General features: G+C 72.1%; 56 protein-coding genes, 2 tRNA genes and 1 rRNA gene (1 of these 59 cut by a window edge). 30 read left to right on the top strand and 29 right to left on the bottom strand.

The features are described 5' to 3' along the window. Both RH861_RS09730 and RH861_RS09735 read right to left on the bottom strand, forming a co-directional pair. A 16S ribosomal RNA gene (locus RH861_RS09730) occupies positions 1 to 1,080 on the bottom strand; the annotation flags it as partial. A 584-nt stretch (positions 1,081 to 1,664) separates the two neighbouring features. Continuing rightward, positions 1,665 to 2,507: an aldo/keto reductase gene (locus RH861_RS09735; RefSeq protein WP_310520828.1), complete on the bottom strand. Its 843-nt coding sequence runs from the start codon at positions 2,505 to 2,507 to the stop codon at positions 1,665 to 1,667. 120 nt (positions 2,508 to 2,627) lie between these two features. Here RH861_RS09735 and hrpA point away from each other — a divergent pair, with 120 nt between their 5' ends. Next, complete coding sequence (gene hrpA / locus RH861_RS09740) at positions 2,628 to 6,677, top strand: ATP-dependent RNA helicase HrpA (protein ID WP_310520829.1); 4,050 nt, start codon at positions 2,628 to 2,630, stop codon at positions 6,675 to 6,677. On the opposite strand, the gene RH861_RS09745 is transcribed toward hrpA, so the two are convergent. Further along, positions 6,658 to 7,173, bottom strand: a complete 516-nt coding sequence (locus tag RH861_RS09745; RefSeq protein ID WP_310520830.1) for an SRPBCC domain-containing protein — start codon at positions 7,171 to 7,173, stop codon at positions 6,658 to 6,660. The genes hrpA and RH861_RS09745 overlap by 20 nt on opposite strands. Continuing rightward, positions 7,170 to 7,505 carry an ArsR/SmtB family transcription factor gene (locus tag RH861_RS09750; protein WP_310520831.1) on the bottom strand — a complete coding sequence of 112 codons (336 nt, stop codon included), beginning with the start codon at positions 7,503 to 7,505 and terminating at the stop codon, positions 7,170 to 7,172. Before RH861_RS09750 ends, RH861_RS09745 begins: the two co-directional genes overlap by 4 nt. A gap of 95 nt (positions 7,506 to 7,600) precedes the next feature. On the opposite strand from RH861_RS09750, the gene RH861_RS09755 reads away from it, so the two are divergent. The 10 genes from RH861_RS09755 (at position 7,601) to RH861_RS09800 (ending at position 17,880) form a co-directional block, all read left to right on the top strand. Next, on the top strand, positions 7,601 to 8,809 hold the full coding sequence (locus RH861_RS09755; protein ID WP_310520832.1) for an MFS transporter: 1,209 nt from the start codon (positions 7,601 to 7,603) through the stop codon (positions 8,807 to 8,809). Between the two features lie 42 nt (positions 8,810 to 8,851). Further along, positions 8,852 to 9,682, top strand: coding sequence for an aldo/keto reductase (locus tag RH861_RS09760; protein WP_310520833.1), 831 nt, complete (start codon positions 8,852 to 8,854; stop codon positions 9,680 to 9,682). 51 nt (positions 9,683 to 9,733) lie between these two features. Continuing rightward, entirely contained in the window at positions 9,734 to 11,290 is a 1,557-nt protein-coding gene (gene crtI / locus RH861_RS09765; protein WP_310520834.1) for a phytoene desaturase family protein, read from the top strand. Next, positions 11,287 to 12,726, top strand: a complete 1,440-nt coding sequence (locus RH861_RS09770) for a carotenoid oxygenase family protein (RefSeq protein WP_310520835.1) — start codon at positions 11,287 to 11,289, stop codon at positions 12,724 to 12,726. Before crtI ends, RH861_RS09770 begins: the two co-directional genes overlap by 4 nt. Before the next feature lie 91 nt (positions 12,727 to 12,817). Then, positions 12,818 to 13,786: a DUF4349 domain-containing protein gene (locus RH861_RS09775; RefSeq protein ID WP_310520836.1), complete on the top strand. Its 969-nt coding sequence runs from the start codon at positions 12,818 to 12,820 to the stop codon at positions 13,784 to 13,786. A 9-nt stretch (positions 13,787 to 13,795) separates the two neighbouring features. Next, positions 13,796 to 14,971 (top strand): acyl-CoA dehydrogenase family protein, encoded by a 1,176-nt coding sequence (locus tag RH861_RS09780; RefSeq protein WP_310520837.1) that lies wholly within the window; start codon positions 13,796 to 13,798, stop codon positions 14,969 to 14,971. A 71-nt stretch (positions 14,972 to 15,042) separates the two neighbouring features. Then, entirely contained in the window at positions 15,043 to 15,222 is a 180-nt protein-coding gene (locus RH861_RS09785) for a hypothetical protein (RefSeq protein ID WP_067945838.1), read from the top strand. Continuing rightward, complete coding sequence (locus tag RH861_RS09790; RefSeq protein ID WP_310520838.1) at positions 15,222 to 16,103, top strand: alanyl-tRNA editing protein; 882 nt, start codon at positions 15,222 to 15,224, stop codon at positions 16,101 to 16,103. The genes RH861_RS09785 and RH861_RS09790 overlap by 1 nt, the downstream gene beginning before the upstream one ends. Before the next feature lie 75 nt (positions 16,104 to 16,178). Then, positions 16,179 to 16,673, top strand: a complete 495-nt coding sequence (locus RH861_RS09795) for a cation:proton antiporter regulatory subunit (protein WP_310520839.1) — start codon at positions 16,179 to 16,181, stop codon at positions 16,671 to 16,673. A gap of 13 nt (positions 16,674 to 16,686) precedes the next feature. Next, positions 16,687 to 17,880: a cation:proton antiporter gene (locus RH861_RS09800; RefSeq protein WP_310520840.1), complete on the top strand. Its 1,194-nt coding sequence runs from the start codon at positions 16,687 to 16,689 to the stop codon at positions 17,878 to 17,880. 20 nt (positions 17,881 to 17,900) lie between these two features. Here RH861_RS09800 and RH861_RS09805 read toward each other — a convergent pair whose 3' ends face one another. Continuing rightward, complete coding sequence (locus RH861_RS09805) at positions 17,901 to 19,001, bottom strand: LLM class flavin-dependent oxidoreductase (protein ID WP_310520841.1); 1,101 nt, start codon at positions 18,999 to 19,001, stop codon at positions 17,901 to 17,903. A 176-nt stretch (positions 19,002 to 19,177) separates the two neighbouring features. On the opposite strand from RH861_RS09805, the gene RH861_RS09810 reads away from it, so the two are divergent. Next, positions 19,178 to 19,834, top strand: a complete 657-nt coding sequence (locus RH861_RS09810; RefSeq protein ID WP_310520842.1) for an NADPH-dependent F420 reductase — start codon at positions 19,178 to 19,180, stop codon at positions 19,832 to 19,834. Here RH861_RS09810 and RH861_RS09815 read toward each other — a convergent pair. From RH861_RS09815 to galU, 7 genes are all read right to left on the bottom strand, one after another. Continuing rightward, positions 19,803 to 21,371, bottom strand: a complete 1,569-nt coding sequence (locus tag RH861_RS09815; RefSeq protein ID WP_310520843.1) for an MFS transporter — start codon at positions 21,369 to 21,371, stop codon at positions 19,803 to 19,805. The genes RH861_RS09810 and RH861_RS09815 overlap by 32 nt on opposite strands. Positions 21,372 to 21,436: 65 nt before the next feature. Then, on the bottom strand, positions 21,437 to 22,129 hold the full coding sequence (pdxH, locus tag RH861_RS09820; RefSeq protein WP_310520844.1) for a pyridoxamine 5'-phosphate oxidase: 693 nt from the start codon (positions 22,127 to 22,129) through the stop codon (positions 21,437 to 21,439). Positions 22,130 to 22,222: 93 nt separating this feature from the next. After that, positions 22,223 to 23,152 carry a sugar phosphate isomerase/epimerase family protein gene (locus RH861_RS09825; RefSeq protein ID WP_310520845.1) on the bottom strand — a complete coding sequence of 310 codons (930 nt, stop codon included), beginning with the start codon at positions 23,150 to 23,152 and terminating at the stop codon, positions 22,223 to 22,225. A gap of 184 nt (positions 23,153 to 23,336) precedes the next feature. Beyond that, a tRNA-Ala gene (locus RH861_RS09830) sits at positions 23,337 to 23,409 on the bottom strand. Positions 23,410 to 23,457: 48 nt separating this feature from the next. Then, a complete protein-coding gene (locus tag RH861_RS09835) occupies positions 23,458 to 24,513 on the bottom strand; it encodes a hypothetical protein (protein WP_310520846.1) in 1,056 nt (351 codons plus the stop codon). A gap of 51 nt (positions 24,514 to 24,564) precedes the next feature. After that, positions 24,565 to 25,233 (bottom strand): GNAT family N-acetyltransferase, encoded by a 669-nt coding sequence (locus RH861_RS09840; RefSeq protein WP_310521374.1) that lies wholly within the window; start codon positions 25,231 to 25,233, stop codon positions 24,565 to 24,567. Continuing rightward, on the bottom strand, positions 25,230 to 26,129 hold the full coding sequence (gene galU / locus RH861_RS09845) for a UTP--glucose-1-phosphate uridylyltransferase GalU (protein ID WP_310520847.1): 900 nt from the start codon (positions 26,127 to 26,129) through the stop codon (positions 25,230 to 25,232). Before galU ends, RH861_RS09840 begins: the two co-directional genes overlap by 4 nt. Positions 26,130 to 26,191: 62 nt before the next feature. Between galU and RH861_RS09850 the strand changes: the two genes are divergently transcribed. Genes RH861_RS09850 through mscL form a run of 3 tightly spaced genes read left to right on the top strand, consistent with a single transcriptional unit; the run spans position 26,192 to position 27,612 of the window. Next, positions 26,192 to 26,770, top strand: a complete 579-nt coding sequence (locus tag RH861_RS09850) for a 5-formyltetrahydrofolate cyclo-ligase (RefSeq protein ID WP_310520848.1) — start codon at positions 26,192 to 26,194, stop codon at positions 26,768 to 26,770. Positions 26,771 to 26,819: 49 nt separating this feature from the next. After that, positions 26,820 to 27,113, top strand: coding sequence for an FmdB family zinc ribbon protein (locus RH861_RS09855; RefSeq protein WP_310520849.1), 294 nt, complete (start codon positions 26,820 to 26,822; stop codon positions 27,111 to 27,113). Positions 27,114 to 27,138: 25 nt separating this feature from the next. Beyond that, a complete protein-coding gene (gene mscL, locus RH861_RS09860) occupies positions 27,139 to 27,612 on the top strand; it encodes a large conductance mechanosensitive channel protein MscL (RefSeq protein ID WP_374760971.1) in 474 nt (157 codons plus the stop codon). Positions 27,613 to 27,644: 32 nt separating this feature from the next. On the opposite strand, the gene RH861_RS09865 is transcribed toward mscL, so the two are convergent. Together RH861_RS09865 and RH861_RS09870 are read right to left on the bottom strand one after the other, a co-directional pair. After that, on the bottom strand, positions 27,645 to 27,899 hold the full coding sequence (locus RH861_RS09865) for a hypothetical protein (RefSeq protein ID WP_310520850.1): 255 nt from the start codon (positions 27,897 to 27,899) through the stop codon (positions 27,645 to 27,647). After that, positions 27,899 to 31,654 carry an AAA family ATPase gene (locus RH861_RS09870; protein ID WP_374760972.1) on the bottom strand — a complete coding sequence of 1,252 codons (3,756 nt, stop codon included), beginning with the start codon at positions 31,652 to 31,654 and terminating at the stop codon, positions 27,899 to 27,901. The genes RH861_RS09865 and RH861_RS09870 overlap by 1 nt, the downstream gene beginning before the upstream one ends. 94 nt (positions 31,655 to 31,748) lie before the next feature. On the opposite strand from RH861_RS09870, the gene RH861_RS09875 reads away from it, so the two are divergent. Together RH861_RS09875 and RH861_RS09880 are read left to right on the top strand one after the other, a co-directional pair. Further along, a complete protein-coding gene (locus RH861_RS09875) occupies positions 31,749 to 32,063 on the top strand; it encodes a rhodanese-like domain-containing protein (protein WP_310520851.1) in 315 nt (104 codons plus the stop codon). After that, complete coding sequence (locus tag RH861_RS09880; protein WP_310520852.1) at positions 32,060 to 32,350, top strand: metal-sensitive transcriptional regulator; 291 nt, start codon at positions 32,060 to 32,062, stop codon at positions 32,348 to 32,350. The genes RH861_RS09875 and RH861_RS09880 overlap by 4 nt, the downstream gene beginning before the upstream one ends. 113 nt (positions 32,351 to 32,463) lie before the next feature. Here the strand turns inward: RH861_RS09880 and ald are convergent, their stop codons facing one another. Continuing rightward, on the bottom strand, positions 32,464 to 33,564 hold the full coding sequence (gene ald / locus RH861_RS09885) for an alanine dehydrogenase (protein WP_310520853.1): 1,101 nt from the start codon (positions 33,562 to 33,564) through the stop codon (positions 32,464 to 32,466). Positions 33,565 to 33,693: 129 nt separating this feature from the next. Between ald and RH861_RS09890 the strand changes: the two genes are divergently transcribed. Next, positions 33,694 to 34,197: an Lrp/AsnC family transcriptional regulator gene (locus RH861_RS09890; protein WP_310520854.1), complete on the top strand. Its 504-nt coding sequence runs from the start codon at positions 33,694 to 33,696 to the stop codon at positions 34,195 to 34,197. Positions 34,198 to 34,206: 9 nt separating this feature from the next. Here the strand turns inward: RH861_RS09890 and RH861_RS09895 are convergent, their stop codons facing one another. Beyond that, positions 34,207 to 35,274, bottom strand: a complete 1,068-nt coding sequence (locus RH861_RS09895; protein WP_310520855.1) for an ATP-dependent DNA ligase — start codon at positions 35,272 to 35,274, stop codon at positions 34,207 to 34,209. A gap of 177 nt (positions 35,275 to 35,451) precedes the next feature. Here RH861_RS09895 and RH861_RS09900 point away from each other — a divergent pair, with 177 nt between their 5' ends. The 3 genes from RH861_RS09900 (at position 35,452) to RH861_RS09910 (ending at position 36,314) form a co-directional block, all read left to right on the top strand. Next, the gene (locus RH861_RS09900; RefSeq protein WP_310520856.1) at positions 35,452 to 35,613 is read left to right on the top strand and encodes a hypothetical protein; all 162 of its coding nucleotides are present in this window, start codon (positions 35,452 to 35,454) and stop codon (positions 35,611 to 35,613) included. After that, entirely contained in the window at positions 35,610 to 35,876 is a 267-nt protein-coding gene (locus RH861_RS09905; RefSeq protein ID WP_310520857.1) for a hypothetical protein, read from the top strand. Before RH861_RS09900 ends, RH861_RS09905 begins: the two co-directional genes overlap by 4 nt. A 78-nt stretch (positions 35,877 to 35,954) precedes the next feature. Then, positions 35,955 to 36,314 (top strand): hypothetical protein, encoded by a 360-nt coding sequence (locus RH861_RS09910; RefSeq protein WP_310520858.1) that lies wholly within the window; start codon positions 35,955 to 35,957, stop codon positions 36,312 to 36,314. A 20-nt stretch (positions 36,315 to 36,334) separates the two neighbouring features. On the opposite strand, the gene RH861_RS09915 is transcribed toward RH861_RS09910, so the two are convergent. Together RH861_RS09915 and RH861_RS09920 are read right to left on the bottom strand one after the other, a co-directional pair. Next, positions 36,335 to 36,613, bottom strand: a complete 279-nt coding sequence (locus RH861_RS09915; protein ID WP_310520859.1) for a hypothetical protein — start codon at positions 36,611 to 36,613, stop codon at positions 36,335 to 36,337. Then, positions 36,610 to 36,954, bottom strand: coding sequence for a DUF7882 family protein (locus RH861_RS09920; RefSeq protein WP_310520860.1), 345 nt, complete (start codon positions 36,952 to 36,954; stop codon positions 36,610 to 36,612). The genes RH861_RS09915 and RH861_RS09920 overlap by 4 nt, the downstream gene beginning before the upstream one ends. A gap of 183 nt (positions 36,955 to 37,137) precedes the next feature. On the opposite strand from RH861_RS09920, the gene RH861_RS09925 reads away from it, so the two are divergent. Then, positions 37,138 to 37,392, top strand: coding sequence for a hypothetical protein (locus tag RH861_RS09925; protein ID WP_067948657.1), 255 nt, complete (start codon positions 37,138 to 37,140; stop codon positions 37,390 to 37,392). A gap of 15 nt (positions 37,393 to 37,407) precedes the next feature. Here the strand turns inward: RH861_RS09925 and RH861_RS09930 are convergent. The 5 genes from RH861_RS09930 to RH861_RS09950 form a co-directional block, all read right to left on the bottom strand. Then, a tRNA-Arg gene (locus tag RH861_RS09930) sits at positions 37,408 to 37,479 on the bottom strand. Positions 37,480 to 37,803: 324 nt separating this feature from the next. Next, positions 37,804 to 38,679 carry a CHAP domain-containing protein gene (locus RH861_RS09935; RefSeq protein ID WP_310520861.1) on the bottom strand — a complete coding sequence of 292 codons (876 nt, stop codon included), beginning with the start codon at positions 38,677 to 38,679 and terminating at the stop codon, positions 37,804 to 37,806. A 157-nt stretch (positions 38,680 to 38,836) separates the two neighbouring features. Next, positions 38,837 to 39,334, bottom strand: a complete 498-nt coding sequence (locus RH861_RS09940) for an HNH endonuclease (protein WP_067948660.1) — start codon at positions 39,332 to 39,334, stop codon at positions 38,837 to 38,839. 339 nt (positions 39,335 to 39,673) lie between these two features. Further along, the gene (locus RH861_RS09945; RefSeq protein ID WP_310520862.1) at positions 39,674 to 40,507 is read right to left on the bottom strand and encodes a C40 family peptidase; all 834 of its coding nucleotides are present in this window, start codon (positions 40,505 to 40,507) and stop codon (positions 39,674 to 39,676) included. A 248-nt stretch (positions 40,508 to 40,755) separates the two neighbouring features. Beyond that, positions 40,756 to 41,544 (bottom strand): iron-dependent transcriptional repressor DtxR, encoded by a 789-nt coding sequence (locus tag RH861_RS09950; RefSeq protein ID WP_310520863.1) that lies wholly within the window; start codon positions 41,542 to 41,544, stop codon positions 40,756 to 40,758. Between the two features lie 160 nt (positions 41,545 to 41,704). On the opposite strand from RH861_RS09950, the gene serC reads away from it, so the two are divergent. Both serC and RH861_RS09960 read left to right on the top strand, forming a co-directional pair. After that, positions 41,705 to 42,820 (top strand): phosphoserine transaminase, encoded by a 1,116-nt coding sequence (gene serC, locus RH861_RS09955; RefSeq protein WP_310520864.1) that lies wholly within the window; start codon positions 41,705 to 41,707, stop codon positions 42,818 to 42,820. Between the two features lie 9 nt (positions 42,821 to 42,829). After that, positions 42,830 to 43,084, top strand: coding sequence for a DUF2530 domain-containing protein (locus RH861_RS09960; protein ID WP_310520865.1), 255 nt, complete (start codon positions 42,830 to 42,832; stop codon positions 43,082 to 43,084). Here the strand turns inward: RH861_RS09960 and RH861_RS09965 are convergent. Continuing rightward, positions 43,073 to 43,759 (bottom strand): DUF3027 domain-containing protein, encoded by a 687-nt coding sequence (locus RH861_RS09965; protein WP_310520866.1) that lies wholly within the window; start codon positions 43,757 to 43,759, stop codon positions 43,073 to 43,075. The two genes, RH861_RS09960 and RH861_RS09965, sit on opposite strands and share 12 nt — an antisense overlap. Continuing rightward, complete coding sequence (locus tag RH861_RS09970) at positions 43,752 to 44,132, bottom strand: cold-shock protein (RefSeq protein WP_067948668.1); 381 nt, start codon at positions 44,130 to 44,132, stop codon at positions 43,752 to 43,754. Before RH861_RS09970 ends, RH861_RS09965 begins: the two co-directional genes overlap by 8 nt. A gap of 106 nt (positions 44,133 to 44,238) precedes the next feature. Here RH861_RS09970 and RH861_RS09975 point away from each other — a divergent pair, with 106 nt between their 5' ends. From RH861_RS09975 to RH861_RS09985, 3 genes are all read left to right on the top strand, one after another. Next, complete coding sequence (locus RH861_RS09975; protein ID WP_067948671.1) at positions 44,239 to 44,514, top strand: hypothetical protein; 276 nt, start codon at positions 44,239 to 44,241, stop codon at positions 44,512 to 44,514. A 3-nt stretch (positions 44,515 to 44,517) separates the two neighbouring features. Continuing rightward, entirely contained in the window at positions 44,518 to 46,383 is a 1,866-nt protein-coding gene (locus tag RH861_RS09980) for a helicase-associated domain-containing protein (protein WP_310520867.1), read from the top strand. Positions 46,384 to 46,444: 61 nt separating this feature from the next. Continuing rightward, complete coding sequence (locus RH861_RS09985; protein ID WP_067948675.1) at positions 46,445 to 48,085, top strand: DNA repair helicase XPB; 1,641 nt, start codon at positions 46,445 to 46,447, stop codon at positions 48,083 to 48,085. 53 nt (positions 48,086 to 48,138) lie between these two features. Here the strand turns inward: RH861_RS09985 and RH861_RS09990 are convergent, their stop codons facing one another. The 3 genes from RH861_RS09990 to folP are packed head-to-tail and all read right to left on the bottom strand — an operon-like array spanning position 48,139 to position 50,584. Next, on the bottom strand, positions 48,139 to 48,927 hold the full coding sequence (locus tag RH861_RS09990) for a Pr6Pr family membrane protein (protein ID WP_310520868.1): 789 nt from the start codon (positions 48,925 to 48,927) through the stop codon (positions 48,139 to 48,141). A gap of 14 nt (positions 48,928 to 48,941) precedes the next feature. Continuing rightward, entirely contained in the window at positions 48,942 to 49,703 is a 762-nt protein-coding gene (locus tag RH861_RS09995) for a pyrimidine reductase family protein (protein WP_310520869.1), read from the bottom strand. Next, positions 49,700 to 50,584 carry a dihydropteroate synthase gene (gene folP / locus RH861_RS10000; RefSeq protein WP_310520870.1) on the bottom strand — a complete coding sequence of 295 codons (885 nt, stop codon included), beginning with the start codon at positions 50,582 to 50,584 and terminating at the stop codon, positions 49,700 to 49,702. Before folP ends, RH861_RS09995 begins: the two co-directional genes overlap by 4 nt. Positions 50,585 to 50,738: 154 nt before the next feature. On the opposite strand from folP, the gene RH861_RS10005 reads away from it, so the two are divergent. The 3 genes from RH861_RS10005 (at position 50,739) to RH861_RS10015 (ending at position 53,756) form a co-directional block, all read left to right on the top strand. Next, complete coding sequence (locus RH861_RS10005; protein WP_067948682.1) at positions 50,739 to 51,431, top strand: response regulator transcription factor; 693 nt, start codon at positions 50,739 to 50,741, stop codon at positions 51,429 to 51,431. 42 nt (positions 51,432 to 51,473) lie between these two features. Continuing rightward, entirely contained in the window at positions 51,474 to 53,300 is a 1,827-nt protein-coding gene (locus tag RH861_RS10010; RefSeq protein WP_310520871.1) for a sensor histidine kinase, read from the top strand. A gap of 165 nt (positions 53,301 to 53,465) precedes the next feature. Then, positions 53,466 to 53,756: a WXG100 family type VII secretion target gene (locus RH861_RS10015; RefSeq protein WP_310520872.1), complete on the top strand. Its 291-nt coding sequence runs from the start codon at positions 53,466 to 53,468 to the stop codon at positions 53,754 to 53,756. A 69-nt stretch (positions 53,757 to 53,825) separates the two neighbouring features. Here the strand turns inward: RH861_RS10015 and groL are convergent, their stop codons facing one another. After that, positions 53,826 to 54,964, bottom strand: the 3' portion of a protein-coding gene (groL, locus tag RH861_RS10020) for a chaperonin GroEL (protein WP_310520873.1). The gene runs 481 nt beyond the window's last position; only the last 1,139 of its 1,620 coding nucleotides appear in the window; its start codon lies off the right edge, out of view; its stop codon occupies positions 53,826 to 53,828.

Raw genomic sequence — 54,964 nt, forward strand, 5'->3', positions numbered from 1 at the left:
GGGACTTAACCCAACATCTCACGACACGAGCTGACGACAACCATGCACCACCTGTATACGAGTGTCCAAAGAGTTGACCATTTCTGGCCCGTTCTCGTATATGTCAAGCCTTGGTAAGGTTCTTCGCGTTGCATCGAATTAATCCGCATGCTCCGCCGCTTGTGCGGGCCCCCGTCAATTCCTTTGAGTTTTAGCCTTGCGGCCGTACTCCCCAGGCGGGGCGCTTAATGCGTTAGCTACGACACGGAAACCGTGGAAAGGTCCCCACATCTAGCGCCCAACGTTTACGGCGTGGACTACCAGGGTATCTAATCCTGTTCGCTCCCCACGCTTTCGCTCCTCAGCGTCAGTAAGTGCCCAGAGACCTGCCTTCGCCATCGGTGTTCCTCCTGATATCTGCGCATTCCACCGCTACACCAGGAATTCCAGTCTCCCCTACACCACTCAAGTCTGCCCGTACCCACTGCAGGCTAGAGGTTGAGCCTCTAGTTTTCACAGCAGACGCGACAAACCGCCTACGAGCTCTTTACGCCCAATAATTCCGGACAACGCTCGGACCCTACGTATTACCGCGGCTGCTGGCACGTAGTTAGCCGGTCCTTTTTCTGCAGGTACCGTCAAGCCGAAGCCCTTCTTCCCTACTAAAAGCGGTTTACAACCCGAAGGCCGTCATCCCGCACGCGGCGTTGCTGCATCAGGCTTGCGCCCATTGTGCAATATTCCCCACTGCTGCCTCCCGTAGGAGTCTGGGCCGTGTCTCAGTCCCAGTGTGGCCGGTCACCCTCTCAGGCCGGCTACCCGTCGACGCCTTGGTGAGCCATTACCTCACCAACAAGCTGATAGGCCGCGAGTCCATCCCAGACCGAAAAACTTTCCACCAAACCTCATGCGAGGAAAGGTCCTATCCGGTATTAGCTCCGATTTCTCGGGGTTATCCCAGAGTCCAGGGCAGGTTACTCACGTGTTACTCACCCGTTCGCCACTAATCCCCAGGTGCAAGCACCCGGTTCATCGTTCGACTTGCATGTGTTAAGCACGCCGCCAGCGTTCGTCCTGAGCCAGGATCAAACTCTCCAAAAAAAATGGTTCCCAACACCCGAAGGCATCAGGGAGTTCAAATCACTGACAGAGAAACAACTGACTCGAAAATCAAATTGTCCATCAATCAAAGGAAACCCGTCCCCCCACCAAAGCAGGAGAACACGGGGTTCAAAAAATTGGCATTGAACATAGTGCACGCTGTTGAGTTCTCAAGGAACGGACGCACCCGGGTTGCAGCCTCGCGGCCTGCCCCCAGGGCAACCTCTCTACTGTACCACCCCGAGCCGGGCGTTCGGCCCCGTGGATCAGAGATCCCGGGCGTCCGCAGCCGGAGACCGCACGCTCGAGGCGTTCGGTTCACTTGGGAGTGGAGTAGTCATCTTAGGCTTGAAGCAACCGAGTCGCAATATGCGCCTTCGAGGCTGTTTGGCTAAGACTGTCATCTTCGCGGCCGGGAGCTTCTCGCTCTCCGCTCCGCCGTGGCGACAAGAAAGAATCTACGGGCTGCCGCGGGCCTCGGCAAATCGGGCCTGCATCCCGGGCGTGTCGCGCCCGCCGGCCGCTCGCGGCGCCCCGTGACCCGGACCGCGCAGGCCGCGCGATTCCGGGCCACGGGGCCCGGCTCAGCCGAAGTTCGCGGGGTCCGGACCCACCCGACCGGCCCGCTCGAGGCCGGTGATGCGCTGCATCTCGGCGTCGGACAGCTCGAAGTCGAACACGTCGAAGTTCTCCGCCATCCGCTCGCGCCGGTTCGACTTCGGGAAGACGATGAAGCCGCGCTGGAGGTGCCAGCGGATGACGACCTGGGCCGGGCTCTTGCCGTGCGCGGCCGCGGCATCCGTCACCTCGCCCATCTCGAGCAGCGGGTACTTGCCCTGCCCCAGCGGACCCCACGACTCGATGGCGATGCCGTTGTCGGCGGCGAAGGCCGTCGTCTCGGGCTGCTGGTGCGCGGGGTGCAGCTCGATCTGGTCGACGGCCGGCACGACGCCGGTCTCGTCGATGAGCCGCTGCAGGTGCGGTGCGAGGAAGTTCGAGACACCGATCGAGCGAGCCCGCCCCGACTCGCGGATCTGCTCGAGCGCCTTCCAGCTCTCGACGTACCGGTCCTTCGAGGGGACCGGCCAGTGGATCAGGTACAGGTCGACGTAGTCGAGCCCGAGCCGCTCGAGGCTCGCGTCGAACGCGTCGAGCGCCGACCGGTGGCCCTGGTCCGAGTTCCAGAGCTTCGTCGTGACGTACAGCTCCTCGCGCGGGATGCCCGATGCGGCGAGCGCGCGTCCCACGCCCTCCTCGTTCTCGTAGATGCGGGCCGTGTCGATGTGGCGGTAGCCCACCTCGAGCGCGTCGGCGACGATGCGCTCCGTCTCGGGCGGATCCACGAGGAACACGCCGAACCCGAGCTGCGGGATCTCGTGGCCGTCGTTCAGGCGGACTCGGGGCACTGAGGTCGATGTCTGCGTCATGTCGTCATGCAACACCCCGAGGCTGGAAAATCCATCCCCTGTTCGCCCGTCGCGAAGCGGATGCCGCGTGCACGGGCTCCCGCCCTCCCGCGCGTCATCCGCCCATACGATGGAGGGCTGATGTCCGAGCGCACCCTCCCGCCGATCCCCGTGATCGCCTACCCGGCCGAGCTGCCGGTGAGCGGTCGACGCGACGACATCGCGCGCGCCATCCGCGTCCACCAGGTCGTCATCGTCGCCGGGGCCACGGGCTCGGGCAAGACGACCCAGCTGCCGAAGATCTGCCTCGAGCTCGGTCGCGAATCGATCGCGCACACCCAGCCGCGCCGCATCGCCGCGCGCACGATCGCCGAGCGCGTGGCCGAGGAGCTCGGCACGGAGCTCGGCGGGCTGGTCGGCTACCAGGTGCGCTTCACCGACCGGGTGAGCGAGTCGACGCGCATCAAGGTCATGACCGACGGCATCCTGCTGAACGAGATCCACCGAGACCGGGAGCTGCGCCGGTACGACACGATCATCATCGACGAGGCGCACGAGCGCAGCCTCAACATCGACTTCCTGCTCGGGTACCTGAAGCGCCTGCTCCCCCGCCGCCCCGACCTGCGCGTGATCATCACGAGCGCGACGATCGACCCCGAGAGCTTCGCGAGGCACTTCGCGGATGACGCGGGCGAGCCGGCGCCGATCATCGAGGTGTCGGGGCGCACCTACCCCGTCGAGATCCGCTACCGGCCGCTCGTGGCGGAGTCCGCGGGCTCCGGCTCGGGCGAGTACGCCGACGACGAGGGCGCCGCCGCCGAGGACCGCGATGTGCAGCAGGGCATCCTCGACGCGCTCGACGAGCTCGAGCGCGAGTCGCCCGGCGACGTGCTCGTGTTCCTCTCGGGCGAGAGCGAGATCCGCGACGCCGAGGCGGCCGTCCGGGCGCACTACACGACCGGTCGCGGTGCGCGTCGCGGCGGAGAGACCGAGGTGCTCCCCCTCTACGGCCGGCTGTCGTCGGCCGACCAGCACCGCGTGTTCGAGCCCTCGAAGGTCGCGGGGCTCCGGCGGCGCATCGTGCTCGCGACGAACGTCGCGGAGACCAGCCTCACGGTCCCCGGCATCCGCTACGTCGTCGACGCGGGCACCGCGCGCATCAGCCGCTACTCCGCGCGGTCGAAGGTGCAGCGGCTCCCGATCGAGCCGATCTCGCAGGCGTCCGCGAACCAGCGCTCGGGCCGGTCGGGGCGGACGAGCGAGGGCATCGCGATCCGGCTCTACTCCGAGGAGGACTACGGCAAGCGGCCGGAGTTCACCGACCCGGAGGTGCTGCGCACGAACCTCGCGGCGGTCATCCTGCAGATGGCGTCGCTCGGGCTCGGCGCCGTCGAGGAGTTCCCGTTCCTGACGCCGCCGGACGCCCGTGGCATCCGCGACGGCGTCGAACTGCTGCGCGAGCTCGGCGCGATCGACGACGCGGATGCCGCGACCGGGCCGCAACTCACCCGGATCGGGCGCCAGCTCGCCCGCCTGCCCATCGAGCCGCGGTTCGCGCGCATGGTGCTGGAGTCCAAGGCCCAGGGCGTGAGCCGCGAGGTGCTCGCGATCGTCGCGGGTCTGACGATCCAGGATCCGCGCGAGCGACCGCTCGAGCGCCGCGAGCAGGCCGACGCGATGCACGCCCGGTTCGTCGACCCGACGAGCGACTTCCTGACGCTGCTGAACCTCTGGAACCACCTCGAGGAGCAGCAGCGCGAGCTGTCCGGCAACGCGTTCCGGCGCATGTGCCGCACCGAGTTCCTGAACTACCTGCGCGTGCGCGAGTGGCAGGACCTCTATCGGCAGCTCGTGCGCCTCGCGAAGCCGCTCGGGCTGCACGTCGCCAAGGAGGCGGGCGCACCGAACCCCGACGGCATCCACCGGGCGCTGCTCGCGGGGCTGCTCTCGCAGGTCGGCATCCGCGACGACAGCCGCACGTCGAGCGGGCGCGGCGGCGCAGGCGGCCAGCGCGAGGCCGAGCGTCGCGGACGACGCCAGCAGGCCGAGTTCGCCGGCGCCCGGAACGCCCGCTTCGTGGTGTTCCCCGGCTCGGCGCTCGCGAAGAAGCCGCCGGCCGCGCTCATGGCCGCCGAGCTCGTGGAGACCAGCCGGCTGTTCGCGCGCACGGCCGCCGCGATCGACCCGGCGTGGGCCGAGCAGCTCGCCGGCCCGCTCGCGAAGCGCTCGTACTCGGAGCCGCGCTGGGAGCGGCGGCAGGGCTCGGCGGTCGCCGACGAGAAGGTGACGCTGTTCGGCGTCGTGATCGTGCCGAAGCGGCGCGTGCAGCTCGCGCGTATCGACGCGGCGCTCGCGCGCGAGCTGTTCATCCGGCACGCCCTCGTCGAGGAGGACTGGGACTGGAACCGGCTCGACCAGCGCGTGTACGCCTTCATCCGGAAGAACCGGCAGCTGCGGCGCGAGCTCGGCGAGCTCGAGGAGCGCACGCGCCGTCGCGACGTGCTCGGCGGCGATGAGGCGGTCGTCGCGTTCTACGAGCAGCGACTGCCGGCGGATGCCACGGACGTGCGCGCGTTCGAACGCTGGTGGCGCGCCGAGCACCGCCGCTCCCCCGACCTGCTCACCATGTCCACGGCCGACCTCGTCGGCGAGGAAGAGCTGTCGACCGACGGCGGGTTCCCCGACCGCTGGCGCCAGGGCGACCAGACGCTCACGCTCCGCTACCGCTTCGAGCCGGGTGCCGAGGACGACGGCGTGAGCGTGCTCGTGCCGCTCGTGCTGCTGCCGCGCCTGGAGCCGACCGGTTTCGACTGGCAGGTGCCGGGCCTGCGCGACGAACTCATCACCGCCATGCTCCGCACGCTGCCCAAGGTGCTGCGCCGCCAGGTCGTACCCGCCGCCGAATGGGCGGCGAAGATCTCCGCCGAGCTGCCCGCCGGTCCCGAGTCGGGCGAGCTGCGGCCGCCGTTCGCCGAGCAGGTCGCGGGCGTCATCAAGCGCCTGACCTACGCGCCCGTCACCGCCGAGGACTTCGACCTGGACCGGCTGCCGCCGCACCTGCGCGTGACGTTCCGCGCGGTCGACGAGCGCGGGCGAACGGTCGGCGACGACAAGGACCTCGGGGCGCTCCAGCGCCGCCTGGCCGACCGGGCGAGCCGCGCGGTGGCGTCGACGTTCGCCGACGGCGGGCGCGGCACCCGACGCGGCCGCGGCGCCGGCGACGGTCGAGCGGATGCCGCAGGCGCGACCTCCGGCCCCGGTGGGCCCGACCGCGCCGCGAGCCGGCCCGGCGCGGGCGGGCGGGCGCCCGCCGCTCCCGCCTTCGCCGAGCAGGCCGGCGTCACCTCGTGGGCATGGGAGTCCATCCCCGAGCACGTGGACAGCCGCCAGGCGGGCAACGTGGTCCGCGCGTACCCGGCCCTCGTCGACGAGGGCGCGTCGGTGGCGCTGCGGCTCGTGCCGACCGCCGAGGAACGCGACCGGGCCTCGCGCCGCGGCATCCGTCGGCTGCTCGTGCTCGCGACCCCGTCGCCCGTCGCCTACGTGCAGGAGCACCTGTCGAACCAGGAGAAGCTCGCCCTCGCGTCGAGCGCGTACGCCGGACCGCGGGCACTGCTCGACGACTGCCTCGCCGCCGTCGTCGACGCGGAGCTGCGCGCCCGCCACCCGGACGGGCTCGTGCGCACGCGGGCGGAGTTCGAGGCGGTCCGCGATGCCGTGTCGGCGAACGTGATGGACCGCATGTTCGAGACGGTGTCGCTCGTCTCGAGGATCCTCGTCGCGGCGCGCGAGGCCGACCGGGCGATCTCGAAGGCGTCGAGCCTGCAGCTCATGTCGGCGCTCGCCGACGCGCGGTCGCAGCTCGAGGCGCTCGTGCCATCCGGATTCGTGTCGGCGACGGGCCTCGAGCGGCTGCGGCACCTGCCGCGCTACCTCGAGGCGATCACGCTGCGCGTGCAGCGCATGCAGGACAACCCGGGCCGCGACCGGCAGTGGCTCACCGAGTTCGATCAGGCGAGATCGGCCTACGCGAAGGCGGGCGGCACGATCCCCATCGACCCGGAGGCCGATCCGCGACTGGTGCGCGTGCGCTGGATGCTCGAGGAGCTGCGCGTCGGCCTCTTCGCGCAGGAGCTGCGCACCGCCGAGACGGTGTCGGTCAAGCGCATCGTCAAGGCGCTGGCGGAATGATCGCGGCGAGCCGCGCCGCGTAGCCCGGTTCGAGCTCGGCGAAGCGGGCGTCCCAGCGGTCGCGATCCCGGGGCGCGCCCGGGTCGGCGAGGTGCCACGCGAGGCTCTCGAGGTAGGTGTGCCATCCGGGACCGTAGTCGGGGCGCGTCGCGCGCTCGTGGCGGAGCCGCAGCCGGGTGCGCCCGCCCTCGACCGGCTCGAGGCGCACGGTGACCAGTGACGCGGGCTCCCCGACGACGGTCCACGTGGTGGTGAAGCCGTGGGGCCGCTCGCACGCCGTGACCTCGCCGTCGCAGTACAGCTCGCCCTCGCGCGTGAACGCCTGCCAGCGCCCGCCGAGCCGGAACTCGCCCCGGTAGTCCGCCATCCAGCCCCCGAGCCGCTCGGGCGTGGTGATCGCCTTCCAGAGGTCGTCGGCGACCGTGTCGTAGACCTCGTCGAAGCGCAGCTCGAAGCCCGGGTCGTCGGGCAGGATCTCGCCGGTGACGGCCATCATGCGTCCTTCCGTCGGGCACGCCGTCCGCGTGCGACCTCGGTGTGCAGCGCGTCGAGGCGATTCGACCAGAACCGCCGGTACCGGTCGAGCTCCGCGGCGGCGGACTCGACGCCGGCACGCTCGAGCGAGTAGATGCGGCGAGCGCCCTCGGCGCGCACCGCGGCGAACCCCTGCTCGCGCAGGATGCGGAGGTGGCGCGACACGGCCGGCTGCGTGATGCCGAACTCCGCCGCCACGACGTCGACGACCGCCCCCGCGGGCCGCTCCCCCTCGGCCAGCAGGTCGAGGATGCGACGGCGCACCGGGTCGCCGAGGACGTCGAACGCGTGCACGGAGGCCAGCTTATCAGTCTGGGTTTATATAGGGGAAGACTGATCGCCTCGCCGGTGCGTACGAACAGTGTTCGCGTCGATAGGATCGAGCCACCGTGGCCAGCTACTCCGACCTGCTCAAGACCCAGGGCGTCGCGCGCATCATCGCAGCGCAGCTCACCGCACGGTTCCCGTCGGGCATGCTCTCACTGGCGTTCCTGCTGCACGTGGAGCGGCAGACCGGGTCGTACGGCGCCGCCGGACTCGTCCTCGCCGCCACGTCGATCGGCCAGGCGGTCGCCGGGCCGCTCACGAGCCGGCTGATGGGTCGGTTCGGCATGCGACCGGTGCTGATCCTGACGCTCATCGTGTGCGTGGCATCCGTCATCGCCATCGGCGTGCTGCCGCTCACCGTGCCGATGTACATGCTGATCGGCCTGATCTGCGGACTCGCCACGCCACCCGTGCAGCCGGCCGTGCGCACGATCTACCCCAAGATGGTGAACTCGCGCCAGCTCACGCCGCTCTTCTCGCTCGACGCATCGGCGCAGGAGATCATCTGGGTCGTCGGCCCCGTCGTCACCACGTTCGTGTCGACGCAGGTCGGCACCGTCTGGGGCATCCTGCTCGCCGCCGCCCTCATGGTGGTCGGCGGCATCTGGTTCATCGCCTCACCGGAACTCGGCCGGGTGCGCATCCCCCGATCCAAGCGCGCCTTCGGCAAGGTGCTCACCCGCCCTCCCGTCATGCTCGCGACGATCGTCGGCTTCCTCCTGATCGGCGCCTGCGCCGCGATCGAGGCCGGCGTCGTCGCCGCGTTCGGCCACGACGGCGCGGAGGCCGGCATCGTGCTCGCCATCTTCTCCATCGGCAGCCTCGCGGGCGGACTGGGCTTCGGGCACGCGCCGATCAGCCCCTGGTCGACCGCCCGCCGCATGTTCATCGTGTTCTTCGGCACGGTGCTCGCCGCGTTCTCGATGGACTTCTGGTGGCTCGCCGTGACCCTCTTCATCGCCGGCATCGGCATCGCCCCCGCACTGGCGGTGCTGTTCGCGATCGTGTCGGCGAGCGTGAAGTTCTCCGACACCGCCGAGGCGTACGGATGGGTCGGCACCGGCCAGCTCATCGGCGCCGCCCTCGGATCGGCCCTCGCCGGCTTCCTCATCGACGGCTACGACGCGGTCGGCGCCTTCTGGGCGGCCGGCGTGCTGGCCTTCCTCGGCTTCGTCGTCCCCGCGCTCGCGCGCCGCTGGCACCCCGACCTGCGCGGGCGCGATGCGAGCCCGATCCCCGACACCGAACCGGTCTCGATCACCCCGAGCTGACCGGCGGTCACGCCCGGCGAGCTCCCGACGAAAGGCGCACGGATGCCGCATCCGCCCCTCGCCCCGACCATCCAGCTCGCCGACGGGCGGGCCATCCCGCAGGTCGGGTACGGCATGTACAAGGTCCCGGCGGCGGATGCCACGCGGCTCGCGCTCGAGGCCATCCGCATCGGCTACCGGCACCTCGACACCGCCGCCCTCTACGGCAACGAGGCCGAGGCGGGCGCCGCGGTGCGCGAGTGCGGGCTGCCGCGCGACGACCTCTTCGTCACGAGCAAGGTCTGGAACGACGACCACGGCTACGACGAGACCCTGCGGGCGTTCGACGCCTCGATGGATCGCTTCGGGCTCGACCGACTCGACCTGTACCTCATCCACTGGCCGGTGCCGTCGCAGGACCGCTACGTCGACACGTGGCGAGCGCTCGTCAGGCTCCGCGAGGAGGGCCGGGCGACCTCGATCGGCGTCTCCAACTTCCACGCGCACCACCTCGAGCGCCTGATCGACGAGACCGGCGTCACGCCCGTCGTGAACCAGGTGGAGCTGCATCCGTGGCTGCCGCAGCGCGAGCTCCGCGCGGCGCACGAGCGCCTCGGCGTCCGCACCGAGGCGTGGTCGCCGCTCGCGCGCGGTCGCCTGCTCGGCGACCCCGTGCTGGAGCGGATCGCCGCCAAGCACGGTCGATCGGCGGCCCAGGTCGTGCTGGCCTGGCACGTCGCGAACGGCACGATCGTGATCCCCAAGGCGTCCTCGCCGGAGCGCATCGCGGAGAACCTCGACGTGTTCTCGTTCCGGCTCGACGAGGACGACGTCGCGGCGCTCGACGGTCTCGAGTCCGGCGAGCGTACGGGTCGCGATCCGGACGACGACTGATCCATCGAACGATGGACGGCGCCGCACCCGGGTCGCGGTTATGGTGACCGGATGCAGGCGGTCGTCATCGGGAGCGGCTTCGGCGGCCTGGCCGCCGCCATCCGGCTGGCCGCGGCCGGCAACGACGTCGTCGTGCTCGAACAGCGAGACCGCATCGGCGGGCGAGCGTACCTCTACGAGCTCGACGGGTTCCGGTTCGACGGCGGCCCCACGGTGCTCACCGCGCCGTTCATGTTCGAGGAGCTGTTCGCCCTCGCCGGCGAGCGCCTCGACGACCACGTGCGGCTCGTGCCGCTCGACCCCTTCTACCGTGCCTTCGACGCCGACGGCTCGCGCTTCGACTTCCACGCCGACGCCGCCCGGATGCGCGAGGAGGTGGCACGGCGGAGCCCTGCGGACGAGCGGGGATACGAGCGCCTCAGCCGCCGGATCTCCCGGATCTTCGACGCGTTCTACCCGTACACCGAGCGGCCCATGATGCAGGTGCACGTGATGCTGCGGATGCTGCCGTTCCTGCTCCGCCATCGTGCCGCGCTCGGGGTGCAGCGCCTCGTCGACGGCTGCATCCGCGACCCGTTCCTCCGGCGCGCGCTGGCGTTCCACCCGCTGCTCATCGGCGGCCACCCCGCCCGCACGCCCGCCCTCTACTCGCTCATCGTCGAGTTCGAGCGCCGCTGGGGCGTGCACTACGCGGTCGGCGGCACCGCGGCGATCGTCGACGCCCTCGGCGCCCTGCTGGAACGGCTCGGCGGGCGCATCAGGTGCGGGGTCGAGGTGGAGGCGATCCTCGTGCAGGACGGCCGGATCACCGGGATCCGGCTCGAGGACGGCAGCGAGCTTCCCGCGGACGTCGTCGTATCGAACGCCGATCCGGGATACACCTACGACCGGCTCCTGGGTGCCGCGCACGGCTCGACCGGCGGTCCGCTCCGCTCGACGAAGCCGAGCATGTCGCTGCACGTCCTCTACTTCGGCGCCGACCGCACGTGGCCGGACACGCCGCTCGCGCACCACAACCTCCTGCTCTCCGGCGACTCGCGGCGGGTGCTGGGCCGCGTGTTCGGCCGCCCGCGGAGCTCGCGGACGCCGCGCCCCGAACCCGTGAGCGCCGACGACCTGTTCCTCTACGTCCACCTGCCCACGCGCACGGACCCGTCGATGGCGCCCGAGGGGTGCGAGGCGATGTACGTGCTCGTGGCCGCCCCGCCGCTCGACGACGGCGAAACGGTCCCGGAGGCCTCGGCGCGCCGCATCCGCGACCTCGTCGTCGACCTGCTCGACCGGCGGTACCTCCCCGGCCTCGCCACCCACCTGCGGGTCGAGCACGCGATCGGCCCCGAGCACTTCCGCGACGTGCTCAACACGCCCCGGGGCGCCGCGTTCTCGCTGCAGCCCACGCTGTTCCAGTCCGGGTGGTTCCGCCCGCACAACCGGTCGCCGCGGGTCGACGGCCTCTACCTGGTCGGCGCCGGCACGCACCCCGGCGCGGGCATTCCCGCCGTGCTCGCCTCGGGCAAGATCGCCGCCGACCTCATCGCCCGTCGGAGACCCGGCCGACGACCGGCGTCGAGACGGCCGGGGCCCGCCATTGACGCGGTGTCGCGATGAGCGCCGACTACGCCGTCCACGGCTTCGGCGAGAGCCCCGAGGTCACGCTCGACGACGTGCCCGTGCGCGGCGAGCTGCCGCGCTGGCTCACCGGCTCACTGCTGCGCAACGGTCCGGGAACGTTCCGGGTCGGCACCCAGCGGTACCGCCACTGGTTCGACGGCCTCGCGATGCTCCACCGGTTCACGATCGACGACGGCCGCGTCTCGTATGCCAACCGGTTCCTCGAGACCGAGTCCTACCGCGCCGCACGCGACGAGGGGCGCATCGCCTACCCCGAGTTCGCGACCGACCCCTGCCGCTCGCTGTTCGCGCGCGCGATGGCGGTGTTCGACCCGCAGGTCACCGACAGCGCCAAGGTCAACATCGCGCGCGTCGCGGAGCACTACCTCGCGCTCGCCGAGACCCCCATCCAGGTCGAGTTCGATCCCCAGACGCTCCGCACGGTCGGCGTCACCGGCTGGGACACGTCGACGTTCGGACGGATGACCACGGTCCATCCGCATCTCGACGAGGCCCGTCACGAGGCGATCAACCTCGTCACCCGCTACAACGCCGTGAGCAACTACGTCTTCCGGCGGGTCGACACGCGCGATCCCGGCCTGCTGCAGGGCGAGACGATCGCGTCGAGGCCGGTCCGCGAGCCGTCCTACATCCACTCGTTCGGCATGTCGGCCCGCCACCTGCTGCTGGTCGAGTTCCCGCTCGTGGTCAACCCGCTCGCGCTCCTGCTGTGGCTCCGGCCGTACATCGAGAACTTCCGCTGGAAGCCCGAACGCGGCACGCGGATCCACGTGTTCGATCGCGAGAGCGGCGCGCACGTCCGGTCGATGACGGCCGACCCGTTCTTCGCGTTCCATCACGTGAACGCCTACGACGACGAGGACGGATCGGTCGTCGTGGATCTCGTCGCATACGACGACGCCTCGGTGATCGAGTCCTTCTACCTCCATCGCCTGGCCGAGCCCGACGTCCGGATCCCCCCGGGGACGCTGCGCCGGCTGCGCGTCCCGCTGGACGGTCCGGACGTGCGGCTGCACGCCGAGGAGCGGTCCCCGATCGGGATCGAGCTGCCGAACGTCGACTACGCCCGGTTCAACACGAGCCCCGAGCTGCGCTACGTGTACGGCGTCGGGGTCCGCGGGGAGCGCGGCTTCTACGACCGGCTCGTGAAAGTCGACCTCGCGGGCGGCGAGACGGCGACGTGGCACGAGGCGGACTGCTACCCGGGCGAAGGGGTCTTCGTGGGGCGTCCGGGCCGGCACGCCCAGGACGACGGGGTGGTCCTCTCGGTGGTGCTCGACGCCGCGGTCGGCACGTCCTTCCTGCTCGTCCTCGACGCCGCGTCGTTCACCGAGCTCGCGCGCGCCGAGCTGCCGCATCCGGTGCTCCTCGGCTACCACGGCCAGTTCTACGGCGACCGCCCCTCGGCCTGAGCGGATGCCGCGGCCAAGCGCAACCCGATCGTGACCTGACTCGCAGCCCGCCCCCAGACCCCGAGCCGCCCGCCGGGAGTACCGTGACCGCATGATGCGACGACGCGCGCTCCTCGCGGCCTCCGCCGCGCTCACGGTCCTCCTGCTCGGCGGCTGCGGCATCGGCACGTCCGGGAGCGACGCGGGGGACGACTCCGGCGGGGTGTCCCAGCCGGACGTCGGCGTGGAGGCGCCCACCGAGGGCGGCGAGGGCGTCGCACCGCGCGACGAGGAGCAGTTCGGCGAGGATCGACAGGTCGACCAGGACGACGACCGCAGCGTCATCACGACCGGGTGGCTCGCCCTGACGGTCGACGACCCCGTCGAATCGGCGGCGGAGGTGGCGGACCTCGCCGACCGGGCGGGCGGACGCGTCGAGAGCCGCAGCGAGAGTCCCGGGACGGACACGCAGCGCGCCCGTGCGACGCTCGTCCTGCGGATCCCCTCCGACGACCTCGACGCCGTGCTCGCCGACCTCCGCGAGCTCGGCGACGTCTCCTCCGTCCAGCTCGACGCGACCGACGTGACGCAGGAGCGCCAGGACCTCGACGCCCGGATCGAGGCCCTGCAGGCCTCGGTCGACCGCCTGCTCGCGCTCCTCGCCGAGGCGGACGACACGGCCGACCTCATCGCCATCGAGTCGGAGCTCACGACCCGGCAGGCGGAGCTCGACAGCCTGACGACGCGTCGCGACCGCCTCGCCGACCAGGTGGACTACTCGACGCTCACGGTCGAGCTGCTCTCGGAGGGCGTGGCCCCCGAGGCGGGCCCGGACGACTTCTGGTCCGGCGTGGCCGCCGGATGGGAGGCCCTCGTGCGGTTCGCCTCGGGCCTGCTCGTCGTGGCCGGCGTCCTGCTGCCCTGGCTCGGCGCAGCGCTCGTGGTCGCCGCGGTCATGACGGGCATCGTGCTGCTCGCCATCCGGGCTCGGCGCCGGAGCCACCCGCAGGCACCGCCGGCCGCGCCGACCGCACCCGGGGACCCCGGCGACGCCGGGCCGGGCGGGGGCGACCGCGCGTAGGCTGGCGCCGTGCCGACGACCACTCCGCCTCCGACGCCCGCGCAGGTCCTCGACGACCACCTCCTCGAGGGGTTCCGCGAACGCGCGGCCGGCTACGACCGCGACAACGCGTTCTTCGCCGACGACCTCGCCGAGCTGCGCGAGGCCGGCTACCTCGGTGCGGTGGTGCCGAGCGGCCTCGGCGGGCTCGGCTGGGACCTGCCGACCCTCGTGGCCGCGCAGCGGCGCCTCGCCTCGGCCGCGCCCGCGACCGCGCTGGGGGTGAACATGCACCTCGTCTGGACGAGTGTCGCCCGCGTCCTGCACGATCGCGACGACGACTCGCTCGACTTCCTGCTGCGCGACGCGGCCGCGGGCGAGGTGTTCGCGTTCGGCATCTCGGAGGCCGGGAACGACCTCATGCTGTTCGGCTCGGACACGGTCGCGGACCCGCAGCGCGACGGCACGGTCCGCTACACCGGTCGCAAGATCTTCACCTCGCTCTCCCCCGCATGGACCCGCCTCGGCGTGCACGGCCTCGACACCGCGTCGGATGACGCGCCCAAGCTGGTGTACGGGTTCATCGACCGCGACGACCCCGACGTGCGCACGCTCGACGACTGGGACACCATCGGCATGCGCGCCACCCAGAGCCGCACGACCGTGCTCGACGGCGCGGTGGTGGCGCGGGATCGGATCGTGCGGCGCCTCGACCCGGGTCCGACCGATGACCCCTTCGTGTACGCGATCTTCGCGTGCTTCGAGCTGCTCATCTCGTCGGTGTACACGGGGCTCGCCGACCGGGCGCTCGAGCTCGCCGTCGCCGCCGCGTCGACGCGCGTCTCGAAGCGGACCGGCGTACCGCGGTCGGAGGATCCGGACGTGCGCCGCCGCATCGCCGAGGCCGGGTCGCTGCTCGAGGCGATCGGACCCCAGCTGGACGCCCTCGCCCGCGATGTCGCGGACGGCATCGATCACGGCGCGTTCCGGTTCGCCAGGCCGTCGGGCCTGAAGATGCGCGCGGTCGCCGCCGCCCGCGGGGTCGTGGAGGCCGCGGTGCGCGTCTCCGGCGGGCGCACGTTCTTCGCGGGCGACGAGCTGGGCCGACTCCAGCGCGACGTGCTCGCGGGCGCCTTCCACCCGTCGAGCGACGACGGCGCGCTCGGAGCCATCGCCACGGCGCTGCTCGGCCCGGTGCGGGACTGAGGACCCGCGGCGCGACGACGCCGTCGATAGACTGGCGCCGCGGCACCGGCCGCATACCCGAGGAGGTACCCGTGAGTGCGTTCCCCTACATCATCTCCATGGCGATCTTCGTCTTCGGCATGTGGCTCATGAGCATCGCCGACCAGGTCGCCGGGTTCGAGGCCCTCGTCTTCTTCGGCGGCATCCTCTGCGTCGCCGCGGCCATGGCCGTGCCGATCCAGCTCCTCGGCCACCGCGAGAGCGGGGTCTGATGGCGCTGCCCGGCGAGGACACCGTCGTCACCTTCCCCGTCGGGGATCTCACCGCCACGGCCACGGTCCTGCACGTCGCCCCGCACGACGGCGCGCTCGCGGTGTTCACCGACCGCACGAGCATCCACCCCGTCGATCACGCCTGGCCCGACCAGCCGGCGGATGCGGGCGTGCTGCGCGTCGACGGCCGCGAGCTGGCCGTGCACGACGCGGTCGTCGCGGCCACCGACGGCGAGTCGCTGCACATCGGCGATGTCCCGGTCCGCCCCGGCACCGACGGCTGGTCGTTCCTGGTCGCGCACCTCGTCGACGCCGACGCGCCGGTGACCGAGGGCGCCGAGGTCCAGTTCGAAGCGGATGCCGCGCTCCGCCGCTCCCTCTCGCGCGGCCACACGGCCTGCCACGCGGCCTCGCTCGCGCTGAACCGGGCCCTCGCCGACCGGTGGTCCAAGTCCGCTCGCGAGGACGCCCTCGGCGCGCCGGACTTCGACGGCATCGCGATCGCGACCTCGCGGATCGAGCCGGACGGGTCGGTCGACCGGTACCGGTTGAACAAGTCGCTGCGCCGCGCCGGCTTCGACGCGACCGGGCTCGCCGAGCACCTCGACCAGCTCGCGGCATCCGTCGACGCCACGTTGGCCGACTGGGTCGCCGCCGACGCGCGCGTCCGCATCGAGCGCGTGGGCGAGCACCTCACCGACCGGCGCACGTGGATCTGCGAGCTGCCCGGCGCGTCGGCGCGCATCCCGTGCGGCGGCACGCACGCGGACTCCCTGGGCGAGCTCGGCGGCATCCGCGTGGCGTTCGACCTCGGCGAGGACGGCGGCACCCCGGTGCTGACGATGACCACCCGGGTCGACGCGGGCTCGGCCGCATCCTGAGGGGATCCGCGGCGCCTGCACGGCCCTGAGCGTTCCTCAGCCTCGACGTCGGCTGTCGGCGTTAGCATGTCCGACGTGGGTATTCGCATCGAGAAGGTCGATCTTCCCGGGATCGGCTTCCGCCACGACCTCGTCACCGAGGGCGGGCGGCGCATCAGCGTGGTGTCGCACCGGGATGGCGAGCGCGACCTCGGCGTCTTCGACGAGGACGACCTCGACGCGTGCCGCGACACCATCCCCCTGAACGACGACGAGGCGGCCGCGCTCGCCGACGTGCTCGGCACGTCGGTCATGATGTCGCGCCTCACCAGCCTGTCGGATGAGACGGCCGGCCTGTTCACCGAGCAGATCGCGCTGCCCACCGACTCGCCCTTCCTCAACCATCCCCTCGGCGACACGAAGGCGCGCACGCGCACGCACTCGTCGATCGTCGCGATCGTGCGCGACGGGCAGCTCATCCCGTCGCCCACGCCCGCGGAGTTGCTCCGCGCCGGCGACGTGATCGTGGCGGTCGGCACACGGCGAGGGCTCGACGGAGTCGCCCGGCTGCTCGCACACGGTCCCGACTGACGCGGGGCCCGGGATGCACGAGACCACGCTGCTCCTCATCGAAGTCGGCGCGCTGCTCCTCGGCATGAGCCTCCTCGGGCGCCTCTCCCTCCGCCTCGGCATCTCGCCCATCCCGTTCTACCTCCTGCTCGGCCTCGCCTTCGGCAACGGCGGCCTCCTGCCGCTCGACGCGAGCGAGGAGTTCTTCGCCACCGGCGCGGAGATCGGCGTGATCCTGCTGCTCGCACTGCTGGGGCTGGAGTACACGGCGCAGGAGCTCGTCACCGGACTGAAGTCGTCCCGCACCGCCGGAATCATCGACGCCGTGCTCAACGCGCTGCCGGGCGCCGCCATGGCCCTCCTGCTCGGCTGGGGTCCGATCGCGGCGGTGGCGCTCGCCGGCGTGACGTGGATCTCCTCGTCCGGCGTCATCGCGAAGCTCATGCGCGACCTCGGGCGCCTGTCCAACCGCGAGACGCCGTCGGTGCTCGCGATCCTCGTACTCGAGGACCTGGCGATGGCGTTCTACCTGCCGGTCCTGTCCGCGCTCGTGATCGGCGTCAGCCTGATGCAGGGCGCCGTCGCGGTGGCCATCGCGGTCGCCGTCGTCCTCGTGATCCTGTTCGTGGCGCTGCGCCACGGCCACATCGTCTCGCGCCTGTTCCCCGCGGAGCACTCCGAGCCGCTGCTCCTCGGCGTGCTCGGTCTCGTGATGCTCGTCGCCGGCTTCGCGCAGGAGGTCAACGTCTCGGCGGCCGTCGGGGCGTTCCTCGTCGGCATCGCGCTCTCGGGCCGCGTCGCCGCGAACGCGAGCGCCGTCCTCACGCCGCTGCGCGACCTGTTCGCGGCCATGTTCTTCGTCTTCTTCGGCCTCACGACCGACTCCGCGGCGATCATCTCGATGATCCCCGCGGCGGCCGCGCTCGCGGTCGTGACCATCATGACGAAGCTCGTCTCCGGCGCGTACGCGGCGCGGCGCGCCGGCGTGGGCACGCTCGGCCAGTGGCGTGCCGGCCTCGTGCTCGCGCCGCGGGGCGAGTTCTCCATCGTGATCGCCGGCCTGGCGGTGGGCGCCGGGATCGAGCCGGCGCTCGCACCGCTCGCGACGGCGTACGTGCTCATCACGATCGTCGGCGGCACGTTCCTCGCGCGACTGCCGGATGCCACCTGGTTCCGCGCCGCCGTCCGGCGCCGGTCGTCGACGGCGAGCGCCGTCGCCCGGCCCTGAGCCCGGGCGACGACCCCGGCTCAGCCGGCGCTGGCCTCGCGCGGCTCCGCGGCCGCGGCATCCGTCGACCCCGGCTCGGAACCGGACTCGGCCAGCAGCTCGCGCACGCGCGGCACGACCTTCGTCGCGTACAGCTCGATGCTGCGCATCATGGCCTCGTGCGGCAGGGTGCCGTTGGAGTACTTGAGGTCGAACCGGTCGGCCCCGAGGACGCGCAGCGCCGCGGCGATCTTCTGCGCGACGGTCTCCGGGGAGCCGGCGTAGAGCGCGCCGTGCGGGCTCGCCTCGCTCTCGAAGTGATCGCGGGTCACGGCACCCCAGCCCCGCTCGCGGCCGATGCGGTTCATGATGACCTCGTAGTGCGGCCACAGCGTCTCGAGCGCCTCCTCGTCGGTGTCGGCGACGATGCCGGGCGAGTGGACCGCGATGGGCTGCGGCTCGTGGCCGAACTGGGCGAGGGCCTTGCGGTACAGCTCCGCCAGCGGCGCGAACCGGGCTGGGCTGCCGCCGATGATCGCGAGCACGAGCGGGAGGCCGTAGTTCGCGGCGCGCACCACCGACTCGGGGCTGCCGCCGACGCCGACCCACGTCGTGAGGCTGCCGCCCTCCACGCGCGGGTACACGAGCTGGTCGGTGAGCGAGGAGCGCAGCTTGCCCTCCCAGGTGACCGGTTCCTGCGGCAGCAGCGCGGCGAACAGGTTGAGCTTCTCCTCGAACAGGTCCTGGTACTGGCTGAGCTCGTAGCCGAACAGCGGGAAGGACTCGATGAACGAGCCACGGCCGAGGATCACCTCCGCCCGGCCACCCGAGAGGCCGTCGAGCGTCGCGAAGCGCTGGTACACCCGTACGGGGTCGTCGGAGCTCAGCACGGTGACGGCCGAGCCGAGCCGGATGCGCTCGGTCCGGCTCGCGATCGCGGCCAGCACGACCTCGGGCGCCGAGATCGCGAACTCGTGGCGGTGGTGCTCGCCCACGCCGAAGAAGTCGAGGCCGAGCCGGTCGGCGAGGACCGCCTCGTCGACGACGTTGCGCAGGACCTGGGCGTGCGTGAGCAACTCGCCATCGGGGCCGACGGTCACGTCGCCGAAGGTGTCGAGTCCGAACTGGTGGTGGCGCGTCATCCGCTGCTCCCTCGTCGAGATCGATGCATGTGCATGCACCGGGTGGAACCCCGTCGGCGTCGAGACTATTCCGCCGACCCGGACGCGGGGAATGCCCGAGGTCCCGTCGGCGTTCCCAGATTCCGACGGCCGAGTTGCGGCCGACTGCGGAGGACGACAGGCAGGAGCGAGCGGACGTGACGGACGAACGACCCGTGATCGGCATCTTCGGAGCCGGGAAGGTGGGCACGGCCCTCGCGCGCCTGCTCCTCGCCGCCGGGTACGAGGTCGTCCTCAGCGGATCGCCCCGGCAGACCGCGCTCGACCTGCTGGTCTCGGTCGTCGCACCGGGAGCGCGCGTCGCCGATCCGGCACGACTCGTCGAGGACGCCGACCTCATCATCGTCGCCGTGCCGTTCGGCAAGTCCCGCACGGTGCCCTGGGAGACCTTCGACGGCAAGGTCGTCGTCGACGCGACGAACTACTGGCCCCCGATCGACGGCACCATCCCGGCCGTCGACGAGGATCCCCGCACGACGAGCGAGATCCACGCCGCGATCAACCCCCGAGCCCGCATCGTCAAGTCGCTCAACCACCTCGGCTACCACGAGATGGAGGACGACGCGATGCCGGCCGGGTCGCCGCTCCGGCGCGCGCTCGCGGTCGTCGGCGACGACGCGGATGCGCGGGACCTCGTCGCCCGCCTCATCGACGACCTCGGCTTCGACGCCGTCGACGGCGGCCGGCTCGTCAACGGCCGGGCGCTCGAGCCCGGTCACCCCGCATTCGGCCGCGAGCTCTCCGCGAGCGAGCTCGCGGCGCTCATGGCCGACGAACGCGTGCCCGTCGGGTAGGCGTCCGACCTCCGGCCGGGTCGACCGTCGGGGCCGCGGCCGTCCGGGCCTCGGCCGCGGCATCCGGCGGGGGTACGGAGCCGTCGCGACGCTGCCGCAGGTCGACCAGCCCCACCGCGAGGGCGACGAGCAGGAGCGCGACGACCGCGCCCATGCCGAGCGCGTACGCCTCGTGGAACACGTCGATCCGCGCCTCCGCGGCGGGCGCGCGGTAGATCGTGGCGTAGAACAGCGACAGCGCCACCGCGGTGCCGATCGCCGTGCCGATGCGCTGCCCGAGCTGGCCGACCGAGCCGGCCAGGCCGCCCTGCACGACCGGCACCTCCGACAGGGCGAGTACCTGGTTCGGGGCGATGACGAAGCCGCCGCCGGCGCCGCCGATGAGCATGACCGCCGCCATGATCCACGGCGTCAGCTCGGGCGGCGTGCCGATCGCGACGAGCACGAGGATGCCGAACCCGAGCAGCAGCAGCAGGAGCCCGCCGACGACGAGCGGCCGGCCGACCCGATTGACGAGGCGTCCGCCCAGCCACGAGGTCACGGCGCTCGACAGCGCGAAGCCGATCGTCACCATGCCGGCGAACACCGGCTCGAGGCCGAGCCCCTGCTGCAGGAACAGGTTCGTGAGCAGGAACGCCGACGGCATCGCGGCGAAGTAGGCGACCGCGAGCAGCGTGCCGTTGCGGTACGACCGCAGCGAGAACAGTCCCAGCGGCACGAGGGGCGCTCGACCGGATGCCGCGTAGCGCCGTTCCCACCACAGGAACGCCACGACGGCCACGACGAAGGCCACGAGGGTCCACCACCGGGCCGGATCGTCGTCGGGCGAGCCGGTGGTGAAGAGGAACGGCCACATCAGCGAGATCACCACGGCGCCGAACAGCAGGACGCCGACCGGATCCAGCGAGATCCGCGGCCGCTCCCCCGCGTCCTTCGGGCGCCCCGGCAGCAGCCGGGCGGCGAAGGCGATCGCGGCGAGCGCGAGCGGCACGTTCATCCAGAAGATCCCGCGCCATCCGTCGACGGGACCGCCGATCGCGATGGCGAGGCCGCCGAGCGTCGGGCCGAACGCGGTCGAGATGCCGATCGTCGCGCCGAAGAGGCCGAACGCAGCGCCGCGCTCGGCGCCCTGGAACAGCTGTTGGATGAGCCCGAGCACCTGGGGCATCTGGATGCCGGCGGCGACGCCCTGCAGGAGCCGCCCGACGAGCAGCACGCCCGACGTGGGGGCGAGCGCGCAGAGGAGGCTCGTGAGGGTGAACAGCGAGAGGCCGATGAGGAACATCGCCTTGCGCGACCCCTGGTCGCCGAGGCGCCCGGCGGGCACGAGGGTGAGCCCGAACGTGAGCACGAAGCCCGACACGAGCAGCTGCAGCTCGGTCGACGACGCCCCGAGCGCCTCCTCGATGGAGGGCAGCGCGACGTTCACCTTCGTGAGGTCCATGATCGTGATCGCTGCCACGGCGACGCACACCCAGTAGGCGCGCCACCGCTTGTCGTTCCCCATGACCGGGGGGCTGCTGGCAGGCTGCGACATCCGCTCCAGCCTACGCCCGGACGCGCGAGCCTCCGCCGCGGCCTCGGGCACCGCTCGGCGGATCGTCAGGGTTGCAGGCGCTCGAGGTCCCAGCCCGCGGCATCCGCTGCCGGGTCTCGCGTGAAGACGAGGCGGTCGTGCAGGCGCGACGTGCGCCCCTGCCAGAACTCGATGCGCCACGGCCGCAGCCGGAACCCGCCCCAGCGCTCGGGACGGCGGACGTCGTCGACGCCGGCGTACTCCTCCTCGAGCGCGGCGACCCGCGCCTCGAGCTCGGCCCGCGACGCGATCGGCCGCGACTGCCGGCTGGCGGTCGCGGCGATGCGCGATCCGTAGGGCCGGCCCGCCCAGTAGGCGTCGGACTCCTCGTCGTCGGCCGGTGCGACCGCACCCGTGACGATGACCTGCCGGTGCACCGGGTACCACGGGAAGAGCAGCGTGGCCGTCGGGTGGGCGGCCAGCGCCCGGCCCTTGCGCGACTCGCGATCGGTGAAGAACACGAAGCCGCGGTCGTCGACGCCGCGCAGGAGCACCGTGCGGCTGGACGGGGTGCCGTCGGCGTCGATCGTCCCGAGCACCATGGCGTTGGGCTCGTACACCCCGCGGGCGTCGGCCTCGGCGAGCCACCGGTCGAACTGCACGATGGGGTCGGATGCCACGTGCGACTCGTCGAGCTCCTCCGCCCCGTAGTCGGTGTGCCGGTGCAGGGCGTGCTCCACGGCCCGGTCGAGGCGGTCGGGGTCGATCGCGTCGCTCATGTGCCCAGCGTACGAGCGGATGCCGCGAACGCCCCCGGGAAACACCGAGCCCCCGGTGCGGTGGCACCGGGGGCTCGGAGACGACGGATCAGGTCAGAAGTTGAAGCAGGTGAGGAACTCGAAGCTCTCGGCCGCGAAGTCGCGGTCGTTCGGAGCGCCGTCGCGCTCGACGACGTAGTACTTCACGCTGCCCTGTGCGGCGCGGAGGATCGGCGCCCAGTCGATGTCGCCCTGGCCGACGTTGCCGGGGATGCCGCGGGCGTCGCCGTTCAGGTCGCCGTCCTTGATGTGCAGCAGCTCGATGCGGTCGCCGTACTGCTCGATCAGCGACACGACGTCCACGCCGGCGTCGGCGGCCCAGAACACGTCGAGCTGGAACGTCACGTACCGCGGGTCGGTGTTCTCGACGAGGATCTGCCAGGCGCTCTTCATCTCGCCGGTCTCGGGGTCGGCGTACTGGGTGGTGAACTCGGACTGGTGGTTGTGGCCGAAGAGCTTTCCGGTGCCGTTCTTCACCGAGAGCTCGCCGAGGCGGTTCATGGTCTCGGCGGTCGCGAGCACGTTCTCGTAGGTGCCGATGCCGGGCGAGGCGAACCCGCCCGAGCCGGTGTACTTCTGACCCAGTTCCTTCGCGGCCTCGAGCGTGGTCGGGAACGTGGCCTCGGCGGTGCTGCCGTGCGAGGTCGGCGCCTTGAGCCCGTACTGCTTGAGCAGCTGGCGGAACTCGGGAGCGGTGCGGCCCTCGGCCGAGGCGCCGAACGGCTCGACGTTCTGGTAGCCGATCTCCTGCAGCTCGGCGAGGATCGGCTCGATGCCGACCTGGCGCTGCCAGCCGAAGTAGCTGAACAGCTGGATGGAGATCTTGCTGGCCGGGATGCCGCGACCGGCGCAGTCCGCGGCGGAGTTCGCGCGGTCGCTGTTCGGGGCGGCGGCGGCCGGGGCACCGGCGAACAGGCCTCCGGCGAGCAGGGCGGCGGATGCACCTGCGGCGAGCAGGCGTCGGGTGGTCTTCGGGGACGTCATCGTTCTCCTCGGTTCGCTCCGTCGGCCTCGGTGCCGGCGGCTGCGTTCGAGCGTAAGCGGAGTTTTGCCGCTCGTCGAACAAAAGTCGCGCACTTGACTTCGACTAATGCGCTTCGCTAGGGCTAACGCGCGCGAACGCGGAGACGACGAAAGCCCCGGTGCGAGCACCGGGGCTTTCAGGATGTGGACCCAGGGGGATTCGAACCCCCGACCTTCTCATTGCGAACGAGACGCGCTACCAACTGCGCCATGGGCCCGAGCCGTCAACGACTCTACCATCCTCCACGAGGTGGTGATGACCACGCTCAGACGGCCGTGCGCCGCCGGCGGAGCACCAGGTCGAGGTCGGAGATGCCCGGCTCGGCGGCATCGATGATGCCCATCCGCGCGTACGGGCTCGACGCGTCGGGGCCGCCGTTCACGGCCACCGGCGAGCGCTCCTCGGCCGGCTCGGCGTCCGTTGCGGGGGCAGCGGATGCCGCAGCCGGGCGCAGCACGGGAACCTGCGGCTCGAGGCGTTCGGCCCGCTCCGCGAGCTCGGCCTCGGCGGCGGCCCGCTTGAGCTGCTCGGCTTCGGCGATCGACGCCATCGCCGACGCGGCGATCGTCCCGCGCGACAGGTGCAGCGGCTTGGGGAGCGGCTGCGGCGTCCAGCCCTCGCCGGGTTCGCGCTCGACCTCGTCCTCGCCGGTCTCGATGGGTTCGAACGGCTGCGCCTCCGGACGGACGATCGGTGCCGCCACGACCGCGACCGGCGCCGGCCGGACCCGGGCGAGGACCACGAGCCCGGTCAGCGCGATCGCGACGCCCCCGGCACCGCCCAGCGCGATGAGCGGCGTGCCGCCGAACGGCAGCGCGACGAGCCCGACGAGCGCCGTCAGGAGGGACGTGAGCAGGACGAGCGAGCAGGCGGCGCGCCGGCGACGCAGGCCGCGGCGGGTGAGCCCGGCGGCGCGCAGCGTGGTCGAGGCGCCGGTCGCGGCATCCGCTGCACGGGCCGCCTCGGCCCGCGCCCGGGCCGCGCGTTCGGCGAGCTCGCGTTCTGCGGCGGCCGCAGCCTCCTCGGCAGCGATGCGCTCGGCGATCGCGAGGTTCTCGGCCGCCTGGGCCTCGAGCCGCGCGGCGAGCTCGTGCTCGTGGAGGATGCGCTCCTGCGCCGCGACGTCACGGGCGGTCATGCCGACGCGCACCTCGCCGGGCGTCTCGGCCGTTTCGGCGAGGATGCGCAGCGTCTGCTGCAGGCGGACCGCGTTGCGCTCGGTCGCGAGGTACTGGCGGCGGCGCAGCCAGCTCGGAAGCAGGTACGCGACCCACAGCGTCGCGGCCACCGCCACGAGAACGCCGCCACCGATCGCATCCATGCGTCAACGCTAGGTCACAGCGGGGTCACGAACCCGATCGGCGCGGGCGTGTCAGCGATCCCCCACCCGAAGGGGGGTCGCCGCAGCCTCCCGGTCGGCCGCCGGGACCACCGCCGCGGCCGACGGTGCCCGCCCCTCGCGCCAGCGCCGGAGCACGCCCTCGGGCACCTCCTCCGCGACGAGCGCGAACGAGAAGTGGTCGCGCCAGTCCCCGTCGATGTGGATGAAGCGCCGGCGCAGCCCCTCGTACCGGAACCCCAGCTTCTCGACGACGCGGAGCGAGGGCCCGTTCTCGGGGCGGATGCAGATCTCGACGCGGTGCAGCCGCATGGCGCGGAAGCAGTAGTCGGTGGCGAGCGCGACGGCCGTGGGCGTGATGCCGCGCCCCGCCATCGACTTCGCGACCCAGTACCCGATCGACGCCGACGACAACGAGCCGTGCGTGATCGACGAGACGTTCAGCTGCCCCACGAGCTCGCCCTCCCACTCGAGCACGAACGGCAGCGCCGTCCCGGCCCGGGCATGCGCGGTGAGGTTCCGGATGCTCGCGCGGGTGTCGATGACCGAGCCGCCGCCCGGGTACGTCGCCTCCCACCGGCGGAGCCAGCCGCGGTTCTCGAGGAGCACGCGCTCGAGCGGTCGCGCATCGCGCGCCCGGATGGGCCGTAACGTCAACGACCCGTCGACGAGGGTCGGCACGGATGCCGCGGGCACCGTCAGTCCTGGTCGAACCCGGCGGCGAACTGCGCGAGCCACGGCCGGAGCTCGGGCCCGAGGTCGTCGCGATCGGCGGCGAGCTGGATGACGGCCTTGATGTAGTCGAGCTTGTCGCCCGTGTCGTACCGGCGGCCCCGGAACACGACGCCGTACACGCCGCCCGTGTGCTCCACGTCGCCGGCCATCTCCATGAGGGCGTCGGTGAGCTGGATCTCGCCGCCCTTGCCGGGCTCGGTGCGCTTGAGCACCTCGAAGATCTCCGGCTTCAGCACGTAGCGGCCGATCACGGCGTAGTTCGACGGCGCCACCTCCTTCGCCGGCTTCTCGACGAGGCCCGTCACCCGGACCACGTCGGGGTCGTCGGTCTCCTCGACCTCGGCCGCGCCGTAGAGGTGGATGCTGTCGGGGTCGACCTCGAGCAGGGCGACGATGCACGCGTCGCGCGCCACCTGCTCGTCGAGCATGCGCGTGAGCAGCACGTCGCGCTCGTCGATGATGTCGTCGCCGAGCAGCACCGCGAAGGGCTCGTCGCCGACGTGCATGTGGGCGCGGAGCACGGCGTGGCCGAGGCCGCGCGGGTCGCCCTGGCGCACGTAGTGCATGTCGGCCAGGTCGGTGGACTCGTTCACCTTCTCGAGCTTCACGGTGTCGCCCTTGGCCTCGAGGGTCGCCTCGAGCTCGGCGACGCGGTCGAAGTGGTTCTCGAGGGCGTTCTTGTTGCGCCCGGTGACCATCAGGACGTCGGTGAGCCCCGCACGGACCGCCTCTTCGACCACGTACTGGATCGCGGGCTTGTCGACGACCGGCAGCATCTCCTTCGGCATGGCCTTCGTCGCGGGCAGGAAGCGCGTTCCCAGGCCGGCTGCGGGGATGACGGCCTTCGTGATCCGTTGAGTCATGGCCATCAGCGTAGCCGCAGGGCGGCGCCCGGCGAGGACCGGAGCATCCTAGGATGGCTGCCATGCCCGACGATCCGACCGTTGTGAAGCGGATCCTCCGCGCCGAGCTGCGCGAACGGCGGCAGAACATGCCCGCGCACGAACGGGAGCTCGCGACCGAGGGATTCACCGCGCGGCTGCAGGAGCTCGTCGGGTCGACCGGCGCCGAATCGTTCTCCTGCTACCTCTCGATGCCCACCGAGCCGAACACGCGCCCGTTCGTGAACTGGGCCGAGGCCAACGGCCTGCGCGTCCTGTTCCCGGTGACCCGCGAGGACGGCCTGCTCGATTGGACCGTGGGCGAGGAGGAGACCGAGGTCGCCGGACTCCACGGCATGCCCGAGCCCGAGGGCGAGCTGCTCGGGCCGATGGCCATCAACGACGTCGACCTCATCCTCGTTCCGGCGGCCGCGGTGGATGCCACGGGCACCCGGCTTGGCTGGGGACGCGGCTACTTCGACAAGACGCTCGGATCGATGGGAAAATGTCCTCCGGTGTACGCCATCGTCTTCGACGGCGAGTTCGTCGAGGAGGTGCCCCGCGAGGTGCACGACCAGCCGGTGGACGGCGTCGTGACGCCCACGAGGATCGTCGCGTTCTGACGGCGACGACGTACCCCTGCACCCACCGACGGATCCACGGAGACCGAACATGCCCACCTATTCGTACCGCTGCACCGGATGCGACGACGCCTTCGACGTCCAGCAGTCCTTCACCGACGACAGCCTGACCGAGTGCCCCGCGTGCGGCGGCCGGCTGCGCAAGCTGTTCGGCACGGTCGGCGTGACGTTCAACGGCTCCGGGTTCTACCGGACGGACTCGCGGGCGGGCGCCGGCTCCGGGCCGTCGGGCTCCGACTTGTCGGGCTCCGGCTCGTCCGGCTCCGGCTCGTCCGGCGGAAGCTCGTCCTCGACGCCGTCCGGCGCCGCGTCGTCGGCCGCGTAGCGGGCGGCATCCGCTGATCGACCGAATGGACCACGCAGGGAAGGGGACCGCGCGCGTGCTCAAGGGATTCAAGGAGTTCATCCTCCGGGGCAACGTCATCGACCTGGCCGTCGCCGTCGTCATCGGCGCGGCGTTCACGGCCGTCGTGAACTCGATCGTCGAGAACGTGTTCAACCCCCTGGTCGGCGCCGTCTTCCGCGCCGACAGCCTCGACAACGCGCTCGTGCTGACCATCCCGCTCCCGGGCGAGGATGCAGAGATCCGGTTCGGCGCCGTCCTCGGGGCCGTCCTGACGTTCCTCATCGTCGCGGCCGTCGTCTACTTCGTGTTCGTCATGCCCATGAACCTGCTCAAGCAGCGCGCGGACGCCCGCCGGCAGACCGGCACCGAGAAGCCCGAGGATCCGGAGACCGAGCTCACCGTCCTCGCGCAGATCCGCGACCTGCTCGCCGCGGAGCGCAGCCCCGGCCCCGGCACCGGCTCGCACCGCGGGGAGTAGCCGCCGCGTCGTCGCCACCCGGGCGCTCGCCGTCACCAGTGCGGCGGGCGCTCGCGCGTGATGCGCTCGTCGTCGGGCGCGGCCCGGCGCGCGCTGCCGCGTTCGGCTTCGTCGTGCGCCCCGGGCGTCGCCGTCTCCGGCGCGGGATCGCTGCCGGGCGCCGGGGTGAGGCGGGCCCGCCGCGCCCCGCGGGCGCGGACGACGCGCTGACGCGGGCTCGCGGCATCCGCCGGGTCGCCCGCTGCCGGACGGTCGTCGCCGCGCCCGCTCGCGTCGCCCGTGCCCATCAGCTCGCCGCGGCCTCCGCCGGCTCGGCCTGCGCCTTCCCGAGCACCGCGGCGACCCGCTCGGCCACCGACTCGGGGTCGCCGAACAGCTCGAAGCTGTGCACGCGCAGGTAGTGCCACCCGAGTCGGCGCAGCACGTCGGGCCGCAGTCGCAGCGACTCGCGGAGGCTCTGTCCGGCAAGGGCCGGATCGGTCTCGACCACCACTGCGCGGCCGGCGTGCGCCGCCGCGAGCGACAGCGTGCCGCGATGTCCGACGCTCACCCGGATGCCGCGCCGTTCGAGCCGCGTCGCGAGGTCGACGAGCATGGGGTCGCCGCGACCGCGGTCGCGCAGGCCGTCCTTCTGCTCCTCGGTGTGCGAGAGCACGCTCGCGAGGGCCACCACGCCGTGCCGCTGCCGGCCGTCGTCGATGTCCTCGGGCCTGAACGCCGACACGATGTCCATCGATCGCCGGGCACGGGTCATCGCGACCGCGAGCAGGCGCTCTCCCCCGGGCTCGCCCAGCGAGCCGAAGTTCGACAGCAACCGGCCGTGCGGGGTGCGCCCGTACCCGATCGAGAAGATGACCCGGTCGCGGCTCTGCGCGACGGCCTGCTCGAGCGTGAGCACCGTGAACGGCTCCGCTCGGTCGCGCAGGATGAAGTCCGACAGGTCGGTGCGCTTCGCGAACGCGGCGAGGACCGACTGGTGCACGCGGGCGGCGTGGCGGGCGCTCGCCGTGATCACCATGAGCGACTCGCGGGGCCGCTTCACCGCGTGCTCCATGACGAGCTCGACGACCTTGCCCACCTCGGCGTCGAGGCTCTCGACCGTGCCCGTCACGGGATCCGGCAGGCCGTTGCCCCGCACGTAGTGCAGGCCGAGGCTGCCGTGGCCGAGGAAGCTCCCCGCCCAGGGCATCGACACGATGCGTCCTCCGTAGAAGCGCCGGTTGACGAGCTCGGCCAGGTCTTCGCCGCCCGCCCGGTAGCTGCGCGTGAGCGTCAGCGTGGGCAGGAGGTCGGCGAGCCGGGCGAGCGCCGAGTCCGCGTGGAGGGCGTCGACGTCGTCGGCATGCGCCGCGCCGTCGGGTTCGCTGCGGATGGCCGTCTCGAAGCGGGTCGGCGTCTGCGTCACGGGGTCGCCGAACGCGACGACCTGCTTCGCGCGTCGGATGGCGCCGAGGTTCTCGGCGATCGTCGTCGCGCCCGCGTCGACGAGGATGACCGTGTCGAAGGGGATGGCGTCGTCGATCGCGGGCACCTCGTACGGCGAGGACAACCACACGGGCGCGAGCGCGCGGAACAGGTGCGGCGCCTCGCGGTGCAGGCGGTCGGGCCGGACCCGGTCGCCCCGCAGCATCCGCCGGAGTCGCTCGGCCTCGTCGGGATGGTCGACGAGCGCGACCCGCCAGGCCTCGGACAGGCGCCACGCGAGGAGTGGTCCGGCGGCCGACGCGTGCGCGTCGTCGACGAGCCGGAAGTCGGCCTCGAGGCGATCGAGCACCGTCGTGTTCGCGCCGAGCAGCGCACGGTCCGAGCCGAGCATCGTCTCCAGGACCGACTGCCACCAGGCGAGGTCGAGCTCGGATGCCACGAGGTGCTCGGGCACGTGCCGACGGGCCAGGTCGACGAGGAGCGGATCGAGGCCGAGGTCGCGCAGGCGTTGCAGGAGGGCCGTGCGCTCCTGGAGGTTGTGCAGCACCTCCGACTCGGCGGCGAGGCCGACGAGCGTGGCCTCGAGGTCGCGGAGCGGCCGGGCCGCGAGGCGGCGCGGCGTGCCGTCGAGCCCGAGCGGCACGTCGAGCGCCTGCAGGTCGGACGCGACCGTGTGGAACGCCACGTGCACGTCGTCGAGGCCGACGGGGACGCTGGGCACGGCGCCCGCCTCGGAGTACCGGTGCCACAGCGTGCGCTGCTGCTGGATGCCGCGGAGCGCCGCGTTGAGGTCGCCGACGTGCACCCCGGGGCGCACGTACTCGAGCGCGAGTCGCTTCAGGCGCCGGCGGTTCGTTCCCGACATGCCGGTCTCGCGCCGGGGCGCGGTCGCCGCGATGAGCTCGCCGAGCGGACGGTCGTACACGGCCGGGAGGAACTTGTCGAGCGTGTCGCGCACGTCGTGCAGCAGCCGGAGGAACACGCCGAGCTCGGCCACGGATTCGAACTGCCGCAGCCGCGTCTGCCCGATGAGCTGCCGGGCCCGCTCGAGCAGTCGCGGCACGTCGGCGCTGCTCAGGCGCTTCGCGAGCTCGTGGGCGGCCGACGCCTCCTCGGAGGTCTCGAACGAGGCGCCGTACCACGGCGAGTCCCCGGGGCCGTAGCGGAACTCGCCGAGCGTGGCGGCCCGCACGAGGTCGGCCGCGGCAGCCTCCCGTCCCTTCGCGAGCGCGACGAGCGAGTCCCGATCCAGCCGCGAGGTGGTGTCGGGCGGCGTGGGCAGCGCGGCGAGTCCGGCCAGCGCGGTGAGGGCGTCGAGCACCGAGACGCCGAGCTCGGGATCGGTCCGCGTGAGGGCGTGACGGTAGTCGAGGAGCACGCGGCGCAGCCGCACGAGCGCGTCGTCGACGTCCGCGATCCGCGGCTGCTCGGCCTTCTCGTTGCGCGAGATCGACTGGATGAGGTCGCGGCGCAGGCCCGAGGTGGTCACGGCGAGCCCGCCGAGCCCGACCTGTCCGAGGCGGTGCGCGATGCCGTCGAGGCTCGCGCGGCGGGCGCCCACGACGAGGACGCGCCGGTCGTTGGAGACGAGCGCGCCGATCGCGTTGACGATGGTCTGCGTGCCGCCCGTGCCGGGCAGCGTCTTGACCACGAGCGAGGCGCCCTGCTCGATCCGCGCGATGACCTGCTCCTGCTCGGCGTCGGCGTCCAGCAGGAGCCGGTCGGTCGAGGGCGGGCGCTCGTCCTGCGGGACGATGCGCGGCGGATCGAGGGGCCGGGCGACCTCGGTGCGGGCCGAGGGATTGCCGGCGATCGCATCGATGACCGGGTGCTCGAGCCGCGCGGCATCCGCCCCCATGGCCGGGCCGACCTCGGCGAACGAGGAGACGACGAGGCGCGGGGCGACGTGGAAGTGCGGGAGGTGGGAGGTGAGGCCGCGCAGCCGGTCGATGACGGGCTGGGGCTTGAAGACGCCGTTGGTGATCGCGAGCGCGACGAACGCGTCGGCGTCGAGCGTGATCTGGAACCGGTCGTGGAGCTCGCGCGCGAGGGCCGGGTTCAGGAACGGCTGGCCCTTGAGCTTCAGCTCGAAGTCGCGACCGTACCGACGGATGGCGAGGGGCCGGAGCAGCACGGGCGCGAGGAAGTCCTCGCCCTGGTCGTGCCACGAGGCGAGGCCGATCGCGAGGTGCACCGATTCGATGCCGCGCACCGACCGGAGCTCGATGCCCTTCTGCGTGATCTCGGCGGCGGCGAGCCGGGCGTTGCGGAGGGCGAGCTCGTCGCGGATCAGGCTCGACAGCAGCGTGGAGTTGCCCGTGATGAACTGCGGCAGGCCGCCCGGGTGCGTCGTCGAGAGCTCGATGCGCGTGCGCGCCGAGTCGTCGAAGTGGATGAGCGGCGACCGGCCGCCGAGTTCGCGCAGTTCCGCATGCCAGCGACGCCAGCTGGGCTCCGCGATGTTCGACGCGGTCACGCCGGGCTCGCCGACGGACACCGCGTGGGGCGCCGCGGGGTCGCGATGGAAGGCCGAGGGCCCCGGCGAGCCGGGGGCGGCGTCCTCGGCCTCGTCCTCGAGGAACCCGTCCCCGCTGTCGTTCCGATCGAGCCGTTGCACACCGACACCATACGGCCCGGTTGCCGGATCGCCCGGAGCATCGCCGCGCACGGCGCTATTTGAATACCCACGGGGTATGAAATACCATCGGGGTATGCCTGTGAAGTCGACCACCCCCGCCGAGGCGCACGCCGCCGCCGACCTCTACCTCCTCGACGTCCGCGAACCCGATGAGGTCGCGCAGGCCCGCGTCGAGGGCGCGCACCACATCCCGCTCGGGTCCCTCGTCGACCGCCTCGACGAGGTCCCACGCGACCGCACGGTGCACGTCATGTGCCACGCGGGCGGGCGCAGCGCCCGCGCCGCCGCCTTCCTCGACGCCCAGGGCATCGACGCCGTGAACGTCGAGGGCGGCATCGCCGAGTGGCACCGCACCGGCCTGCCCGTCACGATCGGAGGAATCGCATGAGCATCGCCGCGGAGTCCACTCCGAAGTCCGACGCGCAGCGCCGCATCGCCAACCGGTTGAAGCGAGCGCGCGGCCAGCTCAACGCCGTGATCGAGGCCGTCGAGTCCGGGGCCGACTGTCGCACCGTCGTGAACCAGCTCGCCGCCGTCTCCAGCGCGCTCGATCGCGCCGGGTTCGCCGTGATCTCCACGGCGATGCGCGACTGCGCGACCGACCCGGAGGGCGCCGGCGAGGGCGACCGGCTCGATTTCGACGAGCTCGAGAAGCTCTTCCTCTCCCTGTCCTGACCGCGGGCGGGCGCCCAGGCCGGTTCGCCCCGCGACGACGACGGGCGCCGATCGATGATCTCCGATCGGCGGCCGTCGCGTGCCCGAGGGTGCGCCGGATCGGCGCCCCGGCGTCAGACGAGGGAGGACAGTTCGAGGCCGTGCGCCTTGGCGACGCCCTCGTTGGTCAGCTTGCCGGCCGTGGCGTTCAGCCCCTTCGCCAGTGCCGCGTCATCGGCGAGCGCGGCCTCCCAGCCGCGGTCGGCGATCTTCAGCACGTACGGGAGCGTCGCGTTGGTGAGGGCCGGCGTCGACGTCGCCGGCACGGCGCCCGGCATGTTCGCGACGCAGTAGTAGATGGCCTCGTGCACGCGGAAGGTCGGCTCGGCGTGGGTGGTGGGGCGCGAACCCTCGAAGCAGCCGCCCTGGTCGATGGCGATGTCGACGAGCACGGCACCGCGCTTCATGGTGGAGACCATCTCGTCGGTGACGACCTTCGGCGCCGCCGCGCCGGGCACGAGCACCGCGCCGATGACGAGGTCGGCGTCGCGGACCTGGCGCGCGATCTCGTAGGGCGAGGAGGCGAGCGTCTTGATGCGGTGCTCGTACCGCGCGTCGAGCTCCCGGAGCTTCGGCAGCGAGATGTCCATCACGGTGACCTCGGCGCCGAGGCCGAGGGCCGTCGCGGCGGCCTGCTCGCCGGCGACGCCGCCGCCGATCACGAGCACCTTCGCCGGGGCCGTGCCGGGCACGCCCGCCAGCAGCACGCCGCGGCCGCCCTTGGAGGCGTGCAGCTCGGCGGCGCCGACCTGCGGCGCCAGGCGACCGGCGACCTCGCTCATCGGCGTGAGGAGCGGCAGGGAGCGGTCGGGAAGCTGCACGGTCTCGTAGGCGATCGCGGTGACGCCGGAGTCGAGGATCGCGCGCGTCAGCGGCAGGTCGGCCGCGAGGTGCAGGTAGGTGAAGAGCGTGAGGTCCTGGCGCAGGTAGCCGTACTCGGAGGCGATCGGCTCCTTGACCTTCAGCACGAGCTCGGCCGACCACGCCTCGGCGGCCGTCTCGACCAGGTTGGCACCGGCGGAGCGGTACTCGTCGTCGTGGTAGCCGGCGCCGGCGCCGGCGCCCGTCTGGATGTCGATGCGGTGACCGCGCTGGGCGAGCGCGTGCGCTCCGGCCGGCGTCATCGCGACGCGGAATTCGTTGTTCTTGACCTCAGCGGGCACGCCGATGTGCATGGTTTCTCCGAATGCTGTGTGGACTGGTCCTTCCATCGTCGCCTGTCGTTCGCCCGAACGGAAGTGCAGCCGCATGCTGTTCGGTAGACTTGCGGCATCCGTCTCGAAAGTTCGAAGGAGGGCTCGGCCGTGACCGATCTGCCGCAGTTCAGCGAACCCGTCCGCGTCGTCCTCGACGACATCGACCGGCAGATCATCGCGCGACTCCACGCGAACGCCCGCATCCCCAACGTCGACCTGGCCCGCGAGGTCGGCGTCTCCCCGTCGACCTGCCTCGCCAGGGTGCGAGCGCTGCGGGAGCGCGGCGTGATCACGCGCTACACCGCGGAGATCAACCCCGCAGCCCTCGGCTACACCCTCCAGGCGCTGATCTCGGTCCGCATCCGCCCCGGGGCCCGGCACCTCATGGAGCAGATCTCCGACGAACTGCGCGGCGAGCCCGAGGTGGCGCAGCTGTTCTTCCTCGGCGGAAGCGAGGACTTCCTCATCCACGTGCGCGTCCGCGACAGCGAGCACGTGCGCCAGTTCGTGCTGAAGAACCTCTCCGCGAATCCCGCCGTCGCCCTCACCGAGACCAACCTCGTGTTCGAGCACCACACGGCGAACTCCGCGGGGCTGCGCACCGTGCTCTGACCGCGGCGCTCAGGTGCCGACGGGCAGGATCTCGCCGAGGTCCAACCCCTGCGGCGCCTCGAGCTGGTCGTAGGTGCAGCTCTCGGGCGTGCGATCCGGTCGCCACCGGCGGAACTGGGCGGTGTGACGGAACCGGTCCCCCTCCATGTGGTCGTAGGCGACCTCGACGACGAGCTCGGGGCGGAGCGGCACGAACGAGAGGTCCTTCCCCGCGCTCCATCGGCTCACCGCACCCGGCATCCGGCCCGTCCGATGCGCCTCCTCGTCGGCCCACTCCCCCCACGGATGCCGCGACAGGTCCTCCTCCGCGAACGGGGCCAGCTCGTCGACGAGTTCGCGCCGTCGCGCCATCGGGAACGACGCTGCGACGCCCACGTGCTGCAGCCGGCCGTCGGCGCCGTACAACCCGAGCAGGAGCGAGCCCACGACGTCGCCGGACTTGTGCCAGCGGTACCCCGCGACGACGCAGTCGGCCGTGCGCTCGTGCTTGATCTTGAACATCGTGCGGCGGTCGGGCTCGTACGTGCCGTCGAGCGGCTTGGCGACGACCCCGTCGAGCCCCGCCCCCTCGAACCGCTCGAACCAGTCGCGGGCTTCGGCCGGGTCGCCCGTCGACGGCGTGACGAAGATCGGGTCGGATGCCGCGGCGAGCGCTTCCTCGAGCCGCGCTCGCCGCTCCGAGAAGGGGCGCCCGGTGAGGTCGTCGTCGCCGATGGCGAGCAGGTCGAACGCGACGAACGACACGGGTGTCTGCTCGGCGAGCAGCCGCACCCGGCTCGCCGCCGGATGGATGCGCTGCTGCAGCGCGTCGAAGTCGAGTCGACCGTCGCGGACGAGGATGATCTCGCCGTCGACGACGCAGCGCTCCGGCAGGTTGGCGCGCAGCGCGTCGACGAGCTCGGGGAAGTAGCGGGTCATCGGTCGCTCGTTCCGGCTTCCGAGTTCGACCTCCTCGCCGTCGCGGAAGACGATCGTGCGGAAACCGTCCCATTTCGGCTCGACGTGCCCGACATCCGGGATCTCCTTGACCGACTTGGCGAGCATGGGCTTCACGGGCGGCATCACCGGCAGGTCCATCCGACCATCATGCGCCCTGGGTGCGTCACCGCGCAGCCGTCGACGTGGAACACCCCGGCCGGGTAGCATCCGCCTCTCGAACGGTCAAGGGACTCCCCGGGGATATCCGCGCCGCGTACTTTCGAATACGGCGGTCGCGCACGGGGGTGCCGACCTGCCGCCGAGAAGGGGATGACGATGTCCGACCCGCAGAGCGGCGACCCGGAGACGGAGCGCGAACTCGACGCCGCCGTCGCCGAGGCCGAACGCCATGCCCGCGCCGAAGAGGACGCGGATCCGAACGAACACGTCGCCGTGCAGGACGAATCCGGCGAGATCAGCGAGGAGCCAGCACAATGACGTCGCTACTCGAACCAGACCAGGAGGCACCGACCGCCGAGGGACCGCTTCCGTCGATCGGGATCTGGTGGCCCATGCTCGAGGCACCGCTCCAGCGTGAGATCCTCGAGCACCCGACCGCCCCGCTGCGCATGAGCATCGTGCGGCGCATCTACGACCTGTGCGAGCTGGACGACCGTCCCGTGCCCCGGTCCGGGGTCCGCCTCGGCCCGAACGAGCGGGCGTACATCGCCGGGTGGGTGCACGCCGTCGACTGGACCTGATGGGCGCATGAGAACACGCCGAGCCCGGCTCGCGCAAGATCTTGTCCCATCCGATCGGAAGCGGATAGACCTGTACGCATGGAGCGGATCCACTACGCCGGGGGCGTGCTGCTGACCGGAAGCGACATCGCCGGCGCGATCGTCGACTACGCTGCGGCGCTCGCGGCGCGTCGCACCGCGGCATCCGTCGACATCCCGGTCCGCGCCGCCGACGGGCGCACCACCCGCGCCCACATGCTCATCGGCCCGTCCAGCCAGCTGGTCACCGAGCCGATCGAGTCCGACCTCGACGAGCTCGTCGACGAGGACCTCGTACGCGCCCTCCGGATCGCGATCACGGCGCTCGAGAACACCCGGCCCGTCATCGGCGCCACGGGGCCCGACGACCTCATCGACGACGGCGACACGGACGCCCTCGCCTGGCCGCCGATCAACTGATCCGCTGGGCGGCGCGCCGTTCAGTCGACCTCGAGCGGCGTGTCGGACCGATCGGACACCTCGCCGCGTTCCGCCGGCTCCCCATCCTCGTCGTCGGACGGGATGGGGATGATGCTGACCGGGATGCCCGGTCCGACGAGCAGGTCGGCCGGCTGGGGGCGCCCCTCGCCGAAGTTGACCGTGATCCACCGCGGGGTGCCCGTCGCGAACGCCTCCTCGATGGCCGCCTTGAGGGTCTCGACGTCGGCCTGGCCCACGGAGTACTGCGCGCCGTCGTACATGATGTTGACCCGCTTCACGACTCGTTCCCTCCCGCGTGGTTCGCCGATTCGTGCTCGGTGCGCGCCTCGGGTTCGGGCACGAGGACGAGACCTCCCGGCGAATTCGCGGTGGACATGAGCGCATCGACCCAGGCGCGGTTGATCGACGGCTGCCGGCCCCCGGCGTACTTGAAGACCAGCGAGATGCGCGGATGGAGCCAGAGCGTGCTGCGCCCGTCGCCGATCGCCGGATCGTCGCGCCAGCTGAAGTAGAAGGACTCGCCGCGACGCAGCTTCGCGCCGATCACCAGCTGCAGGTGCGCGAGCACCCGATCGTCGAAGTCGACGCCGAGCGTCGAATCGTACGTGAGCTTTCCCACGAGTACCTCCGCGCTCCATCTCGGGCCCGCACGGGTCCCGTCGTGGCAAGGATAACGCCCGGTGCAGTCCCAAGACAGGGGCTTGCCTCGCCGCTCCGCCGGTGTCAAGCCTCTGGCCCGGGTGCCCGAGGTCGCGTAGGAAAGATGGGGAGGGATGCACCCGCGTCCCGGCCGAGGAGGGTGATGACGATGACGACGCACCACGGCACGACGGCCCGCCCGGTCGTCGAGGTGGTCCCGCTGACCCCGACCACCTGGCGAGTATGCGACTCGCGCCGAGATGGGGAGACGAAGCGGATCGTCGGCTACATCACGACGGCCCAGGACGGGTTCGAGATGCTCTGGATGCGGCCGCGCCCGGGAGTCATGTACCGCTACGACACCTTCGACGACGCCGTGGATGCCACGGCGACCCGACTGCGGCTCCTGCGCAGCTGAGCCGCACCGGATCGGTGCCCCTGGAGGGACTCGAACCCCCAACCCTTTCCTTAGGACGGAACTGCTCTTCCATTGAGCTACAGAGGCTGACCGCACGAGTCTACCGGCCCCGTGCGGGCCGGGCGGCCCGGCCGGGGTGGCATAGGCGCGCCTCGGACCGGAGTGCCGACGGCGCTCAGTTGTAGCCGAGCACGACGATCGCGGAGGTCGCCGGGGCGAGCTCGTCGACGAAGACGATCTCGTCGGTCCGGTCGTCGTCGGGGGGCTGCGTCATCGCGGTCACCTGCTTCTTCCGTGGGGGATGCCGGTCAGGCTAACCGCCCTCGGTCGGCGAGGTCATTGGCCGGAACGTCCAAGTTCCGTACCGCGATTCGCCATGATGTCGCACGCTCGCCGGCCGGCGACGCCGGCTCAGGCGGGCGGATACAGGTACAGGGCGTCGCCCACGGAGATCGTGCGCCGGTGGTACGAATGGTCGGAGTTCCAGTTGTACTCCTCGATCGTGACCGTGCCGTCGCCGTTCACCGCCTGCACGTACGCGACGTGGTTGTAGGGGAACCAGGCCACCGCGCCGACCACCGGCTCGCTGCTCGTCGGCCAGCCCTTCGAACGCCACGAGTCGGCCCACGTCCAGGCGCTGCCGGAGGCGAGGTTCGACCAGTCCCACTTCCACGGCGCGCCGTACACGCCCGCATCGCGATTGAGCCGCCACGCGACGAAGTCGACGCATTCGCGGTAGTAGTACCGGAGCGGGGAGAGCCCGCCGCCGTAGTCGTCGGGCGTCTCGTACCACCACGGGTAGTCGTCGCCCTCGGCCTGCTGCGCGACCCGGGCGTAGTCTCCCGTGGCCGCCCGTGAGGCGAGCTCGGCGGCGCGGGCCTCGGCCTCCGCCTCGGCGGCCGCCGCGGCCGCGGCGTCGATCTCGGCCTTGGTCGTGACCGCGTAGCCGTCGGTGGACAGCGTCGCTCCGCCGGCATCGACGGACACCTCGACCGCCTGGGCCTCGGCCACCGACAGGCTGAACTGCGTCGGCCCTCCGGGCAGTTCGCCACCCGGCAGGAACGCGTAGGCCGGCAGTGCGAGCGTGCCGACGAGCGCGGGCACGATCAGCACGGTGGCCGCGACCCGGGCCGGGCCGTTGCGGCGAGCGCGCCGGGCAGCCGGCGCTGCAGCGGGCCGTACCGGCACGAGGTGGGCGTCGTCGCGGACTCGCCGGACGCCGGGGCGTCGCTCGGTCCGCCGTCTCGGCCGGGTGGGGGGCTGGCCGATCGCGTCGTCACCGTTCAAGAGTCGTGAACCTCCGGGACCCGCGTCCGGAGGGCTCCGGATGCGGGAGACGTACAGGTCGCGGAGAGGGGGGTCGCTCCGGACTCGTACCACCATAGGGCACGGCTCCGAGGCGTGCCAGCCTCGCCGTCGCGGCGTGCCGCGAGGTCGGGCGGCCTCAGGCGGCCTGTCCGAGGAAGTCGCTCCACTGCGGCAGGGGGCGCTCGAATCCGCGCACGACCCAGCCGCGTCCGTGCGGCATCCGGGGCGTGATACGGAGGTCCCATCCCATCTCCGCCGGCGTGTGGTCGCCCTTGGCGTTGTTGCAGCGCAGGCAGCACGCCACCAGGTTCTCCCAGGTGTCGCGGCCGCCGCGGGAGCGCGGGAGCACGTGGTCGATCGTCGCCGCCGACTTGCCGCAGTAGGCGCACCGGTGCTCGTCGCGCCGAAGCACGCCGCGGCGGCTCACTGGGACCTGGTGGACCCGAGGGGTCCGCACGTACCGGGTCAGGAGGATCACGCTGGGACGGACCCAGTCGCCGTTGGCGCCGTGCACCGGATTGCCCTCGTCGTGGAGGATGACGGTGGCCTTCTCGTTCATCACGAGGAGCAGCGCTCTCTTGAACGAGACGACGGCGAGGGGCTCATATCCGGCGTTCAGCACCAGGGTGCGCATGACGTGCCTTTCGATCGGTGCTGGATGGCTTCCAGCCGCGTGAAGGGATCGACGACACGGATGCCGCGGGGCGGAGCGCACTCCCCCGGAAACGCGAAACGGGCACCGTCGTGAAGACAGTGCCCGTCGGCATCCCGGCGCAGTCGCGACTCGGCTGACTGCTGCGCCGCTGGTCGTAGAGCGCGCGCGCACCCGCGGAATGGGTGCTGCTGCGCGGAACGACCATCGACTTCCCCTACCCGGTATTCGGATCGTCAGAACCCAAGGCTACGACACGAATGGCGTGCCGGGTCCTCCCGGCACGCCATTTCGCATCACGCTTCATGCGTCGTTCACGCGTCAGATGCGCACGATCCAGTAGTCGCTGGTCCAGATCGGCTGGATCCGGACGACGGTGCCCTCGTAGGGGGCGTGCAGGATCTGGCCGTCGCCGGCGTAGAACCCGATGTGCCCCGACATGACGACGAGGTCGCCCGGCACCGCCTCGGACAGCGGGATCTGCGTGCCCGCCGCGCCCTGCGCGGTGGACGAGTGCGGGAGGTCGATGCCGAACTGCGCGTAGACGTACTTGACGAGGCCCGAGCAGTCGAAGCCCGCGGGCGTCGCACCGCCGTAGACGTACGGCACGCCGAGGTACTGCTGGGCCACGGAGAAGACGGCCGACGGGCTCGCGGCGCCGGACACCTGCGCCGGAGCGTACTGGCTGGCCTCGGCGGCGTAGGAGGTCATCGCCGCGGCGGCGGCCTGACGGGCCTCCTCTGCGGCGCGGGCCTCCTCTGCGGCGCGGATCTCCTCGCCGGAGACGGCGTCGTAGCCGTCCTGCGAGAGCGGCGCGGCGATCACGTCGTCGGCCACGTCGACGGCCTGGGGCTGCGCCTTGGTCAGCTGCGTCTCGGCGGTGGCACCGAACTGGATCCCGTCGGTGCCGGGGGCGAACGCGTACGCCGGGATGGCGAACGTGCCCACGAGGCCGGCGGCGACGGCCATGACGACGACGTTCTTCGCGCCGCCGGAGCGCATGCGGCGGCCGAGCGATCGGTGCTCGCGGCGCACCGGCGCCGATGCCGTCTCGGTGCCGACGGGCGCCGAGGGCGTCTCGCGGCGGACGAGAGCGGATCGGGTGGGGGGCTTGGGGGAAGTGGTCGCGCGGGAGCGCCGGGGGAATCGAGCCAAAACGTGTCCTCCGCCCCACGACGCCGGAGCATCGTCCCACCTTGTGCGCCGGGGGCGCGTCACGGGTATCGGGGGCGAGCGGTGGGCACCGGAGGCGTCTCGACCCTGTTCCGCCGACTGGCTTGGCGCCGGCGGACTCGAACGAGGATACGCGACGCTCGGCCGATTGTCACATTTCGATCACGGAACGGCGGAATCGCTTTCCGCAGGCGGCTCGGACGCCGCGGATCACCGGCGCGGAAGCCCGGTCAACCGTGCTCGAGCGCGGTGCCGGAGACCACGCGCGGAGCGGCGCCGGGAAGCTCGGCGCGGGCCGAGCCAGCGTCGGGCGCCTCGGGCGCGGCGGCCGCATCGCCGATGAAGAGGTGGCCGGCCATGCCGACCGGCATCGGCAGCGCGTCGTGCCCGGCGGCCTCGGCGACGACGAGGTCGCCCTCGCGGCGGAACTCGACGACCGCGCCGGGGAGGATCCCGGCGCCCTTGAACCGGGCGAGCAGGTCGGGGTCGAACTGGGCCGGCTCCGCCAGCCGGCGGATGACGCCCGTCGCGTGGCCCGACCCCTCGTCGAGGGCCGTCAGCACGTTGCGCACCCCGGACATGAACGGTGCGGCGGGCTCGACGCCGAGCTCCTCGAGGCCGGGGATGGGGTTGCCGTACGGCGAGTGCGTCGGGTTGCCGAGGATCTCGACGAGGCGACGCTCGACCTGCTCGCTCATGACGTGCTCCCACCGGCAGGCCTCGTCGTGCACGTACTCCCAGTCGAGCCCGATGACGTCGGCGAGCAGCCGTTCGGCGAGCCGGTGCTTGCGCATCACGTGCACGGCCTTGCTCCGCCCGGCCTCCGTGAGCTCGAGGTGGCGATCGCCGGAGACGACGACGAGCCCGTCGCGCTCCATGCGGGCGACGGTCTGGGACACGGTCGGCCCGGAGTGCCCGAGGCGCTCGGAGATGCGGGCGCGCAGCGGCACGATGTGCTCCTCCTCGAGGTCGAGGATGGTGCGCAGGTACATCTCGGTCGTGTCGATGAGATCCGTCAACTCACTCCTCCTCGGCCATGGGGCGCGTCCGACCCACAAGCCTACTTGTCCCCGCCGGACGGGAAGCCGGGCACGGGGAGCGGTCGGATCCGACACCGCGACGGTCCGGGCCCGCGTCATCCGCCGCCATGGCGAACGGGGCTCGCCGTAGGATCGGACCATGCCTGAGCTCGTCATCCCCTCGTCGCTCCTGCCCGCCGACGGCCGCTTCGGCTGCGGACCGTCGAAGGTGCGCCCCGAGCAGCTCGCGCACCTGGCCGAGGTGGGCCCGCGCCTGCTCGGCACGTCCCACCGGCAGGCGCCGGTGAAGCAGCTCGTCGGCCGCGTCCGCCGGGGCATCGCCGACCTGTACGCCCTGCCCGACGGCTACGAGGTGGTGCTCGGCAACGGCGGCTCGACCGCGTTCTGGGATGCCGCGGCGTTCGGGCTGATCGAGCGCCGCGCGCAGCTCGCCTCGTTCGGCGAGTTCGGCGCGAAGTTCGCCAAGGCCGCCGCCGCCCCGTGGCTCGAGGCGCCCGACGTGCGGAAGGCCGAACCCGGTTCGCGCGCCGACGCGGCGCCCGTCGAGGGCGTCGACGTGTACGGCTGGCCGCAGAACGAGACGTCCACGGGCGTGCAGGCGCCCGTGCGCCGGGTGCACGGCGACGAGGGCGCCCTCACGGTCATCGACGCGACCAGCGCCGCCGGCGGGGTCCTCGTCGACCCGGCCGAGTTCGACGTCCTCTACTTCGCGCCGCAGAAGAACTTCGCCTCGGACGGCGGGATCTGGTTCGCGATCATGTCGCCGGCAGCCATCGAGCGCATCGAGCGGGTCGCCGCGTCGGACCGGTACATCCCCGAGTTCCTGTCGCTGAAGAACGCGGTCGACAACTCGCGACTCGACCAGACGCTGAACACGCCCGCACTCGCGACCCTGCTCCTCCTCGAGAACCAGCTCGAGTGGATGAACGCGTCCGGCGGGCTCGCCTGGGCCGACGCGCGCACGCGCGAGTCGTCGGGCGTGCTCTACGACTGGGCCGAGTCGCGCCAGGTCGCCAGCCCGTTCGTCGCCGACCCGGCGCACCGCTCGCAGGTCGTCGTCACCATCGACTTCGACGAGTCGACGGATGCCACGGCGCTGGCGAAGACGCTCCGGTCGAACGGCATCGTCGACACCGAGCCGTACCGGAAGCTGGGCCGCAACCAGCTGCGCGTGGCGACGTTCACCGCGATCGAGCCGGACGACGTGCGAGCCCTCACGGCGTCGCTCGACTGGGTGCTCGAGCGGGCCCGATAGGGTTCCGCCATGCGGCTGTGGCTCACGGAGTCCGAGCGGCGTCCTGATCCGGCGCCCGTCCGGACCGATGCGCGCAAGGCGCTGCTGGCGGGCACGGTCGCGTGGGCCGTGGTGCTGGTGGTCGCCCTCGTGATTCGCGACTGGCTGGACTCGATCGGCGCAGGCTGGTTCGTCACCGCCGCGATCATCGGCGTGGCCCTCGGCCTCGTCGGACTCGCGGTGGTGCAGCTGCGCCGGCGGGGCCGGCGCGACTCAGCCGACTGAGCCGGGCGTCTCCGTCTCGTCGTCGGCGTCTGCATCGTCGACGTCTGCGTCGTCGTCGGCCGTGTCGTCGTCCACGGCTGCGTCGTCGGCGAGCGCGTCGATGTCGATCCCGTCGAACACGTCGTCGCCGTCGGCCGCGGCGTCGTCGGCGTCGTCGGCGTCGTCGGCGTCGTCGTCAGCGTCCTCGTCGTAGCCGTCGTCCGTCGCATCCGCGTCGTCGGACCCGGCGTCGCCGTCGTCGACCGACCCGTCGCCGTCACCGTCGACCTCGTCGCCCGTCGCGGCCTCGGCCGCCGCAGCCTGCGCGGCCCGGTACTCGGCCAGTCGCTCCGACCACGGCACCCACTCCGGCGCGAGCAGCGCGCGCTCGCCGGGCAGCAGCTCGGTCTCGAGCACCGTGGGCTCCCCGTCCTCGACGCGCGCGAGCGTGACGCTCCAGTGCCATCCCGGGTACCCGGTCAGGTCGGCCGCGAAGTGCAGCGAGAGCACGTGCTCGCCCTCGGCGACGTGACCGATCACCGAGCCGACGGTCTCCGGTGCCGTCACCTCGAGCAGCGCGCGCTGCGCGAGCGCCACCGAACCGAGCAGCACCTCGTCGGGCGCCCATGAGGGTGCCGGGGCCTGCTCGGCCGTCTCGTCCGGTCCGGCGGGCTCGCGCTCGGGTGCGTCAGACATCCAGCTCGTCCGCGACACGCCGCAGCAGCGCCGCGATCTTCCGGCTGTGCGCGTTGTCGGGGTAGCGGCCGCGCTTGAGGTTGGCGCCGATGCCGTCGAGCACCTTCACGAGGTCCTCGACGATGACCGCCATGTCGTCGGCCGGCTTGCGGTTCAGGCGCGCGAGACTCGGCGGCGCGTCGAGGACGCGGACCGAGAGCGCCTGCGCACCGCGCTTGCCCTCGGCGACGCCGTACTCGAGGCGGCTGCCCGAGCGGACGGTCGCTCCGGCGGGAAGCGCCGAGGCGTGGAGGAAGACCTCCTGGCCGTCATCGCCCTGGATGAAGCCGAACCCCTTCTCCTCGTCGTAGAACTTGACCTTGCCGGTGGGCATACGGATGAACCTCGCTCTGTCGTGGGGGCGCGCCGGAACCGCGGCGACGTCGGATTCCAGTCTAGGTCCCGCACGCGAGCGGGGCGGCTGGGCCTATTCTGGACGGGTGAGCAGTCAGGGCCCCATCGCCGACCAGCGCGTCGAGCGCATCCTCGCCTACATGGTGGCGGCGACCGTGGGCCTGTCGATCATCGCGTTCCTCGCGGTCATGTTCGGCACGCTCGCGGGCGTCGGCGCCGACGACGGGTTCAGCCAGGGCATCTGGCCGTTCGTGCTGGTGCTGCCGCTGATCGGGCTCCCCATCGGGTTCCTCCTTCTCATCGCACTCCTCATCGTCAACGGCGTCCGCCGGTCGAGGGAGTCCCGGCAGGGCTCCGACTGAGACATGCTGGTGCTCGCCGCGAGGCTCCGCGCGCTGCAGCGCGAGCGGCTCGCGGACGCGCTCCGGACCCGCGAATTCGACGCCGCGGGCGTGCGCGACCTGTTCGACCTCGCCGAGGCGATCACCTCGCACGACTCGATCGACCATGCGCTGGACCGCCTCGAGCGACCGACCCTCGCAGTCCTCGCGGCCAGCGCCGCCACCGCCGACGACGCGGGGTGGACCTCGAGCGCCCTCATCGACGCCGAGCTGGCTCGGCTCGGCGCCGCCGAGCCGCTGGCGGATGACGCCGCATCCGCCCTCGACCGGCTGGATGCCGCGCTGCTCGCGCTGCGCGACGGCGACCGCGTGCACGTGCCCGGCGAGGTGCGCGCCCGCCTGGCCGCACGGCTCGGCGACGACCTGCCCGACGCCGAGGCGCTCGCCGCGCCCGCGCCGCCGGTGGCCGTGCGGGCCGACCGCCCCGACCACGGCCTGCTCGAGCGTCGCGCGGCCGAGGCCGCGTACGCGACCGTCGCCGCGACCGCCGAGCTGCTCGCCGGACTCGCCGCGCAGCCCGCGCGCGAACTCGCGAAGGGCGGGCTCGCACTGCCCGACGCCAAGCGACTCGCCGAGGCGACCGGCGTCGACCTCGCCGAGCTCCCCCGGCTCGTCCGTCGCGCCATCGAGGCCGGCCTCGTCATGCGAGACGGTCCCGTGTGGCTCGAGTCCGACCGGGGCGCCGAGTGGGCGATGAACGCCACCGCGGCGCGCTGGACCCGCCTCGCCGAGTCGTGGCGCGAACGCATCCCGGCCGCGCTGCGCGACCTCGTCGTGCGCCGCAGCGAGGGGCTCAGCGCGAGCTCGGTGCGCGACGACGCGACCTGGTACTACCCCGGCGGCGGCCGCTGGCTCGCCGACGGCCTCGATCGGCTGCTCGAGGACGCCGAGGCGCTCGGCCTGGCGGTCGCGGGCGAGCCCGTCGAGACGGCGCGTCTCGTGCTCGCGGGCGATCTCACGGGCGCGGCCGAACGCCTCGCCCGGCACTTCCCTCACCAGGTCGACCGCGTCTACGTGCAGCACGATCTGACGATCGTCTCGCCCGGCCCCCTCGAGCCGTCGCTCGACGCGCGGCTGCGCGGCTTCGCCGACGTCGAGGGGCGCGACCTCGCCTCGAGCTACCGGGTGACCGCGGCATCCGTCAATCGCGCACTCGCCGCGGGCGAGACCGCCGAATCCATCCGGTCGTTCCTCGAGTCCATCTCGCTGACCGGCATCCCGCAGCCGCTCGAGTACCTCGTGGGCGAGTCGGCGGCGCGATTCGGCAGTGTGCGCGTGAGCGCCGCGGATGCCTCCGACGCCCCCGCTCGTTCGTCCGTCCGCTCGGACGACGCGCAGCTCATCGGCACCCTCGCGGTCGACCAGTCGCTCTCGGCGCTCGGCCTGCGCCAGGCCGGGCCGCACCGCCTGATGTCCCGCTTCCCGCCGGACGTCGTGTTCTGGGGCCTCAGCGACGCCCGCTACCCCGTCGCCGCGGAGGACGCGCAGGGCCGCATCGTCCGGCTGCGCCGCCACCACGTGGGCCACGTGCCGGCTGCGGCGCCCCGCTCCGATCCGATCGAGGACCTGCTCGACCGGATCGCCGAGGCCGACGCGGGCGGCGGAACCGAGCAGGCGTGGCTGGCGCGCCAGCTGGAGGCCGCGGCCCGTGCGAAGGAGACCCTGACCGTGACCGTGCGGATGCCCGGCGGCGACACGGCCGACTACCTGCTGGCGCCCGCGAGCGTCGCCAACGGACGACTGCGCGCCCGCGACCGCAAGGCCGACATCGAGCGCACCCTCCCGATCTCGGCGATCGCCGCGGTCGCCCCGGCGCCCGCCGGGAGCTGAGCCCGCGCCGAGGCGACCGCTCCGGGCGACCTCGGAGGATCCGGGCATAGACTGGTCCGCTATGTCAGACGGCCCCCTGATCGTCCAGAGCGACCGCACCGTGCTCCTCGAGGTGGCGCACCCGCTCGCCGAGGACGCGAGGCACGACCTCGCGATCTTCGCCGAGCTCGAACGCGCGCCCGAGCACATCCACACGTACCGCATCACGCGGCTCGGACTCTGGAACGCTCGCGCGGCCGGGCACACGGCCGAGGACATGCTCGGCACGCTCGAGCGGTACGCGAAGTTCCCCGTGCCGCAGACCGTCGCCGTCGACATGCGCGAGACGGTCGGGAGGTACGGCCGGCTGGTGGTCGACCGCACGGATGACGGCGCACTGCGGCTCCGCAGCGACGACCTCGCCGTGCTCACCGAGGTCGCCGGCGCCAAACGCATCGCGCCCCTGCTCACCGAACGCATCGACGAGGCCAGCTTCCTCGTCGAGGCGTGGGCGCGCGGGCAGCTCAAGCAGGAACTCGTGAAGCTGGGCTGGCCGGCCGAGGACCTCGCCGGCTACACGCCCGGCACGCCGCATCCGATCGACCTCGAGCAGAACGGATGGCACCTGCGCGACTACCAGCAGAAGGCCGTCGACAACTTCTTCGACGGCGGCTCGGGCGTCGTCGTCCTGCCGTGCGGCGCGGGCAAGACCCTCGTCGGCGCGGGCGCGATGGCGACCGCGAAGACCACGACGCTCATTCTCGTGACGAACACCGTGTCGGCACGGCAGTGGCGCGACGAGCTGCTGAAGCGCACCTCGCTCACCGCCGACGAGATCGGCGAGTACTCGGGCCAGGTCAAGGAGATCAAGCCCGTCACGATTGCGACCTACCAGATCCTGACGGCGAAGCGGAAGGGCGAGTACGCGCACCTCGCGCTCCTCGACGCGCTCGACTGGGGCCTCGTGGTCTACGACGAGGTGCACCTGCTGCCCGCGCCGGTGTTCAAGCTCACGGCCGAGCTGCAGGCGCGCCGCCGCCTCGGGCTGACCGCGACCCTGGTCCGCGAGGACGGGCGGGAGGGCGACGTCTTCTCGCTCATCGGGCCCAAGCGCTTCGACGCGCCGTGGAAGGAGATCGAGGCGCAGGGCTTCATCTCCCCCGCGGCCTGCTACGAGGTGCGCATCGACCTGCCGCAGTCCGAGCGGCTCGCGTACGCGGCATCCGCCGACGACGAGCGATACCGGCTGGCGGCCACCGCGCCGGCCAAGCTCGGAGTGGTGAAGGAACTCGTCGCGCGGCACGCGGGCGAGCGGATCCTCGTCATCGGCCAGTACCTCGACCAGATCGAGGAGCTCGCCGACGCGCTCGGCGCACCCCAGCTGACCGGCGCGACTCCGGTCGACGAGCGCGAGCGGCTGTTCCAGGAGTTCCGCGACGGGACCACGCCGGTGCTGGTCGTGTCGAAGGTCGCGAACTTCTCGGTCGACCTGCCCGAGGCGACCGTCGCCATCCAGGTCTCGGGCTCGTTCGGCTCGCGGCAGGAGGAGGCGCAGCGACTCGGACGCCTGCTGCGGCCGAAGGAGTCGGGTCTCTCGGCCAACTTCTACACCCTGGTCGCGCGCGACACGGTCGACCAGGACTTCGCGCAGAACCGTCAGCGGTTCCTCGCCGAGCAGGGCTACTCGTACACGATCCTCGACGCGCACGCCCTGGCGGCCTGAGGCTCGGCGGGCGTCCGCCGGTCCGGCCCGCTGCGTCTCCTCCGGCGGGCGCGCTACGTCTCGTCGACGCGGTCGGTACGCCCGTGCCCGACGCGCCGGCCGACCCACCAGGCGAGCCGGTCGAGCAGGATCACGAGCGCCGAGAGCACGGAGATGTACACGAGCACCTCGAGCATCGCCACGAACGAACCGAGCGCGCCGAGCTCGTCGGTGTCGAGGAACGGGTAGGGGAAGCGGTCGGGGACCTCAGGCAGCGCGAGGGCGCGCCAGAGGAAGATCATCCCGTACGCGAACGGGTACAGCACCCACCATCCGATGTCGCGCCAGCGGACGACGCGGTGCGGCCCGAACAGCACCCAGTCCACCAGCACCATCACGGGGACCACGTAGTGCACCGCGAAGAGCGCCCGCTCCGACAGCTGCTCGCGCGGGTCCTCGACGAACAGGCCCGGGATCGGATTCGCCAGGTCGTTCAGCAGCACGTGCGACACGATCATGGTCGTGAGGATCCAGACCGTGACGCCGCCGCGCAGGCGCGGCGCGGGGGGCGCCGTCGTGGCCCGCCGCACCATCCAGTACAGCGCCGCGGCGTAGTAGCCGAAGACGATGACGTTGCTCTGCGTCGTGAAGTACGCCAGGCGCCGTTCCGCGGCGATGAGTCCCCAGAGCACCACGACGACGATCGCCACGCGCCACCAGAAGTGCGGGGTCGCCCACACGTTCACGCGACGTTCCTCCCGCGTCTCGGGGTCGCTCGTCGCCTGTTCCGACGCCTCGATCGCCACCCGGTCACCCTCCTCGTCGAGCGGTCGCCGCGCGCGCCGCAGGCCGAATCTAGGCATGCGCCCGGCCACTGTCAACCGGCCCGGCCGTAGCGGAGGAACAGCATCCGCTCCCCCGCGATCGCGTGCACGAGGCGCATGCGGCGGGCGACCTCGTGCGCCGACGACGCCGTGCGCGGCGCGTCGCCCGCGACGATCGTCGGGCTGAGCGTGAGGCACGTCTCGTCGACGAGGTCGGCCTCCGCGAGCGCGCCGTACAGGCCGGGACCGCCCTCGCAGAGCACGGACGGCATGCCGCGAGCGGCGAGCTCGTCGAGCGCCCCTCCCAGGTCGACGCGGTGCTCGCCCGAGACGATCACGTCGGCGACCTCCGCGAGCGCCGCGCGGCGGTCGGCGGGGGCGTGCTCGGACGTGACGACGAGCGGCCGCGCGACGGCGTCCGTGAAGAACGGATGCCGCGGCGGGAGGCCGAGCCGCGAGGAGACCACGGCGAACCTGGGCTGCGGTTCGCGGCCGCGCGCGGTCCGCCACGCGGCATCCGCGTCGACCACCGCGGCGCCGCCGTAGCCCTCTACCTCGACCGTGCCGGCGCCGACGAGCACCACGTCGGCGTGCGAACGGAGGACCGACAGCAGTCGCTGGTCCTCGTGGGCGCCGAGGCTGCCGCTGCGTCCGCCGAGCGTCGCCGCGCCGTCCAGGCTCGCGACCATGTTCACGCGGCAGAACGCCTCGGCACCCGGCGCGCCCGCGTCGACCACGTCGACCGCATAGGCGGCGTGCATGCGGTCGGCGTCGAAGCTCGCCCGGCCGGGGCCGACGGATGCCGCGCCGCTCATGCCGCGCCGCCGGGCATGTTGTGCTCGAGGAACGCGGGCTCGCGCCATCCCTCGATGGCCTCGACCATGCGGACCGCGTCGACCGTCTCGCGCACGTTGTGCACCCGGACGATGCGGGCGCCCCGGCCGATGCAGTACACGGCGGCGGCGAGCGACCCGGCGAGGCGGTCCCGACGGTCGCGGCGGCCCAGGCTCTCGCCGACGAAGTCCTTGTTCGACAGCGCGACGAGCAGGGGCGGCCCGATCGACGCGATCTCGTCGAGCCTCCGCGTCAGCTCCAGCGAATGCCGGGTGTTCTTGTTCAGGTCGTGACCCGGGTCGATCACGATCCGCTCCGGCGGCACCCCGTGCGCGAGCGCGAGGTCGATGCGTTCCCGCAGGAACGTCGACACCTCGGCCACCACGTCGCCGTAGGTCGGCGCGGGGTGCGGCGTGCGCGGCGCGGCGAGGCTGTGGGTGATGACGATCGTGGCGTCGCTGTCGGCGACGACGTCGGCCATGGCGGGGTCGTGGATGCCGGTGGTGTCGTTGATGACGTGCGCGCCGGCGTCGATGGCGCGGCGGGCGACCTCGGGCTGGAACGTGTCGACCGAGACGACCGCGGCCGTACCCGCGAGCGCCGCGACGACCGGCACGACGCGGTCCGCCTCCTCGTCGATGGGCACGGGTGGACCGGGCGCGAACTTCGCCCCGCCGATGTCGACCCAGTCGGCCCCCTCATCGAGGGCGGCGTGCGCGGCGGCGACCGCCCGGTCGAGCTCGAACGTGGCACCCCGGTCGTAGAACGAGTCCGGGGTGCGGTTGACGATCGCCATGACCGCGACCTGACGCGAGAAGTCGAACTCGCGCGGGCCGATCCGGCGACGACCGACGGCCGTCATCGGAGGGTCCCCCGGACCTGCGCCGGTCTCTTCACGCGCCATGACGCGAGTCTCCCACGCCCGGGGCGCCCGGACGGCGCTCATGGCATCCGCTCGTCGCCCGTTCGAGCGATTCCCAGCCAAGTTCCAGCCCACGCGCAGGAGAATCGTGGGCATGAGCGACGGACCTCGAATCCTCATCGTCGACGACGAGCCCAACATCCGCGATCTCCTCACGACCAGCCTCCGCTTCGCCGGCTTCGCGGTGCGCGCCGTGGCCAACGGCGCGCAGACGATCTCGGCGGTGCTCGAGGAGGAGCCCGACCTCATCATCCTCGACGTGATGCTGCCCGACATGAACGGCTTCGGCGTGACCAAGCGCCTGAGGTCCGCCGGCTACACCGCGCCGATCCTCTTCCTCACCGCGAAGGACGACACCGAGGACAAGATCACCGGCCTCACCGTCGGCGGCGACGACTACGTCACCAAGCCCTTCAGCCTCGACGAGATCGTCGCGCGCATCCGCGCCATCCTGCGTCGCACCATGCACGCCGAGGAGGACGCGGTGATCCGCACCGGCGAGCTCACGATGGACCAGGACACGCACGAGGTGCTCGTGGGCGACACCCCGGTCGAGCTCTCCCCCACCGAGTTCAAGCTGCTGCGCTACCTCATGCTGAACCCGAACCGGGTGCTCTCCAAGGCGCAGATCCTCGACCACGTCTGGGAGTACGACTTCAACGGCGACGCCGGCATCGTCGAGAGCTACATCTCGTACCTGCGCCGCAAGCTCGACCAGCACTCCTCCGAGCCGCTCATCCAGACCAAGCGCGGCTTCGGCTACATGCTGAAGTCGTCGAAGCCGTAGTCCAGCGCCGGTACAGGGTGCCTGCGTAGACTCGCCGACGCCATGCATCAGAGCCTCGCCGACCGCTGGAGCCGCGTCTCGCTCCGCACCAAGATCACGGGCGTCACCGTGCTCATGCTGACGCTCGGGCTCCTCGTGTCCGGCATCGGCACGGCGGCGATGCTGCGCACCTACGTCGAGGCGCAGCTCGAGTCCAAGCTCAGCGCCATCGCGTCCGGCGACCTCGACAAGTACTTCGACGGCGGACCGGGCTCCGGCCGCGACGCCGGCGGCCTGGACTTCAGCGACGCGAACGACGACGTGTTCATCGCGTTGTACGACGCGCGCACGGGCGAGTTCCGCGACCACAACTGGAAGGACCGCGACCCCTCGACCTTCCCGATGCTGCCGGAGCGGCTGACGCAGGGCGAGGTGTACGCGTGGAACTCCAGCGGGGGCTTCCGCGTCTTCTCGCTCTACGACGCGGGCGGCGAGCCGACGTTCCGCGGCGTCTACGCGGTGGTGACGGCCGACCAGCAGGGCGGGCTCGCGCCGATCATCGTCGCGATCTCCTCCCGCGACACCGAGCGGATCCTCGCGGCGTACCTGACGATCTTCCTCGGCTTCGGCCTCGGCGTCGTGCTCGTCGGCGCGCTGCTCACCCGGATGCTCGTGACCTCGACGTTCGCGCCCCTGCGGGAGGTCGAGCGCACGGCGGCCGCGATCGCCGACGGCGACTTCGGCCAGCGGCTCGGCGGCGCGACACCCAACACCGAGGTGGGCCGGCTGAACCGCTCGCTCAACACGATGCTGAACCGCATCGACCGGGCGTTCCGCGACCGCGCACGCACGATCGACCAGATGCGGCGATTCGTCGGCGACGCGTCCCACGAGCTCCGCACGCCGCTCGTCTCCGTGCGGGGGTACGCCGAGCTCTACCGGATGGGGGCGCTGCAGACCCCGGAGGACGTTGCGCAGGCGATGGACCGGATCGAGAAGGAGGCCATCCGGATGGGCGGCCTCGTCGAGGACCTGCTCGCCCTCGCACGCCTCGACGAGGCGAAGCCGCTCGACCTCGCCGAGGTCGACCTGGTGCCGCTCGCGCGCGATGCCGCGCTCGACGCGATGGCCGCGAACCCCGGCCGCGTGGTGACGGTGATCGCACCGGAAGAGGTGCGAACGGGCTCGAACGACACGGTGCCGGCCGACGTCGAGGTGGACCTCGATTCCGCGACGGCGCGTCCCGGTGGCGCGATGGCGCTCGCCGGCGCGACGCTCGCGCGCCTCCGAGGACGCCGCACGCCGACCTCGGCCGAGAACGGCGGGCGCACCCGACGCGGTCGCGGGTCGCGCGGGGCGGCGACGCGCACGGGCGAGCTGGCCCTGCCCGCGGCCACCCGCACGGGCGACCTCGCCGCGCCCACGCGCACCGGCGAGCTGTCGGTGCCCGCGACCGGAGGCCAGTCCGGCGAGGCGCCCATCGTCCCGGTCCGCCGCGCGGTGGTCCTGGCCGAGGAGAACAAGGTCCGGCAGGTCATCACGAACCTCATGGGCAACGCCATGCGCTTCACCCCGGAGGACAGCCCGATCGAGATTCGCGTCTCGGTGGACGACGCGGCCGAGCGCGCGGTGCTCGAGATCATCGACCACGGCGAGGGCATCCCGCCGCAGATCCGCGAGAAGATCTTCCAGCGCTTCTGGCGCGCCGACACCTCGCGCACACGCGAGACGGGCGGATCGGGCCTGGGACTCGCGATCGTCTCCTCGATCGTGAGCGCGCACAACGGGCAGGTCGACGTGGTCGAGACGCCGGGCGGCGGCGCGACCTTCCGCGTGGCGCTGCCCCTGGCGGGGTCGTCGGCGGCGCCGCACCCGGTCGCGACCTCCTGAGCCCGTCGGGCCGGTCCTCCGGGCCACGACCGCTCCTCCCCACCTCTCCTGCGGGCGCGATCGGGCAACGGATGCCGCGGCACCCGCCGTGCCCCCGGTCCCGCCCGCGTAGCGTCCGACGGGCACCCCGGGAGGTTCCCGGGGCTCCCGACGAGAGGACCATCCATGACCCGATACCAGGTCGACAGCGAGCAGGTCGCGGCGGCGACCGCGAGTGCGCAGGGCACGATCGGACGCATCCAGTCGGAGGTCGCGTCGCTCGTCGCCCAGTTGACGGGCCTGCAGGCCTCGTGGTCGGGCCAGGCGGCGACGGCGTTCCAGGCGGCGGTGACCGACTGGCGCACCACGCAGCAGCAGGTCGAGCAGAGTCTCGCGGGGCTGAGCCAGGCGCTCGGCGCGGCGGCGTCGCACTACGCCGACGCCGAGTCGGCGAACGCCCGGCTGTTCCTGCGCTGAGCGCTCGACACGACGACGAAGGGCGCCTCCCGGAGGAGGCGCCCTTCGCGCGTGGTGGTGCCGTGCGGACTAGAAGTCCATGCCGCCCGTCGGGTCGGCGGGAGCCGCAGCAGCCTTCTCGGGCTTGTCGGCGACGACGGCCTCGGTGGTGAGGAAGAGGCCGGCGATCGACGCGGCGTTCTGCAGCGCCGAGCGGGTGACCTTCGCCGGGTCGATGATGCCCTGTGCGATGAGGTCGCCGTACTCGCCGGTCGCGGCGTTGAGGCCGTGACCCGCGGGGAGCTCGGAGACCTTGTTCGCGACGACGCCCGGCTCGAGGCCGGCGTTGAGGGCGATCTGCTTGAGCGGCGCCTCGATGGCCACGCGCACGATGTTCGCGCCGGTCGCCTCGTCGCCCTCGAGCGTGAGGGTCTCGAACGCCTTGGCACCGGCCTGGATGAGGGCGACGCCACCACCGGCGACGATGCCCTCCTCGACGGCGGCCTTCGCGTTGCGGACGGCGTCCTCGATGCGGTGCTTGCGCTCCTTGAGCTCGACCTCGGTGGCCGCGCCCGCCTTGATGACGGCGACGCCGCCGGCGAGCTTGGCGAGGCGCTCCTGGAGCTTCTCGCGGTCGTAGTCCGAGTCGGTGTTCTCGATCTCCGAGCGGATCTGGGCGACGCGGCCCGCGATCTGGTCGGGGTCGCCCGCGCCCTCGACGATGGTGGTCTCGTCCTTGGTGATGACGACCTTGCGCGCCTGGCCGAGCAGGTCGAGCGTCGCGTTCTCGAGCTTGAGGCCGACCTCCTCGGAGATGACCTGGCCGCCGGTGAGGATCGCGATGTCCTGGAGCTGGGCCTTGCGGCGGTCGCCGAAGCCCGGCGCCTTGACGGCGACCGACTTGAAGATGCCGCGGATCTTGTTCACGACGAGCGTGGCCAGTGCCTCGCCGTCGACGTCCTCGGCGATGATCAGGAGCTGCTTGCCCGACTGGATCACCTTGTCGACGATCGGGAGCAGGTCCTTGATGTTCGAGATCTTCTGGTTGGCGATGAGGATGTACGGGTCCTCGAAGACCGCCTCCTGGCGCTCGGGGTCCGTGACGAAGTACGCCGACAGGTAGCCCTTGTCGAAGCGCATGCCCTCGGTGAGCTCGAGCTCGGTGCCGAAGGTGTTCGACTCCTCGACGGTGACGACGCCCTCCTTGCCGACCTTGTCGATCGCCTCGG

This window comes from Agromyces indicus, assembly GCF_031432295.1.
Taxonomy (GTDB): Bacteria; Actinomycetota; Actinomycetes; order Actinomycetales; family Microbacteriaceae; genus Agromyces; species Agromyces indicus.

Coding starts and splice junctions, on each gene's coding strand:
- RH861_RS09805 (WP_310520841.1), bottom strand. CDS start 19,001: ATGACGCGCCACCACCAGTTCGGACTCGACACCTTCGGCGACGTGACC.
- RH861_RS09850 (WP_310520848.1), top strand. CDS start 26,192: ATGCCCGACGATCCGACCGTTGTGAAGCGGATCCTCCGCGCCGAGCTG.
- RH861_RS09775 (WP_310520836.1), top strand. CDS start 12,818: ATGATGCGACGACGCGCGCTCCTCGCGGCCTCCGCCGCGCTCACGGTC.
- RH861_RS09760 (WP_310520833.1), top strand. CDS start 8,852: ATGCCGCATCCGCCCCTCGCCCCGACCATCCAGCTCGCCGACGGGCGG.
- RH861_RS09905 (WP_310520857.1), top strand. CDS start 35,610: ATGACGTCGCTACTCGAACCAGACCAGGAGGCACCGACCGCCGAGGGA.
- RH861_RS09990 (WP_310520868.1), bottom strand. CDS start 48,927: ATGCCTAGATTCGGCCTGCGGCGCGCGCGGCGACCGCTCGACGAGGAG.
- RH861_RS09790 (WP_310520838.1), top strand. CDS start 15,222: ATGGCGCTGCCCGGCGAGGACACCGTCGTCACCTTCCCCGTCGGGGAT.
- pdxH (WP_310520844.1), bottom strand. CDS start 22,129: ATGAGCGACGCGATCGACCCCGACCGCCTCGACCGGGCCGTGGAGCAC.
- RH861_RS09985 (WP_067948675.1), top strand. CDS start 46,445: ATGTCAGACGGCCCCCTGATCGTCCAGAGCGACCGCACCGTGCTCCTC.
- RH861_RS09995 (WP_310520869.1), bottom strand. CDS start 49,703: ATGAGCGGCGCGGCATCCGTCGGCCCCGGCCGGGCGAGCTTCGACGCC.
- RH861_RS09900 (WP_310520856.1), top strand. CDS start 35,452: ATGTCCGACCCGCAGAGCGGCGACCCGGAGACGGAGCGCGAACTCGAC.
- RH861_RS09815 (WP_310520843.1), bottom strand. CDS start 21,371: ATGTCGCAGCCTGCCAGCAGCCCCCCGGTCATGGGGAACGACAAGCGG.
- RH861_RS09875 (WP_310520851.1), top strand. CDS start 31,749: ATGCCTGTGAAGTCGACCACCCCCGCCGAGGCGCACGCCGCCGCCGAC.
- galU (WP_310520847.1), bottom strand. CDS start 26,129: ATGACTCAACGGATCACGAAGGCCGTCATCCCCGCAGCCGGCCTGGGA.
- crtI (WP_310520834.1), top strand. CDS start 9,734: ATGCAGGCGGTCGTCATCGGGAGCGGCTTCGGCGGCCTGGCCGCCGCC.
- RH861_RS09880 (WP_310520852.1), top strand. CDS start 32,060: ATGAGCATCGCCGCGGAGTCCACTCCGAAGTCCGACGCGCAGCGCCGC.
- RH861_RS09745 (WP_310520830.1), bottom strand. CDS start 7,173: ATGATGGCCGTCACCGGCGAGATCCTGCCCGACGACCCGGGCTTCGAG.
- RH861_RS09735 (WP_310520828.1), bottom strand. CDS start 2,507: ATGACGCAGACATCGACCTCAGTGCCCCGAGTCCGCCTGAACGACGGC.
- RH861_RS09895 (WP_310520855.1), bottom strand. CDS start 35,274: ATGGACCTGCCGGTGATGCCGCCCGTGAAGCCCATGCTCGCCAAGTCG.
- RH861_RS09980 (WP_310520867.1), top strand. CDS start 44,518: ATGCTGGTGCTCGCCGCGAGGCTCCGCGCGCTGCAGCGCGAGCGGCTC.
- RH861_RS09925 (WP_067948657.1), top strand. CDS start 37,138: ATGACGATGACGACGCACCACGGCACGACGGCCCGCCCGGTCGTCGAG.
- RH861_RS10010 (WP_310520871.1), top strand. CDS start 51,474: ATGCATCAGAGCCTCGCCGACCGCTGGAGCCGCGTCTCGCTCCGCACC.
- RH861_RS09965 (WP_310520866.1), bottom strand. CDS start 43,759: ATGTCTGACGCACCCGAGCGCGAGCCCGCCGGACCGGACGAGACGGCC.
- ald (WP_310520853.1), bottom strand. CDS start 33,564: ATGCACATCGGCGTGCCCGCTGAGGTCAAGAACAACGAATTCCGCGTC.
- RH861_RS09970 (WP_067948668.1), bottom strand. CDS start 44,132: ATGCCCACCGGCAAGGTCAAGTTCTACGACGAGGAGAAGGGGTTCGGC.
- RH861_RS09855 (WP_310520849.1), top strand. CDS start 26,820: ATGCCCACCTATTCGTACCGCTGCACCGGATGCGACGACGCCTTCGAC.
- RH861_RS09940 (WP_067948660.1), bottom strand. CDS start 39,334: ATGCGCACCCTGGTGCTGAACGCCGGATATGAGCCCCTCGCCGTCGTC.
- hrpA (WP_310520829.1), top strand. CDS start 2,628: ATGTCCGAGCGCACCCTCCCGCCGATCCCCGTGATCGCCTACCCGGCC.
- RH861_RS09770 (WP_310520835.1), top strand. CDS start 11,287: ATGAGCGCCGACTACGCCGTCCACGGCTTCGGCGAGAGCCCCGAGGTC.
- RH861_RS09910 (WP_310520858.1), top strand. CDS start 35,955: ATGGAGCGGATCCACTACGCCGGGGGCGTGCTGCTGACCGGAAGCGAC.
- RH861_RS09960 (WP_310520865.1), top strand. CDS start 42,830: ATGCGGCTGTGGCTCACGGAGTCCGAGCGGCGTCCTGATCCGGCGCCC.
- RH861_RS09825 (WP_310520845.1), bottom strand. CDS start 23,152: ATGACGTCCCCGAAGACCACCCGACGCCTGCTCGCCGCAGGTGCATCC.
- RH861_RS10005 (WP_067948682.1), top strand. CDS start 50,739: ATGAGCGACGGACCTCGAATCCTCATCGTCGACGACGAGCCCAACATC.
- folP (WP_310520870.1), bottom strand. CDS start 50,584: ATGACGGCCGTCGGTCGTCGCCGGATCGGCCCGCGCGAGTTCGACTTC.
- mscL (WP_374760971.1), top strand. CDS start 27,139: ATGGACCACGCAGGGAAGGGGACCGCGCGCGTGCTCAAGGGATTCAAG.
- RH861_RS09865 (WP_310520850.1), bottom strand. CDS start 27,899: ATGGGCACGGGCGACGCGAGCGGGCGCGGCGACGACCGTCCGGCAGCG.
- serC (WP_310520864.1), top strand. CDS start 41,705: ATGCCTGAGCTCGTCATCCCCTCGTCGCTCCTGCCCGCCGACGGCCGC.
- RH861_RS09835 (WP_310520846.1), bottom strand. CDS start 24,513: ATGGATGCGATCGGTGGCGGCGTTCTCGTGGCGGTGGCCGCGACGCTG.
- RH861_RS10015 (WP_310520872.1), top strand. CDS start 53,466: ATGACCCGATACCAGGTCGACAGCGAGCAGGTCGCGGCGGCGACCGCG.
- RH861_RS09800 (WP_310520840.1), top strand. CDS start 16,687: ATGCACGAGACCACGCTGCTCCTCATCGAAGTCGGCGCGCTGCTCCTC.